51 protein-coding genes (1 of these 51 cut by a window edge) are annotated in these 56460 nt (G+C 71.8%); 24 read left to right on the top strand and 27 right to left on the bottom strand.

From position 1 onward, the window contains the following. Window positions 1-276: 276 nt before the first annotated feature. Complete coding sequence (locus ACFC79_RS08805) at window positions 277-1155, bottom strand: menaquinone biosynthetic enzyme MqnA/MqnD family protein (RefSeq protein WP_376237019.1); 879 nt, start codon at window positions 1153-1155, stop codon at window positions 277-279. A gap of 453 nt (window positions 1156-1608) precedes the next feature. Here ACFC79_RS08805 and ACFC79_RS08800 point away from each other — a divergent pair, with 453 nt between their 5' ends. Together ACFC79_RS08800 and ACFC79_RS08795 are read left to right on the top strand one after the other, a co-directional pair. Beyond that, a complete protein-coding gene (locus tag ACFC79_RS08800; protein ID WP_003967102.1) occupies window positions 1609-1812 on the top strand; it encodes a cold-shock protein in 204 nt (67 codons plus the stop codon). A 257-nt stretch (window positions 1813-2069) separates the two neighbouring features. Beyond that, window positions 2070-2897 carry a MerR family transcriptional regulator gene (locus ACFC79_RS08795; protein WP_376237016.1) on the top strand — a complete coding sequence of 276 codons (828 nt, stop codon included), beginning with the start codon at window positions 2070-2072 and terminating at the stop codon, window positions 2895-2897. A gap of 128 nt (window positions 2898-3025) precedes the next feature. Here the strand turns inward: ACFC79_RS08795 and ACFC79_RS08790 are convergent, their stop codons facing one another. Beyond that, window positions 3026-4255 (bottom strand): amidohydrolase family protein, encoded by a 1230-nt coding sequence (locus tag ACFC79_RS08790; protein WP_376237013.1) that lies wholly within the window; start codon window positions 4253-4255, stop codon window positions 3026-3028. Window positions 4256-4511: 256 nt separating this feature from the next. Between ACFC79_RS08790 and ACFC79_RS08785 the strand changes: the two genes are divergently transcribed. Both ACFC79_RS08785 and ACFC79_RS08780 read left to right on the top strand, forming a co-directional pair. Then, complete coding sequence (locus tag ACFC79_RS08785) at window positions 4512-7469, top strand: BTAD domain-containing putative transcriptional regulator (RefSeq protein ID WP_376237010.1); 2958 nt, start codon at window positions 4512-4514, stop codon at window positions 7467-7469. A gap of 229 nt (window positions 7470-7698) precedes the next feature. Further along, window positions 7699-7911: a hypothetical protein gene (locus ACFC79_RS08780; protein WP_376237007.1), complete on the top strand. Its 213-nt coding sequence runs from the start codon at window positions 7699-7701 to the stop codon at window positions 7909-7911. 125 nt (window positions 7912-8036) lie between these two features. On the opposite strand, the gene ACFC79_RS08775 is transcribed toward ACFC79_RS08780, so the two are convergent. Then, window positions 8037-9683 carry a FadD3 family acyl-CoA ligase gene (locus ACFC79_RS08775; protein ID WP_376237004.1) on the bottom strand — a complete coding sequence of 549 codons (1647 nt, stop codon included), beginning with the start codon at window positions 9681-9683 and terminating at the stop codon, window positions 8037-8039. A gap of 135 nt (window positions 9684-9818) precedes the next feature. On the opposite strand from ACFC79_RS08775, the gene ACFC79_RS08770 reads away from it, so the two are divergent. From ACFC79_RS08770 to ACFC79_RS08760, 3 genes are read left to right on the top strand one after another with little or no spacing between them, the layout of a single operon-like run. Continuing rightward, a complete protein-coding gene (locus ACFC79_RS08770; protein WP_376237001.1) occupies window positions 9819-10988 on the top strand; it encodes a lipid-transfer protein in 1170 nt (389 codons plus the stop codon). A 57-nt stretch (window positions 10989-11045) separates the two neighbouring features. Beyond that, entirely contained in the window at window positions 11046-11486 is a 441-nt protein-coding gene (locus tag ACFC79_RS08765; RefSeq protein WP_376236998.1) for a Zn-ribbon domain-containing OB-fold protein, read from the top strand. A 13-nt stretch (window positions 11487-11499) separates the two neighbouring features. Beyond that, window positions 11500-12273, top strand: coding sequence for an enoyl-CoA hydratase/isomerase family protein (locus tag ACFC79_RS08760; RefSeq protein WP_376236995.1), 774 nt, complete (start codon window positions 11500-11502; stop codon window positions 12271-12273). A 109-nt stretch (window positions 12274-12382) separates the two neighbouring features. Here the strand turns inward: ACFC79_RS08760 and ACFC79_RS08755 are convergent, their stop codons facing one another. After that, the gene (locus ACFC79_RS08755) at window positions 12383-12919 is read right to left on the bottom strand and encodes a hypothetical protein (protein WP_376236992.1); all 537 of its coding nucleotides are present in this window, start codon (window positions 12917-12919) and stop codon (window positions 12383-12385) included. Window positions 12920-13141: 222 nt separating this feature from the next. Here ACFC79_RS08755 and ACFC79_RS08750 point away from each other — a divergent pair, with 222 nt between their 5' ends. Continuing rightward, window positions 13142-13897, top strand: a complete 756-nt coding sequence (locus ACFC79_RS08750; RefSeq protein ID WP_376236989.1) for a hypothetical protein — start codon at window positions 13142-13144, stop codon at window positions 13895-13897. A 111-nt stretch (window positions 13898-14008) separates the two neighbouring features. Here the strand turns inward: ACFC79_RS08750 and ACFC79_RS08745 are convergent, their stop codons facing one another. After that, window positions 14009-16369 carry a PQQ-binding-like beta-propeller repeat protein gene (locus ACFC79_RS08745; RefSeq protein WP_376237521.1) on the bottom strand — a complete coding sequence of 787 codons (2361 nt, stop codon included), beginning with the start codon at window positions 16367-16369 and terminating at the stop codon, window positions 14009-14011. Between the two features lie 163 nt (window positions 16370-16532). Further along, window positions 16533-17450, bottom strand: coding sequence for a VOC family protein (locus ACFC79_RS08740; protein ID WP_376236986.1), 918 nt, complete (start codon window positions 17448-17450; stop codon window positions 16533-16535). Between the two features lie 404 nt (window positions 17451-17854). On the opposite strand from ACFC79_RS08740, the gene ACFC79_RS08735 reads away from it, so the two are divergent. Next, the gene (locus tag ACFC79_RS08735) at window positions 17855-18502 is read left to right on the top strand and encodes a TetR family transcriptional regulator (RefSeq protein ID WP_362618990.1); all 648 of its coding nucleotides are present in this window, start codon (window positions 17855-17857) and stop codon (window positions 18500-18502) included. A 501-nt stretch (window positions 18503-19003) separates the two neighbouring features. Here ACFC79_RS08735 and ACFC79_RS08730 read toward each other — a convergent pair. Beyond that, window positions 19004-19510 (bottom strand): nitroreductase family deazaflavin-dependent oxidoreductase, encoded by a 507-nt coding sequence (locus ACFC79_RS08730; RefSeq protein WP_376236982.1) that lies wholly within the window; start codon window positions 19508-19510, stop codon window positions 19004-19006. Then, window positions 19507-20796 (bottom strand): acyl-CoA dehydrogenase family protein, encoded by a 1290-nt coding sequence (locus ACFC79_RS08725; RefSeq protein WP_376236979.1) that lies wholly within the window; start codon window positions 20794-20796, stop codon window positions 19507-19509. Before ACFC79_RS08725 ends, ACFC79_RS08730 begins: the two co-directional genes overlap by 4 nt. Window positions 20797-21038: 242 nt before the next feature. On the opposite strand from ACFC79_RS08725, the gene ACFC79_RS08720 reads away from it, so the two are divergent. Next, the gene (locus ACFC79_RS08720; RefSeq protein ID WP_376236976.1) at window positions 21039-22208 is read left to right on the top strand and encodes an acetyl-CoA acetyltransferase; all 1170 of its coding nucleotides are present in this window, start codon (window positions 21039-21041) and stop codon (window positions 22206-22208) included. Window positions 22209-22339: 131 nt separating this feature from the next. After that, window positions 22340-23059, top strand: coding sequence for a pyridoxal 5'-phosphate synthase (locus tag ACFC79_RS08715; protein WP_376236973.1), 720 nt, complete (start codon window positions 22340-22342; stop codon window positions 23057-23059). A gap of 415 nt (window positions 23060-23474) precedes the next feature. On the opposite strand, the gene ACFC79_RS08710 is transcribed toward ACFC79_RS08715, so the two are convergent. Both ACFC79_RS08710 and ACFC79_RS08705 read right to left on the bottom strand, forming a co-directional pair. Continuing rightward, window positions 23475-23663, bottom strand: a complete 189-nt coding sequence (locus ACFC79_RS08710; RefSeq protein ID WP_376237519.1) for a ferredoxin — start codon at window positions 23661-23663, stop codon at window positions 23475-23477. Between the two features lie 35 nt (window positions 23664-23698). After that, window positions 23699-24898 (bottom strand): cytochrome P450, encoded by a 1200-nt coding sequence (locus ACFC79_RS08705; protein ID WP_376236970.1) that lies wholly within the window; start codon window positions 24896-24898, stop codon window positions 23699-23701. A gap of 349 nt (window positions 24899-25247) precedes the next feature. On the opposite strand from ACFC79_RS08705, the gene htpX reads away from it, so the two are divergent. The 3 genes from htpX to ACFC79_RS08690 all read left to right on the top strand — a co-directional run bounded on the left by htpX (window position 25248) and on the right by ACFC79_RS08690 (window position 27480). Continuing rightward, window positions 25248-26159, top strand: a complete 912-nt coding sequence (gene htpX, locus ACFC79_RS08700) for a zinc metalloprotease HtpX (protein ID WP_376236967.1) — start codon at window positions 25248-25250, stop codon at window positions 26157-26159. Window positions 26160-26222: 63 nt separating this feature from the next. After that, window positions 26223-26807 (top strand): hypothetical protein, encoded by a 585-nt coding sequence (locus ACFC79_RS08695; protein WP_376236965.1) that lies wholly within the window; start codon window positions 26223-26225, stop codon window positions 26805-26807. 82 nt (window positions 26808-26889) lie between these two features. Further along, the gene (locus ACFC79_RS08690; protein WP_376236962.1) at window positions 26890-27480 is read left to right on the top strand and encodes a DUF1707 domain-containing protein; all 591 of its coding nucleotides are present in this window, start codon (window positions 26890-26892) and stop codon (window positions 27478-27480) included. A 196-nt stretch (window positions 27481-27676) separates the two neighbouring features. Here ACFC79_RS08690 and ACFC79_RS08685 read toward each other — a convergent pair whose 3' ends face one another. Then, entirely contained in the window at window positions 27677-28111 is a 435-nt protein-coding gene (locus ACFC79_RS08685; protein ID WP_376236959.1) for a Zn-ribbon domain-containing OB-fold protein, read from the bottom strand. Further along, complete coding sequence (locus tag ACFC79_RS08680; protein WP_376236956.1) at window positions 28108-28560, bottom strand: DoxX family protein; 453 nt, start codon at window positions 28558-28560, stop codon at window positions 28108-28110. Before ACFC79_RS08680 ends, ACFC79_RS08685 begins: the two co-directional genes overlap by 4 nt. Before the next feature lie 154 nt (window positions 28561-28714). On the opposite strand from ACFC79_RS08680, the gene ACFC79_RS08675 reads away from it, so the two are divergent. Next, window positions 28715-29902, top strand: coding sequence for a flavin-containing monooxygenase (locus tag ACFC79_RS08675; RefSeq protein WP_376236953.1), 1188 nt, complete (start codon window positions 28715-28717; stop codon window positions 29900-29902). A 110-nt stretch (window positions 29903-30012) separates the two neighbouring features. On the opposite strand, the gene ACFC79_RS08670 is transcribed toward ACFC79_RS08675, so the two are convergent. Beyond that, window positions 30013-31377: a hypothetical protein gene (locus tag ACFC79_RS08670; RefSeq protein ID WP_376236951.1), complete on the bottom strand. Its 1365-nt coding sequence runs from the start codon at window positions 31375-31377 to the stop codon at window positions 30013-30015. 416 nt (window positions 31378-31793) lie between these two features. Here ACFC79_RS08670 and ACFC79_RS08665 point away from each other — a divergent pair, with 416 nt between their 5' ends. Together ACFC79_RS08665 and ACFC79_RS08660 are read left to right on the top strand one after the other, a co-directional pair. Beyond that, the gene (locus ACFC79_RS08665; protein ID WP_376236948.1) at window positions 31794-34022 is read left to right on the top strand and encodes an acetate--CoA ligase family protein; all 2229 of its coding nucleotides are present in this window, start codon (window positions 31794-31796) and stop codon (window positions 34020-34022) included. Between the two features lie 211 nt (window positions 34023-34233). Next, window positions 34234-35178, top strand: coding sequence for an enoyl-CoA hydratase/isomerase family protein (locus ACFC79_RS08660; RefSeq protein ID WP_376236946.1), 945 nt, complete (start codon window positions 34234-34236; stop codon window positions 35176-35178). 24 nt (window positions 35179-35202) lie between these two features. On the opposite strand, the gene ACFC79_RS08655 is transcribed toward ACFC79_RS08660, so the two are convergent. Continuing rightward, entirely contained in the window at window positions 35203-35658 is a 456-nt protein-coding gene (locus tag ACFC79_RS08655; RefSeq protein ID WP_376237563.1) for a hypothetical protein, read from the bottom strand. On the opposite strand from ACFC79_RS08655, the gene ACFC79_RS08650 reads away from it, so the two are divergent. Both ACFC79_RS08650 and ACFC79_RS08645 read left to right on the top strand, forming a co-directional pair. Further along, complete coding sequence (locus ACFC79_RS08650) at window positions 35576-35902, top strand: DUF397 domain-containing protein (protein ID WP_376237516.1); 327 nt, start codon at window positions 35576-35578, stop codon at window positions 35900-35902. The two genes, ACFC79_RS08655 and ACFC79_RS08650, sit on opposite strands and share 83 nt — an antisense overlap. A 14-nt stretch (window positions 35903-35916) precedes the next feature. Next, a complete protein-coding gene (locus tag ACFC79_RS08645; RefSeq protein ID WP_376237514.1) occupies window positions 35917-36576 on the top strand; it encodes a flavin reductase family protein in 660 nt (219 codons plus the stop codon). Between the two features lie 44 nt (window positions 36577-36620). Here the strand turns inward: ACFC79_RS08645 and ACFC79_RS08640 are convergent, their stop codons facing one another. The 3 genes from ACFC79_RS08640 to ACFC79_RS08630 form a co-directional block, all read right to left on the bottom strand. Then, complete coding sequence (locus ACFC79_RS08640; RefSeq protein ID WP_376236943.1) at window positions 36621-37970, bottom strand: MFS transporter; 1350 nt, start codon at window positions 37968-37970, stop codon at window positions 36621-36623. Window positions 37971-38120: 150 nt separating this feature from the next. Further along, window positions 38121-38591, bottom strand: coding sequence for a DUF2809 domain-containing protein (locus ACFC79_RS08635; protein ID WP_376237512.1), 471 nt, complete (start codon window positions 38589-38591; stop codon window positions 38121-38123). A gap of 148 nt (window positions 38592-38739) precedes the next feature. Further along, window positions 38740-39948 (bottom strand): MFS transporter, encoded by a 1209-nt coding sequence (locus ACFC79_RS08630; RefSeq protein ID WP_376236940.1) that lies wholly within the window; start codon window positions 39946-39948, stop codon window positions 38740-38742. Between the two features lie 229 nt (window positions 39949-40177). Here ACFC79_RS08630 and ACFC79_RS08625 point away from each other — a divergent pair, with 229 nt between their 5' ends. Next, entirely contained in the window at window positions 40178-41161 is a 984-nt protein-coding gene (locus ACFC79_RS08625; RefSeq protein WP_376236938.1) for a GlxA family transcriptional regulator, read from the top strand. 128 nt (window positions 41162-41289) lie between these two features. On the opposite strand, the gene ACFC79_RS08620 is transcribed toward ACFC79_RS08625, so the two are convergent. From ACFC79_RS08620 to ACFC79_RS08610, 3 genes are all read right to left on the bottom strand, one after another. Then, entirely contained in the window at window positions 41290-42345 is a 1056-nt protein-coding gene (locus ACFC79_RS08620) for a Zn-dependent alcohol dehydrogenase (protein WP_376236935.1), read from the bottom strand. Further along, window positions 42342-43628, bottom strand: coding sequence for an acyl-CoA dehydrogenase family protein (locus tag ACFC79_RS08615; protein WP_376236933.1), 1287 nt, complete (start codon window positions 43626-43628; stop codon window positions 42342-42344). Before ACFC79_RS08615 ends, ACFC79_RS08620 begins: the two co-directional genes overlap by 4 nt. Window positions 43629-43876: 248 nt before the next feature. Beyond that, on the bottom strand, window positions 43877-44791 hold the full coding sequence (locus ACFC79_RS08610; protein ID WP_376236931.1) for an SDR family NAD(P)-dependent oxidoreductase: 915 nt from the start codon (window positions 44789-44791) through the stop codon (window positions 43877-43879). An 85-nt stretch (window positions 44792-44876) separates the two neighbouring features. On the opposite strand from ACFC79_RS08610, the gene ACFC79_RS08605 reads away from it, so the two are divergent. Then, complete coding sequence (locus tag ACFC79_RS08605; protein ID WP_376236928.1) at window positions 44877-45803, top strand: cyclase family protein; 927 nt, start codon at window positions 44877-44879, stop codon at window positions 45801-45803. Window positions 45804-45974: 171 nt separating this feature from the next. Here ACFC79_RS08605 and ACFC79_RS08600 read toward each other — a convergent pair whose 3' ends face one another. The 4 genes from ACFC79_RS08600 to ACFC79_RS08585 all read right to left on the bottom strand — a co-directional run bounded on the left by ACFC79_RS08600 (window position 45975) and on the right by ACFC79_RS08585 (window position 50507). Then, window positions 45975-46580, bottom strand: coding sequence for an ATP-binding protein (locus tag ACFC79_RS08600; protein WP_376236925.1), 606 nt, complete (start codon window positions 46578-46580; stop codon window positions 45975-45977). A gap of 528 nt (window positions 46581-47108) precedes the next feature. Then, entirely contained in the window at window positions 47109-48068 is a 960-nt protein-coding gene (locus tag ACFC79_RS08595; protein ID WP_376236923.1) for an acyl-CoA dehydrogenase family protein, read from the bottom strand. Window positions 48069-48074: 6 nt separating this feature from the next. Continuing rightward, window positions 48075-49262, bottom strand: a complete 1188-nt coding sequence (locus ACFC79_RS08590) for an acyl-CoA dehydrogenase (RefSeq protein WP_376236921.1) — start codon at window positions 49260-49262, stop codon at window positions 48075-48077. Window positions 49263-49271: 9 nt separating this feature from the next. Next, window positions 49272-50507, bottom strand: a complete 1236-nt coding sequence (locus tag ACFC79_RS08585; protein ID WP_376236920.1) for an amidohydrolase family protein — start codon at window positions 50505-50507, stop codon at window positions 49272-49274. A gap of 233 nt (window positions 50508-50740) precedes the next feature. Between ACFC79_RS08585 and ACFC79_RS08580 the strand changes: the two genes are divergently transcribed. Continuing rightward, window positions 50741-52285, top strand: a complete 1545-nt coding sequence (locus ACFC79_RS08580) for a class I adenylate-forming enzyme family protein (protein WP_376236918.1) — start codon at window positions 50741-50743, stop codon at window positions 52283-52285. 250 nt (window positions 52286-52535) lie between these two features. Here the strand turns inward: ACFC79_RS08580 and ACFC79_RS08575 are convergent, their stop codons facing one another. After that, the gene (locus ACFC79_RS08575; RefSeq protein ID WP_376236917.1) at window positions 52536-52910 is read right to left on the bottom strand and encodes an STAS domain-containing protein; all 375 of its coding nucleotides are present in this window, start codon (window positions 52908-52910) and stop codon (window positions 52536-52538) included. Window positions 52911-53209: 299 nt separating this feature from the next. On the opposite strand from ACFC79_RS08575, the gene ACFC79_RS08570 reads away from it, so the two are divergent. Both ACFC79_RS08570 and ACFC79_RS08565 read left to right on the top strand, forming a co-directional pair. After that, window positions 53210-53788 carry an RNA polymerase sigma factor gene (locus ACFC79_RS08570; RefSeq protein ID WP_376236914.1) on the top strand — a complete coding sequence of 193 codons (579 nt, stop codon included), beginning with the start codon at window positions 53210-53212 and terminating at the stop codon, window positions 53786-53788. Beyond that, the gene (locus ACFC79_RS08565) at window positions 53785-55194 is read left to right on the top strand and encodes an anti-sigma factor family protein (protein ID WP_376236912.1); all 1410 of its coding nucleotides are present in this window, start codon (window positions 53785-53787) and stop codon (window positions 55192-55194) included. Before ACFC79_RS08570 ends, ACFC79_RS08565 begins: the two co-directional genes overlap by 4 nt. Before the next feature lie 223 nt (window positions 55195-55417). Here the strand turns inward: ACFC79_RS08565 and purU are convergent, their stop codons facing one another. Then, a complete protein-coding gene (gene purU / locus ACFC79_RS08560; protein WP_376236910.1) occupies window positions 55418-56353 on the bottom strand; it encodes a formyltetrahydrofolate deformylase in 936 nt (311 codons plus the stop codon). A gap of 28 nt (window positions 56354-56381) precedes the next feature. Next, window positions 56382-56460: the end of a hypothetical protein gene (locus ACFC79_RS08555; RefSeq protein WP_376237510.1), read on the bottom strand. The gene runs 368 nt beyond the window's last position; the window shows 79 of its 447 coding nt (coding positions 369-447); its start codon lies off the right edge, out of view — the gene reads right to left on this strand; it ends in the stop codon at window positions 56382-56384.

Below are 56460 nucleotides of genomic sequence, written 5' to 3'. Positions count from 1 at the left end.
GAGGGGCGCCGGGGAAGACCGGCGGATTTCCGGGCCCGGAAGTTCAGGATTCATCCATACCCCGTCCTTATCCCCGCGTCCCCCGAAGACCCCGAGACCCCGAAGACCCCGAAGACCCCGAGACCCCTGAGACTCCTGAGCCCCCGAAGACCCCGAGATCTCCAAGATCCCCGCGGCGCCCTCCTCACCCCGCGGCGCCACGCCCCGTGCCGTCCCGCCGGGCCCGCTCCACCCCGTCCCGCCGGGCCCGCTTCCGCCCCGACGACCGTCCCGGCCTCAGCCGCCGAGCAGCTCGACCTTCACGTCCGCCGGGAAGCCGGTCGTCGGGCCGACCCGCCGCGCGAACTCCCGCACGCCCGCCAACTGGTCCGGGCCGAAGCGGAAGTCCAGGGTCGTGAAGTACCGCTCCAGCACCTCCGCGTCGAACGACTCCCAGCGTGCCGCCTGCTCCGCGACCTTGGTGACCTCCTCCAGGGAGAGGTCCCGCGAGGCCAGGAACGCCTCGTGCACCTTGCCCACCTGGTGGGGCTCGGCCGCCAGGAAGTCCTTGCGGGCCGCCCAGACCGCGAAGACGAACGGCAGCCCGGTCCACTCCTTCCACATCTGCCCCAGGTCGTGGACCTGGAGGCCGAGCCGGGGTGCGTCGTGGAGATTGGCCCGCAGGGCGGCATCGCCGATGAGCACGGCGGCGTCGGCCTCCTGCATCATCAGGCCGAGGTCCGGCGGGCAGGTGTAGTAGTCCGGACTCACCCGGTACCGCTCGGCCAGCAGCAACTGGGCCAGCCGCACGGAGGTGCGCGAGGTCGACCCGAGGGCCACCCGGGCCCGGTCCAGCTGCTCCAGCGGCACCTGGGACACGATCACGCACGACATGACCGGCCCGTCGCACCCCACCGCGATGTCCGGGAAGGCGACGAGGTCGTCCGCGTTGCGGAGGAACTCGACGAGCGTGACCGGACCGATGTCCAGATCGCCCCCGACCAGCTGCTCGCTGAGCTTCTCCGGGGTGTCCTTCGAGAGCTCCAGGTCGAGCAGGGTTCCGGTCCTCGCCAGCCCCCAGTAGAGGGGAAGGCAGTTCAGGAACTGGATGTGGCCGACGCGCGGCCGGCTGCGACGGCCGTCGCCGGCGAGGCTTGAAACGGTTGAATTGTCCACATCGCGAGGCTAGACCTGTGGTATCGCACGGACGGCACCGGGTGCGCGCGGCATCACCCGATCCCCTCTGCCGGTCCATCGGCCCGGGGAGCAATGGGGAGCAATAGGGAGCCGGCTCCCCGGGCCGTATGCCGGTATCGTCACCGACCCCATGGGCGCCGAAGCCTCTTCCGCGCCTCTCGGAGTTGCCCCCGAAGGAGCCCGCCGGACACCTCCGCGCCGCCTCTCGGACGCGTACTTCGTCAGCTCATCCGCGGGGCAATGAAACATCCGGGTGAAGTGATCTTTCCCTCTACCCTTCCCTACACGCTGCGTGCTAGGCTCGACGCAAGTTGCAGTTTGGTTTCCCTTGCAGTACAGAGCCTGCGGAGCATGTGACCCGCAGGCTTTTGTAGTTTTCAGACTTCTTTGCAGGTTCTGGAGCAGGGCAACCCTTTGGCCCAAGGAGGGCTTATGGCTACCGGAACCGTCAAGTGGTTCAACGCTGAAAAGGGCTTCGGCTTCATCGCCCAGGACGGCGGCGGCCCGGATGTCTTCGTCCACTACTCCGCGATCAACGCGTCCGGGTTCCGCTCCCTCGAGGAGAACCAGGTCGTGAACTTCGACGTCACTCAGGGCCCCAAGGGTCCGCAGGCTGAGAACGTCACCCCGGCCTAGTTGCCCGGGTCGGCCGATCGCGGCCGACTAGCAGTACCGAAGGAGTCCCGTTCCTTCTTCCGTCCCGGCGGAGGGAGAACGGGGCTCCTGCCTTTTCCGGGCGCTTTTTCGTTCGCGCGCCTTCTCCCGCGCGCCATCTCCAGCATGTCTTCCCCGGCATGTCTTCCCCCGCGCGCCTTCTCCCGCAGGCCCGGCCGAGCCGGTGGGAAACCGCCACTTGACCTTGACCTCGTGTGAGGGCCTGCACTGGGAGCATCATGTTCACCATCGGAGACTTCGCCCGGTACGGGCGCGTGTCGGCCCGGATGCTGCGCCACTACGACGCCATCGGGCTCCTGCGCCCCGACCGCACCGACCCCGCCACCGGATACCGCTTCTACGGGGCCGCTCAGCTCGCCCGGCTCAACCGCATCATCGCGCTCAAGGACCTCGGCTTCACGCTTCAGCAGGTGCATGCCGTCCTCGACGAGCAGGTGGGACCGGAGGAGCTGCGCGGGATGCTGCGGCTGCGGCGGGCGGAACTGGAGGAGGCCGTGGCGGCAGCCACCGCACGGCTGGTGCGGGTCGAGGCGAGGCTCCGGTCGATCGAGAGCGAGGGACACATGTCCATGGACGATGTGGTGGTACGGAACGTGCCCGTGATGCGGGTGGCCGAGTTGACCGGAGTCGCGGTCGGCTTCGAGCCGGGGGACATCGCTCCGGTGATCGGGCCGCTGTACGAACGGCTCTTCCCCCTGCTGGACGCGGTGGGGGTCCGTCCGAGCGGGCCGGGCGTCGCGCACTACGAGGGCGTCCCCGACGGCGACGGCGCGGTCGTCGTCCACGCCGGGGTGACGGTCTCCGCCCCCGTGGGCCCGCTCGGCGACACCGGCGTCATGGTGGTGGAACTGCCCGCGATCGAGGCGGCGACCGTCGTCCACCGGGGGGCGATGGACGACGTACTGCCGACGGCCCAGACCCTCGCCCGCTGGATCGACGCCAACGGCTACCGGTCCACCGGATACGCCCGGGAGATCAACCTGGAGTGCCCGGAGGACCGGGACGCCTGGGTGACCGAACTCCAGGAGCCGGTCGCCCGGGTCTGACGACCCCGCCCGCGGTTCGTGCGACGCGTCGCCGTCACAGGGAATCCCGGGGAGCGCGGCCCCGGAGTCGCCGGAGGCCGCGTTCCCCTCTCCCCCTCTGCCCCTCCTGCCCGCCGTGTACGGGATCGTCACCGTCCTCCGGGCCCCGCCCACAGCCCGTCGTCGGTCAGTCCGAGCAGGTCGATGGCGTTGCGGCGGACGATCCGGTCCACCACGTCGGCGTCCAGATGTCCCATCTGCGCCTCGCCGACCTCGCGCGACTTCGGCCAGGTGGAATCGGAGTGCGGGTAGTCCGTCTCGTACAGGACATTGCCGACGCCGATCGCGTCCAGGTTCCGGAGCCCGAAGGCGTCGTCGAAGAAGCAGCCGTGGATGTGCTCGGCGAACAGTTCCGACGGCGGGCGGTGGACCTTGTCGGCGACGCCGCCCCAGGCCCGGTTCTCCTCCCAGACCACATCGGCGCGTTCCAGGATGTACGGGATCCAGCCGATCTGTCCCTCCGCGTACATGATCCGGAGGTTCGGGAACCGCTCGAACTTGCCGCTCATCAACCAGTCGACCATCGAGAAGCAGCAGTTGGCGAAGGTGATGGTGGAGCCGACGGCGGGCGGCGCGTCGGCCGAGGTGGAGGGCATCTTCGAGGACGAGCCGATGTGCATCGCGATCACCGTCCCCGTCTCGTCACAGGCCCGCAGGAACGGATCCCACTCGTCCGTATGAATCGATGGCAGGCCGAGATGCGGAGGTATTTCGGAGAACGCCACCGCGCGCACACCGCGTGCCGCGTTGCGCCGGACCTCGGCCGCGGCGAGTTCGGCGTCCCAGAGCGGGATCAGGGTGAGCGGGATGAGCCGGCCCCGCGCCTCGGGACCGCACCACTCCTCCACCATCCAGTCGTTGTAGGCGCGCACCCCGAGCAGCCCCAGTTCCCGGTCCTTCGCTTCGGTGAAGGTCTGTCCGCAGAAACGGGGGAAGGTGGGGAAACAGAGGGCGGACTGGACGTGATTGACGTCCATGTCGGCGAGCCGCTCGGGGACCGAGAACGAACCGGGACGCATCTGCTCGTACGTGATGATCTCCAGCTTGATCTCGTCCCTGTCGTAGCCGACCGCCGTGTCGAGACGGGTGAGTGGACGGTGCAGGTCCTCGTACACCCACCAGTCGCCGATCGGCCCCTCGTCACCTTTGGCACCCATCACGGGAGCGAACTTTCCACCCATGAAGGTCATTTCCTTCAGCGGTGCGCGGACGATCCGGGGGCCGCGGTCGAGGTACTTCGACGGGAGCCGGTCCCGCCAGACATGAGCGGGCTCCACCGTGTGGTCGTCCACCGAGATGATCTTCGGGAAGGTCTCCATGCCCACCACGGTAGCGCCGATCTGACGAACCGTCAGCTATCCGGACCGGGCCCCGTTCTGCGATCGTTGTCGAGGGCTTGTGCAGAGGGCCACCCGTTGCTGACGACTGCGGCCATGACAAGGCAAACTGTTGAGCGCGATACCAGCGGTACGGAGCAATCCGGATAGGCGCCACCCGGCCGGAACATGGGCGGCGGGCTTCCGGACGAACAGCACATCGGCACGATCGGCGGGGCGAGCAGGGCAGGGGGCAGCAATGGACCGTGACAACGGGCCGCGCGTGCATGTTCCGGAGCAACGCGCTCCTGGGCAACGGCCGGCCGACGGCACCGATCTGCGCTTCTCCGTCCTCGGCCCGGTACGGGCCTGGCGGGGCGGCGAGGCCCTCCCGTCCGGTTCGCCGCAACAACGCGCCCTGCTGACCGCGCTGCTCCTTCGCTCCGGACGCACGGCCACCGCCGCCGAACTCATCGACGCCATCTGGGGCGAGGACCCGCCCTCGCAGGCGCTCGCCGCCGTGCGCACGTACGCCTCCCGGCTCCGCAAGATCCTCGACCCGCGCACACTGGTCAGCGATGCCGGCGGATACGCGATCCGCACCCGGCAGGACTCCGTCGACCTGGCCGTGGCCCAGGAGATCGTCGCCGAGGCGGAGAAGGCCCGCGCGGGCGGCGACCGCACCCACGCCCGCACACTGTTCGGCGACGCGCTCGGCCTGTGGGACGGCGAGACCCTGGCCTCCGTACCCGGCCCGTACGCGGAGAACCAGCGCACCCGCCTGGAGGAGTGGCGGCTCCAGCTCACCGAGACGCGTCTGGAGCTGGATCTCGACCTCGGCTGCCACGCGGAGGCGGTCTCCGAGCTGACCGCGCTCACCGCCGCGCACCCGCTGCGCGAACGACTGCGGGAACTCCTCATGATCGCCCTGTACCGCAGCGGCCGACAGGCGGAGGCGCTCGCGGTGTACGCGGACACCCGTCGGCTGCTCGCCGACGAGCTCGGGGTCGATCCGCGCGCCGAACTCTCCCAGCTCCAGCAGCGCATCCTGCAGGCCGACGAGGAGCTGGCCCGCCCGGCCGACGAACCGGTCCCGGCCCCGGCGCCGGTGCGTCCCGCCCAGCTCCCGGCCACCGTCCCGGACTTCACCGGCCGCGCCGTCTTCGTGCAGGAACTGGGAGACCGGCTGGCGACCGCGGAGGGCGCGGTCATGGCCGTGTCGGCGCTGGCCGGCATCGGCGGTGTCGGCAAGACCACCCTCGCCGTGCACGTCGCCCACCAGGCACGCCAGCACTTCCCGGACGGGCAGTTGTACGTGGACCTCCAGGGCGCGGGGGCCAGGGCCGCGGAGCCGGAGACGGTCCTCGGCGCGTTCCTGCGCGCCCTGGGCACGGCGGACACGGCGATCCCCGACTCGCTGGACGAGCGCGCCGCGCTCTACCGCTCGACACTCGACGGCCGCCGCATCCTGGTCCTGCTCGACAACGCCCACGACGCGGCCCAGATCCGCCCCCTGCTCCCCGGCACGCCGGGCTGCGCCGCACTGGTCACCAGCCGCGTGCGGCTGGTCGACCTGGCCGGCGCCCACCTGGTCGACCTGGACGTGATGTCGCCGGAGGAGGCGCTCCAGCTCTTCACCCGGATCGTGGGCGAGGAGCGGGTCGGCACCGAGCACGAGGCCGCCCTCGACGTGGTCGCCGCCTGCGGTTTCCTCCCGCTGGCCATCCGCATCGCCGCCTCCCGGCTGGCCGCCCGGCGCACCTGGACGGTCACCGCCCTGGCCGCCAAGCTCGCCGACGAGCGTCGCCGCCTGGACGAGCTCCAGGCCGGCGACCTCGCGGTGAAGGCCACCTTCGAGCTCGGCTACGGGCAGCTCGAACCCGCCCAGGCCCGCGCCTTCCGCCTGCTGGGCCTTGCCGACGGCCCGGACATCTCGCTGGCCGCCGCGGCGGCGCTGCTGGACCTGGAGGTGCACGCGGCGGAGGACGTCCTGGAGACCCTGGTCGACACCAGCCTCCTGGAGTCGGCGGCCCCGGGCCGCTACCGCTACCACGACCTGGTGCGCCTGTACGCGCGCTCCTGCGCGGAGCGGGACGAGCAGCCGCCCCGGGAGCGGGAGGCGGCGCTCTCGCGACTGCTGGACTTCTACCTGTCGACGGCGGCGGGGGTGTACGCGCTGGAACGGCCGGGGGACCGGCTGGTGGACCACCTGGAGCCGACCGAGCATCCGGGGCTCGCCTTCACCGACGGGCACGAGGCGGTGGACTGGCTCTACAGCGAGGCGGATTCGCTGCTCGCCTGCGCCCATCAGAGTGCGCCGAGCGGCATGCTCCAGCGTGCCGTCGACCTGCTCTGCGCGGCGAAGGACCTTGCCGAGTCGGGCGCGAACTCCCGTCAGTACGAGACCACCGGCGCTGCCCTGCGCGACGCGGCGATGGCCGTGGGCGACGCCCGTTCCGAGGCGCGGGCCCGGGTGTCGCTGTCCACCGTCTACCTCGTGTCCGGCCGGTTCGCACTTGCCGACGAGGAGGCCCGGCACGCGCGAGATCTGGCCAAGAACACCAAGGACCCGATCCCCGCCTGCTGGGCACCCAACGACCGGGGCATCATCGCCTTCTACCAGGGGAGACACGAGGAGGGCGAGAAGTTCCTGCAGGAGGCGATAGACAACTACCACGCCGACGGAAACCTCGTCGGCGAGGCATCCGCGCTGTGCAACCTCTCGCGCATCCACGTGAACATGAACCGCACGGACAGCGCGGTCGAGCTGGCCCAGCAGGGCACGGCCATCTTCGACGGCATGGGCCTCAGCCTCCGCACGGCCAACGGCCGGTTCGCGCTGGGCATCGCGCTCACCCAGGCCGGAAGGTCGACGGAGGCCCTGAAGGAGCTGGACGAGGCGCTGCGAGTGTTCCAGGGGAACCGTCAGCGGCTCTGGGAGGGCTCGACCCATTTCCGGATGGCGGAGGCGCACTTGGCCGACAAGCGCCCCGCGCGGGCGGCCCAGCACGCGGAGCAGGCACTGGCCCTGCGCGTCATCGGAGGCGAATGGATGCGGGGCAATGTCCTGATCACACTGGGACACGCCCTCGAACGCCTCGGTCAGATAGACCGGGCGCATGCATGCTGGACGGAAGCACTGGCCATCCACGAACAGTTCGGGGCCGCGGAGGCCGACAAGGTCCGGGCCCTCCTCACCCCGGCCGGCGCCGCCTGAGGTACCGAACTTGTGGAACACCGGCGAAATCCGGCGGCGTTCATCGAACGTTTATCGCCACTCGTCAGTCTTAACCCCATCGATCCGTCGCGTCGGGGGGCAGGCGGATCGCACGGGGGACCACACCGCTAGGGTGAACGGCCCTGACATGCCCGTCCGGCAGCCCACGGGGGAGCAGCCGGACGGGCATCGCCGACCGAGCAAGCAAGATCTCTGGGAGTTGACAGGCATGAGCGACGCACTGAAGCCGAAGACCGGTGCCGCGACCACGCAGGAGAACCACGCAGGCAGCCCGAGCAACGGCGGCGGCGCCGTCAAGCCGCTGGAGAACCACGCCGGCAGCGTGAGCGAGGACATCACGACCCTGGAGAACCATGCCGGCAGCACGCCGAAGGACCTCCTCAAGCAGCAGGAGAACCACGCGGGGTCCGAGACGGCCTGAAGCCTCATCCGACGGGGAACGGCCGCGGCGGCGCGGAGGGGGAGCCGTCGCGGCCGCCGCATGTCCACGACCGTGCGCCGCGCCGCGGACGACGCCCCGCTCACCGCGGCCGCCCGGTCACCCGGTCACCCGGGCTGCCCGCCTGGGGCCCCGGAGCGTCCTGATTCGTCGGACGCCGAGCGCCTCCGGAGCTCCCCCTTCAGCACCTTGCCGCTCGCGTTGCGCGGCAGCACGGGGACGAACTCCACCGACCTGGGGACCTTGTAGTTCGCCATCTCGCGGCGGGACCAGGCGATCAGGTCGTCGGCGGTGGACGTGGCGCCCGGCCTGCGGACCACGTAGGCCCTGCCCACCTCGCCCAGGCGGGGATCCGGGACACCGATCACGGCCACGTCGGCGACGTCCGGGTGCAGGCCGAGGAGCTGCTCGATCTCGGCGGGGTAGGCGTTGAAGCCGCCGACGATGAACATGTCCTTGATCCGGTCGGTGATCCGGAGGTTGCCGTTCTCGTCGAGGACGCCCACGTCACCGGTGCGGAGCCAGCCGTCCGGGGTGATCGCCCCGGCCGTGGCCCCGGGGTCCTCGAAGTAGCCGCTCATCACGTGGAAGCCGCGGACCAGGATCTCGCCGGGGGTGCCGGGTTCGGCCAGGACGCGGATCTCGGTGCCCGGGACGGCCCGGCCCGAGGTCGAGGCGATCGTCTCGGGCGGATCGCCGCGGCGGCACATGGTGACGATGCCGCTCGCCTCGGAGAGGCCGTACGCGGTGAGCACGGTCGCGATGCCGAGTTCCGAGCGCAGCCGCTCCACCAGCCGCAGCGGGACCACCGCCGCGCCCGTCACCACCAGCCGCAGGGCGGAGAGGTCGTGGGCCGCGCGGGCCGGGTGGTCGAGCAGGGACTGGTGGAGGGTGGGCGGGCCGGGCAGCACCGAGACGCGTTCGGCGGCGACGTTCGCCAGGACCGTGTCCACGTTGAACACCGGCTGCGGGATCATCGTCGCCCCCCGCATCAGGCAGGCGAGCACGCCCGCCTTGTAGCCGAAGGTGTGGAAGAAGGGGTTCACGATCAGATAGCGGTCGTCCTTCCGCAGCCCCGCCAGTTCGCTCCAGATCGCGTAGCAGCGCAGGGTCTGGGCGTGGGTGATGACGGCGCCCTTGGGCCGGCCGGTGGTGCCCGAGGTGTAGATGATGTCGGAGGGGTCGCCGGGAGCGATGCCGTCGGCCCGGGACCGGACCGCCGTCGCGGACACTCCCTCCCCCGCGGCCAGGAAGTCCTTCCAGGTGAGGTAGTCGTCGGGGGCGCTGTCCGCCAGCACCACCACCCGTTCCAGATGCGGCAGCGGCAGGTCGGACCGGCGCAGGGACGCCACGTACGAGGTGCCGAGGAAGGTGCCGGTGACGAAGAGGAGCTTCGCCCGGCTGCGTTGCAGGACGTACGCGGCCTCGGTGCCCTTGAAGCGGGTGTTGAGGGGGACGAGGACCGCCCCGGCGGTGACCGCGCCGAGCGCGGAGACGATCCAGTCCAGGGTGTTCGGGGCCCACACCGCGACCCGGTCCCCCGGTTCGACGCCCGAGGCCATGCACGCGGCGGCGGCCCGCTCGACGCGTTCGCCGAGCTCGGCGTACGAGATCCGGGTCCGGCCCTCGACGACCGCCTCCCGCTCCCCGTACCGCCGCGCCGCCGCACGCATCAGCCCCGGGACGGTTCCCCAGTCCCCGCCGTCGCGCTCCCATTCCCCGTCGTCGCGGCCCCATTCCCCGTCGTCGCGCATCGCTCGCCTCCTGGCGCAGTGGCCGACCGGCGCCATGAACGGGGCCGCCATGGCTGCCGTCCGATGTGACAGCCGGTCGACGCAGTAGCTGACTATCCGTCAGATTAGCTGTAGCCTCAGCCGCTGTCAGCGGTCATGACGGTCTCGGAGGTGGCGGTGACGGCACTCAAGGACAGGACGGCGATAGCCGGTATCGGACAGACGGCGTTCGCGAAACAACTGCCGGAGTCCGAGAAGACCTTGGCCTGCCGGGCCATCGTCGCGGCGCTCGACGACGCCGGGATCGACGCCTCGGAGGTGGACGCCTTCGCCTCGTACACGATGGAGGAGACCGACGAGGTCGAGGTCGCCAAGGCGATCGGCGCGGGCGACGTGACCTTCTTCAGCAAGGTGGGCTACGGGGGCGGGGGTTCCTGCGCCACGGTGGCGCATCTGGCCGCCGCGGTGGCGACCGGGCAGGCGGGCGTCGGGGTGGCCTGGCGGTCCCGGAAGCGGGGTTCGGGGCCGCGCCCGTGGAAGAACACGGCGGTGCAGCTGCCCACCCCGGCCCAGTGGACCCGGCCGTACGGCTTGCTGCGGCCCGCCGACGAGATCGGGATGCTCGCCCGGCGGTACATGCACGAGTACGGGGCGACCCGCGACCATCTCTTCAACGTCGCCCTCGCCTGCCGCAACCGCGCCAACCAGAACCCGGACGCGGTGATGTACGAACGCCCGCTGACCCGGGACATGTATATGACCTCGCGGTGGATCAGCGAGCCGCTCTGCCTGTTCGACAACTGCCTGGAGACGGACGGCGCGCTCGCCTGCGTCATCGTGTCCGCGGAACGGGCCCGCGACTGCCGGCACCGGCCCGTCTACGTCCACTCGGTCGCACAGGGACTGCCCGCCCAGCACCACGGCATGGTCAACTACTGGAACGACGACCCGCTCTCCGGCCCGGCGTGGACGGCCGCCCGGCAGTTGTGGAAGCAGGCCGACTTCGGCCCCGGCGACGTGGACGTCGCGCAGATCTACGACGCGTTCACCCCGCTCGTCCCGCTCTCGCTGGAGGGCTACGGCTTCTGCGGACGCGGCGAGGGCGCCGCGTTCACCGAGGGCGGGGCGCTGGAGAGCGGCGGGCGGCTGCCGATCAACACCGGGGGCGGCGGGCTCAGCGAGGGCTACGTGCACGGCTTCAACCTGATCAACGAGGGCGTGAAACAGCTCCGCGGCATCTCCACCGCCCAGGTCCCGGACGCCGCGACGTGCCTGGTCACCGCCGGTGAGGGCGTCCCCACCTCCGCCCTGCTGCTGAGGAACTGAGGAACTGAGCACCTGGCGACGGGAACGAGAAATCGAGGAGTTGAGGAAGTGACCGGGATGGATGCTCTGCTGACGCCCGTCGTGGACGACGACGGCGCCCCCTTCTGGGAGTACGCGGCCCGCGGCGAACTCCGCGTCCAGGCGTGCGCCGCCGCCGGCTGCGGGGAACTCCGCTTCCCGCCACGGCCGTGCTGCCCGCACTGCCGGTCGTTCGCGAGCGAGTGGCGGCCGATGAGCGGGCGCGGCCGGATCTGGTCGTACGTGCTGCCGCACCCGCCGCTGCTGCCCGCGTACGCCGCACAGGCCCCGTACAACGCCGTCGTGGTCGAGCTGGCCGAGGCCCCGCGGATCCGGCTGGTCGGGAACGTGGTGAGCGGTCCGGACGCCCCGCTGGACTCGGTCGATCCGGGGCGGCTGCGGATCGGGGCGCCGGTGCGGGCGGTGTTCTGCCCGGACGGTTCCGGGACCACCCTGGTGCGCTGGCTGCTGGAGCGGTGAGGGGACGGCGGCGATGACCCTGCGGACGGAGCGGGACGAGGAGACCGGCGTCGCGCTCGTCACCCTGGACCGGCCGGAGCGGCTGAACGCGATCGATCTGACGACGGCCGCCGAGCTGTCCGTCGCCTGGCGGGAGTTCCGTCACGACGACGGGGTCCGGGCGGTGGTCCTCACCGGCGCGGGCGGCCGGGCGTTCTGCACGGGGATCGACCGGTCGGTGGACGTGCCGCAGCCCTCGTCCCCGTTCACGATCGACGATCCGCTGCTCGCGATCGGGCCGAAGGCGAACGACTTGTGGAAACCGGTGATCGCGGCGGTGGAGGGGATGGCCTGCGGCGGGGCGTTCTACCTGCTGGGCGAGGCGGAGTTCGTGATCGCGTCCGAGGAGGCGACGTTCTTCGACCCGCACACCACGTACGGCATGGTCAGCGCCTACGAGTCGATCTCCATGGCGCAGCGGATGCCCTTCGGGGAGGTGGCCCGGATGTCCCTGATGGGGACGGCGGAACGGGTCACGGCGCGGCGGGCGTACGAGACCGGGCTGGTGAGCGAGGTGACGGAGCCCGGCGGTGCGGTGGCGGCGGCGCTGCGCGCGGCGGAGATCGTCGCCGGGTACCCGACGGAGGCGGTGCAGGGGACGGTGCGTGCGGTGTGGTCGGCGAGGGAGGCGGCGAGGGCGCAGGCCATGGCCCACGCCCCGCACCTGATCGCGCTCGGGAACCTGCCGCCGGAGCGGCAGGCCGGGCTCTTCCGGGGGCGGGGCGGGGCCGGCTTCCGACTGCGCTGACGGCCTCGCCCACGACGGGCTGCGGCCCGCCGGGCCGCCGGGGCCGGCACCGCGGACGGCACGCTCGGCAGGGAACGGCACCCGGGGCGGCCCTTGGGCCCGGCCCGGGTCAGTAGCTGCGTTCCGCCTCGACCCGGCAGTTCTTCACCCGGGACACCTTGCCCGGGTGCTCCATCCGCACGGAGACGGTCTTGGTCTCGCCGCCGCTCGCCCGCACCTCGGCCTCGCCGGTGTCGACGGTGTTGCCGGCCGCGTCGAGGAAGGTCACGTCGACGTCGTATCTGCTCGTGCCGAGGGCGTTCGAGGTGAGCCTGACGGTGGCGGCGGTGACGGCCTTGCGCTTGCCCTTGCCGGGCCGGGCGCAGCGGAACACGTACGCGGAGGGGCCGTCGGACGCGGTGGGCGTCGGATCGGTGCCGTAGTCGGTGCCGCCGGAGGAACTGCTCGACGATCCGTGGTCGTTGTTGTCGTCGTAGTCGCTGTGGTGGTAGCTGCCGTTGCTCTTCTTGGAGTTGGAGCAGCCGCCTCCGCTGCTGCCCGATCCCCCGCTCCCGCTCCTGCTGCCGTGACCGGAACTGGAGAAGCCGGTGAGCGCGAGCACCACCACGACCAGAACCGCCGAGAGTTTCACCTGCTGCCGCATCATCGACGCAGCCCCCCTTGTGTTGTTGTTCTTGTGCTGTTCCCGTTGCGCTGTTGTCCGTTGCGAGTTGTCACATGCCTCGTTCTCGTTGTTTCTCGAACAACCGCGTCACGGTAGCGCACGGTGGCGAGCCCCGGAGGGCGGGCGTAGCGTCGGTGCCGTGGACGGTGCCGATCCGTGACACCGGCCCGTGCCATCGGTCCGCACGCACGCAGGAGGCCGACGATGATCCGCAACGTCCTCGGGTCGGTCCTCGCCCTCGCCGGAGCCGCGGCCGCCGTGCTGAGCCCCTTCCGTGACTGGTACGACGGCCGCCTCGGACGGGGCTACCGCATCGCGGACCCGTTCACCGGCATCACGTTCGGACGACCGGGCCTGTGGGGGTCGATCCTGCTGTTCTTCCTCCTCACCGCCCTGCTGACGGTGATCGGGGTGGTGCTGCGCTCGCGCCTGCTGGTGGCGGTCGCGGGGGCGGCGGTGCTCGGGTTCACCGTGCTGTGGATGGTGCGCCAGGGACAGGCGCTGGGCAGCCTGGCGGTCGCGGGCGACGGTTCGGGGCTGCGGTGGGGCGTGGCGTGCGCCGCAGGGGGCGGGGTGCTGATCCTGCTGGGCGCGGCCGTGATGCCGGGGCGGCACGGGGCCGGGCAGCCGCACGGCGTGCACCGGCCCGATGACCACGGCCCCGCACACCAGGGGCCCACCCGGCCGTACGCGGCGCCGGGCTCGGAGCGCCCGGACACCTGGCCGCCCACGCAGGAGCCGGGGCCGTCCGTGCAGACGAGCACCTTGCCGGAGCCCGAACCGAACCCGTACACGGGACCGGACGACGGCCCGCACGCCGGACCGCACGAGAACCCGCACGACGGACCGGGCGAGGGGCCGGGCAAGGGGCCGGGCAAGGGGCCGGGCAAGGGGCCGGGCGAGGGGCCGGGCGAGGGGCCGGCCGAGGGGCCGGGCGCCCACGGACCGCCGCGCCCCTGACACGTGGTGGTCCGTCGCGCACGCCCGTGGCACGTGCTGTCGCGCGCGGGCCCGACGCACGTGCCGTGGCGCGCGAGGCCCCTGTCGCGCGTGCCCGGTTGCCCGCGCCCGTCAGCGTGCCCGGTTGCCCGTGCCCGTGCCCTTCAGCGCGTCCAGCGCGTACACGCAGCGGTCCTTGCTGCACGCGTACACGACCCCGCCCTGAGCCACCGGGGAACCCGTGATCTCGCCGCCCGTCGCGAGCTTCCAGCGGAGTTGCCCGCCCGCCGCGTCCAGGGTGTACAGGACGTGGTCGGCGGAGCCGAAGTGGACCCGGCCGTCGGCGACCACCGGGGCGCCCACCACCTCGCCGCCCGCCGCGAACCGCCACTTCGGGGTGCCGGTGACCGCGTCGAGCGTGTACAGCGCGCTGCCGCTGCCGACGTGCACGTTGCCCGCCGCCACCAGGACCGGTTCGGTCGACTGCCGGGACTCCGTGGCGATCCGCCAGCGGTCCTTGCCGGTCGACGCGTCGAGCGCGTACACCGTGCCGAGGTAGTCGGCGAGGTACACCCCGCCGCCGGTGACGGCGCTTCCGGGCGCGAACGCGGGCGGGGAGAGGAACACCGCGGGCGACTCGAAGTGCCAGCGGACGTGCCCGGACACGAGATCGACGGCCAGCACCCGGGCCCCGGCGCTGATGTACACGAAACCGTCCGGGGCCGTGGTCAGCCGGACCGGCACGCCGCCGCAGGAGGCCGCGTCGCCGATGGGGTACGACCAGCGCTCGATGCCGGTACGGGCGTCGACGGCGCGCAGCCGGGCGTCCTGCCAGAGGAAGACCGTGCCGTCGTGGATCGCGGGCCCGGCGCCCTGCGTCTCGAAGTCGGTCTGCATGCCACCGGCCTCCCACAGCTTCTCGCCCGTGGACGCCTCCCACGCCTGGACGCCGCCGCCGCGGGTGCCGGTGACGACGGTGCCGCGGTCCGCCGTGAGCGAGTACACCCAGGCGTCGGTCTGCAACCGCCACCGCTCGGCGCCGGTCGTGGCGTCCAGGGCGTACAGCGAAGGGCCGTCGGAGGCGTGGATGAGTCCACCCTCGACGGCCATCACCCAGGCGACGTCCCGGGTCTTGAACTGGCGGCGCCCGTTACCGATGTCCAGGGCGTGCACCTCGAACGAGGTGACGTAGAGGAGGTCCCCGGCGACGACGGGGGTGCCCCAGACGTCGTTGGACATCCGGAACCGCCAGGGCCGCCAGCGGTCCGGGGCCGGGACCTCGGGGGCTTGCGTGGGCGCGGGCAGGGGTGCGGGCGGGACCCCACCGTTCGCCCCGGCCCCGACGGGCGCGGCGTTCACCCCGGCGGGCGGGCGCACCCAGCCGGTCGCGGATCCGGCGTCCGGGGCGGCCGTGGCGGCGGCCCGGACGTCCTGGGCACGCGGTCCGGGGCCGATCGGCACCTGCGCGCCGGGCAGCCGCACCGGACCGCCCGCGTCGGGCTGCCGCACGGGGGCCGGGGGGTGCGGGTCCATGGCGGGCGGCTGCTGGGGCGGCGGGGGCACCGGGCCCGGAGCAGGCGGGGCGGGTGCGGGCGGTTTGCGGCCGCCCCGGCGCTGCTCGATCATCGCGGTGGCGGCCGACGGCAGCCAGGCCGAGGCCGTACCGCTGTCGTCGCCGCCGGCGGCGAAGAGGTGCGGGGCGAGCAGGGCCTGGAGATCCGCGGGGGTGGGCCGCAGCGAGGCGTCCATCTGCATGCAGGACTCGATCAGCGGCCGCAGTTCGTCGGGCAGGCCCTCCAGGTCCGGCCCCTCGCGCAGCAGCATGAAGACCGTCTCCACGGGGTTGCCGCCGTGGAACGGGGCATGGCCGGTGGCGGCGAAGACCAGCGTCGAGCCGAGCGAGAAGACATCGCTGGCACCGGTGACGCTGCGCGAGTCCCGGGCCTGCTCGGGCGACATGTACGCGGGCGTACCGACGGCGACGTTCGTCATGGTCAACCGGGTGTTGGAGACCCCGGACGCGATCCCGAAGTCGATCACCCGGGGACCGTCCTCGACGACGAGCACGTTCGACGGCTTCATGTCGCGGTGGACGAGCCCGGCACCGTGGATCGACTGGAGCGCCTCGGCGATCCCGGCGGCCAGCCAGCGCACCGCCTGCACGGGCATGGGCCCGCACTCGTTCACTATCTCTTCCAACGAGGGCGCGGGCACATAGGCGGTCGCCAGCCACGGCACGGCGGCCCGCGGGTCGGCGTCCACCACCGCCGCCGTGTAGAAGCCGCTGACGGCGCGGGCCGCCTCCACCTCACGGGTGAAGCGGACCCGGAACAGTTGGTCCTCGGCGAGTTCCGTGCGCACCGTCTTGATCGCCACCCGCCGGCCCGATGCCGAGCGGGCGAGATAGACCAGCCCCATGCCGCCGGCCCCGAGCCGTCCCAGCACCTCGAACGGGCCGATCCGCCTCGGGTCGTGCTGCGTCAGCTGCTCCACCACTTGCTCTGCCACCTCCCCGTACGGACCTCAGGAACCGAAGCCCGCGAAAACCCGCCTTGCGCGGCGTCTCACCACTGGGCACCACCCGGCGGTGCGCACCCCGATTGTTCCTGGCTGGGCCCCCGGTTGCGAACCCGGGGGCGGACCGGGGTGTCACAGGTCACTCCGGACGCTTCTCGGACACAGGGGGCTGAAGTACGGCGAACACGGCGCCCTGATCGTCCTGGAGCACCGCCATCCGTCCGTGCGGGATGTCGAAGGGCGGCGCGGTGATGCGCCCGCCGAGGCGTACGGCGTGCCCCGCGGTGGTGTTGCAGTCCTCGACGGCGAAGTAGCTGAGGAAGTGGCTGGGCATCACTGCGGGGAAGGCATCGGTGAGGACGGCGCGTCCACCGATCGCGGTGTCGGGCCCCGGTTCGGTGCCCGCCGGGGACCACATGCGGAAGCCGGGACCGGACTCGCCGACCCCCGGCCCCGCGGTACCGGGCCCGGCCGGGCCGCGGTCGGGCGAGTCGGGCGCCGCCGAGTCGTTTCCGGCCGAGCCGCGGTCGACGGTGTCGCGGTCGGCGACCGTGCCGGGCTCGCCCGAGACGTACAGGTCGGTGCCCTGGAAGCCGAAGACCTCCTCGTAGAAGGTGTCGACGCGGTCCTTCTGCCGGGTGTAGACCTCGGTCCAGCAGAAGGAGGCGGGTTCGTTCTGCTTCTGGAAGCCCTCGCGGTCGCCCGCCTGCCAGAGCCCGAACACCGCGCCGCCGGGGTCGGCCGCCTGGGCAACGATCCCGGCACTGCCGGCCGGTACGGGTTCGGTGATCACCGTGCCGCCCGCCTCCCTGATCCGGGCGACGGTCGTGGCGATGTCGTCGGTGCCGAAGTAGACGCCCCAGGCGGTGGGCATCCGGCCGTCCTGCTTGGCGGCGAGGGCGGCGACCAGCTTCCCACCGCTCAGCGCGTCGGCATACGCGCCCCCGCCCGCCCGGAAGGTCCAGCCGAACAGCTCACCGTAGAAGCGCTTGCCGGCTTCGAGGTCGGGCAGCTGCACATCCACCCAGCACGGCGCGAATCGCGCGAATGCGGCCATGGGCCCGGGTCCTTCCGTCGACAGTTCGTGCCCGAGCCCGCCCGCAGCCGTCCGCGGACCGTCCCGTTCGCTCCTCCGGCGCACCATGACCCCGGTCGGTGACGTTCGTCACACGCAGCCAACGTAACCGGGGGTGGGGCATATCGCGCCCCGACTACCCCCGGAAGACTGGATTCGAACTTAGTTTCGACACCGGAGCCTCATGCTCACGACATCGCGAAAAGTTATCCACGGAAGTTATCCACAGGCTGTTGATAACACTTATCTCTCCGTAGGCCCCGGGCTGCCGCACCCCTCGTGGGGCCGGTACGTCGATATCCGGCCACCCTCCCGTCCGATCTGCGGTGAGCCCCATTTGCAGTCGGCCGAATCGCGCTCGGATCACCCCTCGGTAAGCTGACGGCATGACAGGACAAGTACGCACCGTCGACGGCCGCGTGGCCGGCCGACGCGGACAGGCGACGCGGCAGAAGCTGCTCGACTGCCTCAGCGAGATGCTCAGTTCCTCGCCGTACCGGGACGTCAAAGTCATCGACGTCGCCCGTAGGGCGGGGACTTCACCCGCGACCTTCTACCAATACTTCCCCGACGTCGAGGGCGCGGTCCTCGAAATCGCCGAGGAGATGGCCAAGGAGGGTGCCGGGTTGACCGAACTGGTCGCAGGCCGCTCCTGGGTCGGCAAGGCCGGCTGGCAGACCGCCGAAGAACTCGTCGAGGGATTCCTCGACTTCTGGCGACATCATGACGCGATCCTGCGCGTGGTCGACCTCGGCGCGGCCGAGGGCGACAAACGCTTCTACAAGATCCGCATGAAGATCCTGAATTCGGTCACCAACTCCCTCACGGAATCGGTGAAGGACCTCCAGGCGCGCGGCAAGGTCGACAAGGACGTCAGCGCCGCCGCGATGGCGGGCTCGCTGGTCGCCATGCTGGCCGCCGTCGCCTCACATCAGAAGGGCTTCACGACCTGGGGCGTGAAGCAAGCCGAACTCAAGCCGAATCTCGCCCTGTTGGTGCATCTGGGCATCACCGGCAAGAAGCCGACGAGGTAGCACCGGCACCGGGTTTCCCTCACTCCCCGCACTGGGCACCGGCCGGTCGTTCCGGGCGCCCCAGGTCCTGTCTCGCCGACGGCGGACCACGCACGTGGTCCGCCGTCGGCGCACCCGGACCCGTTCGCCGCCCCTTTCCGCACTCACCGCACCCCCCGAACGCGGCACCCGGCACCGACGCCCGGCACAGCGCACTGCCGCCTCCCCCCACCGCCGCGTCGCCGCATCCGCACCTGCCCCCGCACACCCACACCCACACCCGCACAGCCCATGGGCCTCCGTCGCCCTCTCGGATCCCCACGTCTCCTGCGGATCCCCGCACCTCTCGCGGCTTCTCTCGTCTCTTGCGACCCCTCGGCACCTCTCGCGGCTCCCCACGTCTCTTACGGGATCCCGGCGCCCTCGTGCACCGCCACGTCCCTCGTGGGCCACCACGGCTTCGCGGTTCCCCGTTCCCATGACGGATTCCTGCCCAATTCCTGCCGACCCCGTCCGCCCCGGTCAGTCCGCGGCCACGCCGCCCGGCCCCGCCAGACGTTCCAGTCGGAAGAGCCGGATCTCCCGCTCGACCCTCGCCTGGTAGGAGGCGTACGGGGGCCAGAACTTCAGCGCCGCCCGCCAGGCCGCCTCCCGTTCCGCGCCCTTCAGCAGCGTGGCGCGTACCGGAATGTCCCGACCGTTCCAGTTGACGACGGCCTTGTCCGGGCCTGCCAGCAGGTTCGCGGTCCAGGCCGGATGCCCCGCACGGCCGAAGTTGCTGCCGACCAGGATCCAGCTGTGGGCCGCCCCGTCCTCCGGCATGCAGGCCAGCGGAGTGGTTCGCGGACTCCCACTCCTCGCACCCGGCACCGTGAGGATCAGCCCCGGCAGCATCCGGGCGCTGAGCAGCACCCTGCCGCGGGTGATCCGATGCACCGTCCGGTCCATCGCGGGGACGACATGCGGAGCGACCTTCGCGAAGGCGCGGGTGGCGGAGACCTTCTCGACCAGCCGACGTCCGCGCGTCACCGGACGGCCACCCGTCCGGCCGAGGCCGGGGCGGACCGCCGGGCCCCGGCCGACCCGCCCTCGACCGGCCGACTACCGGACGACCGGCCATCGGGTGAACCGGGGCCCTCCGGCGGCGCGAAGAGCCCGGCCAGTTGCGCGGCATGGTCGCGGAGCCGGTGGACGGGCCCGAAGAGGAGTTCACCGGCGGCGGCCCGTTTGAAGTACAGGTGCGCCTCGTGTTCCCAGGTGAAACCGATCCCGCCGTGCAGCTGGACGGCCTCGGCGGCGGTGATCCGCAGCGCCTCCAGGGCCTGGGCGAGGGCGATCCCCCCGGCGGCGGCCGGGTCCCAGGCCGCGTAGTAGGCGGCGGAACGGGCCGCCTGCACCCGCACGTACAGATCCGCGAGGCGGTGCTTCACCGCTTGGAAGGAGCCGATCGCCCGGCCGAACTGCTCCCGCGTCCCGACGTGACGGACGGTCCGCTCCAGCGCGCTCGCCGCCGCTCCCACCGCCTCCGCCGCGAGCAGGGCGGCGACCGGGGGGCCCATCGAGGCGAGTGCCCCGGTCACGTCCGCGCCCACGTCCGCGCCGAGCAGTTCGGCCCCGGTGTCGCGCAGTTCGACACGGGCCAGCGGGCGGGTCTCGTCCAGAGAGGTGCGGCGGGTGCGGACGACACCGGCCGCCGCGTCCGGGCGCACCAGGAAGAGGAGGGTACGGCTGCGCGGGAAACCGCCGGTGTGGGCGGCGACCAGGAGAAGTTCCGCGCTGTGCCCGTCGAGGACCTGAACGGCCTCCCCGTACAGCCGCCAGCCCTCCCCGTCGGCGTCCGGCCTCGCCTGTATGCCGCCCGCCCGGCCGCCCCCCGCCCAGGCGCCGCCGGTGGGATCGGCGGTGAGGCCGAGCGCGGTGGCGAGCGAGGGGCCGGGGACGGCAAGGGTCGCGGTGAGGCCACCGGCGGCGATGCGCGGCAGCAGCGCGCCGCGCTGGGTGTCGGTGCCGAGTGCGGCGATCAGGGGTGCGGCGAGGGCTGCGGTGGCGATCAGCGGTGACGGCAGCAGCGCGCGGCCGGTCTCCTCGCAGGCGACGGCGAGTTCGGTGAGGCCGCAGCCCACACCCCCGTACTCCTCCGGGAGGGCGAGTCCGGGCAGGCCGATGTCCCGGGCGAGCCGGCGCCAGAGGGCCGCGTCGTAACCGTCGGCGGTCCCCACGGCGCTCCGGACGTCGTCGGATCCGGCGCGCTCGGTGAGCAGTGCGCGCAGAGTTCGGCGGATCTCGTCCTGCTCCGGGGTGAAGGCTGCGTCCATCGTCGGGTTCCTTCCGCGCAGGGGCCTGGAGCCACTGACCTGACGGCCCGTCATATTAGGCGCCGGCCGCGAAGATGCCCAGGGTCGCGCACACACCTCGACAGCCTGCGCGACAACCGCCCCGGCAGCCCTCCCGACGACTTGCCCGACGGCCCGTCCGGCCTCGTTCAACAACCGTCCGGCCTCATTGGACGACTCGCCCGACGGCCCGCCCGACATGAATCTGATGTACCGTCAGATTCATGCCTTCTTCCCACCGCAAGGTCGCTGTCGTCGGCATATCCCTCGCCGACTGCGGACGCGTCGACGACTCCACGCCATACGCGTTGCACGCCCAGGCCGCCCGTCGGGCACTCGCCGATTCGGGCCTGGACCGGTCCGTCGTCGACGGTTTCGCCTCGGCCGGGCTCGGCACGCTGGCTCCGGTCGAGATCGCCGAGTACCTGGGGCTGAAGCCGACCTGGATGGACTCCACCGCGGTCGGCGGCTCGACCTGGGAGGTGATGGCGGCGCACGCGGCGGACGCCATCGCCGCCGGTCACGCCGATGCCGTACTGCTGGTGTACGGGTCGACGGCGCGTGCGGACATCCGGGCGGGCCGCCGGACGTCCAATCTCTCCTTCGGGGCGCGCGGACCGCTTCAGTTCGAGGTGCCGTACGGGCACTCGCTGATCGCCAAGTACGCGATGGCGGCCCGGCGTCACATGCACGAGTACGGGACGACCCCGGAGCAGCTCGCCGAGATCGCGGTCCGCGCCAGGGCGAACGCCGCGGCCAACCCGGACGCCATGTTCCGCGACCCGATCACCGTGGACGACGTGCTGTCGGGGCCGATGATCGCGGACCCGTTCACCAAGCTGCACTGCTGCATCCGCAGTGACGGCGGCTGCGCCGTGCTGCTGGCCGCCGAGGACCGCGTGCCGGACACGGCGAAGGCACCGGTGTGGGTGCTCGGCACCGGCGAGCACGTCTCGCACTCGGCCATGTCCGAGTGGGAGGACTTCACGGTCTCCCCCGCGGCGGTCTCGGGCCGACTGGCGTTCGAGCGGGCCGGAGTGCGGCCCTCGGACATCGACCTCGCCGAGATCTACGACGCGTTCACGTACATGACACTGGTGACGCTGGAGGACCTGGGCTTCTGCGCGAAGGGCGAGGGCGGCGCGTTCGTCGAGAAGGGCCGGACCGGGCTGACGGGCGAGTTGCCGGTCAACACGGACGGCGGCGGGCTGTCCGCCTGCCACCCCGGAATGCGCGGGCTGTTCCTGCTGGTGGAGGCGGTACGGCAGTTGCGTGGCGAGGCCGGTGCGCGCCAGGTGCGCAGACCGGGCGGCGGACTGCCGGAGCTGGCGGTGGCGTCGGGGACGGGCGGCTGGTTCTGTTCGTCGGGAACGGTGGTGCTGGGGCGGGGCTGACGTCGGGTGCCGGGGCCGGGGCCGCGAGCCGGGGCCGGGGCCGCGAGCCGGGGCCGGGGCCGGGGCCGCGAGCCGGGGCCGGGGCCGGGCCTTGGGAGGCCCGTACGCCGCGATGCGCTGCAATGGAGGGCATGAGTGACGCGAAGACGCCCCCTGACGTGCCCCATGACCCGGTCGACCCGGCGGAAACCGGCGCGCGGCAGAGTTTCCTGGGCCTGCTCCACACCCGGCGGGTCTGGGACGTCGACCTGCCCGCCTTCGACCCGGCCACCGCCCCCGCCACCCCGCTCCCCCTCTTCCACGCCTGGTTCGCCGAGGCCGTGGCCGCCGGACAGACCGAGCCGCACACCATGTCGCTGGCCACCGTCGACGCCGAGGGGCGGCCCGACGTGCGGACGGTGATGCTGCACGACGCCGACGCCCGCGGCTGGCACTTCGCCACGCACAGCACCAGCGCGAAGGGCTGCCAGCTCGCCGCGCACCCGCATGCCGCGCTCGGCTTCTACTGGCCGGCGCAGGGGCGGCAGGTACGCGTACGGGGCCCGGTCGTCGCCTGCTCCCCCGCGGAGAGCCGGGCCGATCTGCACGCCCGCTCGACCGGGGCCCTGGCCTCGGCGCTGGTCGGTCGGCAGAGCGAGGTGCTCGGCTCGTACGAGGAGCTGAGGCATGCCTCGGAGACGGCCTGGGAGCGGGCGCGGGCGGAGCCGGAGGCGGACGTCCCGAGCTGGACGCGGTACGTGGTCGAGCCGCGGGAGGTCGAGTTCTTCCAGGGCGACGCGGCGCGTCGGCACGTACGCCTGCGCTACCTCGGGCGAACGGAATCCTGGGAGCACGAGCTGCTCTGGCCCTGAACGGGCTCGCGTGCGGGACCGGACGCATGCGGGGCCCAGCGTGCGCGGGACCGGGCGTGTGGGGCCCGGCGTACGCGGGCCTGGCGTACGCGGGCCCGGCGTACGCGGGCCCGGCGACCCTGCGGCCGGTTCGTGTTCCGGCGCCGGGGCCGGGCGCCCGGGTGACGGGGCCGGTCGGATCCGTTCGGGTGGCAGCCCAGGCACTCCCCGGGTGGCCGGGTCCGGTCGCTTGACCCGGCCACGTCGGGTGACGGTCCAAACCCTGTCACCCGGCCGGATCCGGTCGGGTGACAGGACAGGTCCGGTGTGACGACCGGGCCGATCGGGTGAGGGACAGGCCGTATGAAGGCTCGGACCAGACCGCATCAGGCCCGGCCCAGTCAGGCCCAGCCCAGCCCAGCCCGGTCAGGTCAGGTCAGGTGACGGTGATCGCCTGGACCGGGCAGGCGCGGGCGGCCTCCTTGACCGTGGGCCCGTCGGCGGCGGCCTCGTAGTCGGGCAGCAGCTCGCTGAACCCGTCGTCGTCCTGGGTGAACACCTTCGGCGCGGTGAGCGCGCACTGTCCGGCGCCGATGCACCGGTCTTTGTCGATGTCGATACTGATGCGCATCTCGGCAAGCCTTTCCGATTCGAGCCCGTTCACCAGGTGACGGGCAGTTCCAGCAGCCCCTGAATGGTGTCGCCCGGTTTGAACGGCACCTCCTCGGCGGGCACCGCCAGCCGCAGCTCCGGAAGCCGCCGGCACAGGGTGCGCAGCGCGATCTCCATCTCGGCCCGCGCCAGGTTCTGCCCCAGGCACTGGTGGATCCCGAATCCGAAGGCGACGTGATTGCGCGCGTTCCGACCGAGGTCCAATTCGTCCGGTGCCGTGTAGACGGCGTCGTCACGGTTGCTCGCCGCCGTGGACAGGACGACGCCGTCCCCCTCCCGGATGGTCACGCCGCCCACTTCGATGTCCTGAACCGCCACCCGCGAGATCCCGTCCGCGATGGAGAGGAATCGCAGCAGTTCCTCGACCGCGGAGGGCATCAGATCGTCCGACTCCCGCATCCGGGCCAGCTGGTCGGGGTGCTGGAGCAGTGTGAAGGTGCCGAGCGAAATCATGTTCGCGGTCGTCTCGTGCCCGGCCACGAGCAGGATCTCGGCCAGCCGCACGAGCTGTTCGTGGTCCACGGCCCCGGTCTCCAACTGCTTGGCGATCAACTCGTCCAGAAGCCCCTCGCCGGGGGTCGCACGCTTCTGCTCGATCAGTTCGCGGAAGTAGTCGTCGAGGGCCTCCCGCGCCTCCTCGACGTCGGTGGCCGCAGGGCCTCGGAGCAGCCTGCGCGACTGCCCCTCGAAGAACTCGTGGTCGGCATAGGGCACTCCGAGAAGGGCGCAGATGACCATGGAGGGCACCGGCAGCGCGAAGGAACCGACAAGGTCGGCCGGCGGTCCCTGCTCGATCATCCGGTCGAGGAGACCGTCCACGGTCTGCTGGATCTGCGGCCGAAGGGCCGCCGTCCGCTTGACCGTGAAGCTCGGGATCAGCATCCGGCGCTGGGCGTTGTGCTCCGGGTCGTCCACACCGAGCAGTTCGACCCGCCGCAGGCTCGACTTGGCCAGCCGTTCGGCGAAGAACGGGAACGCGGGGTTCTCCCGGTTGGACGACAGTCTCGGGTCCACCAGGAGCGCACGCGCCTCGGCGAGTCCCGTCACCAGCCACACCTTGCGTCCGTCGAAGAGACGGGCGGGCGCTACCGGCCGCTGCATATCGCGACGCGCGTCAAGGTATTGCGTCGGGGGGTGGTAGGGACAGGTGCGGTTCTGCGGAAATGAGATGGTTTCAGCGTCTGCCATGGCGGACCTCGCAGATGATGAGGGAGTCCTACCGATCTCTGCCCACTAGATGCCTCAGGCACCTAAATGGTCCAGGTGATGTTCGGCCAAATGTCCTCCGACAACCTTCGGACCCCCTCGTTCCATTCTCCTCTCCCTCCGTCGCTCGCCCCCCTCCGCCGATCACTCTCCCGCCGCCGGACCGAACCCGCACGCCGAGCACACCCGCCGACCCCCACCCCCTCCACCCCTCCCCCGCTCCTCCCCCACTCCACCCCCCTCTTCACCCCGCTTCACCCGAAAACCACTTATCGCCGTTTTCCCCAGGAAAGGGGCAAGATGGAAGGCGATAGGGCGACTGGAGGCGACGATGAGCCGAACCCGTTCCCGTTACGCCCCCGACAGCGGCCTGACCACACGCATGGTCGGCACCATGTTCCTGATCGGACTGCTGTACGTGGTGCTGGTCGGCGTGCTGCTCGCCGTGCTGCGCGGCGCCTGGCCAATCATTCTGATTCTCGTCGGTGGCATGTTCATCGCGCAGTTCTGGTTCAGTGACCGGATCGCGGCATTCAGCATGGGGGCCCGCGAAGTCACGCCCCAGGAGGCACCCGAGCTGCACGGCGCCATCGACCGGATCTGTGCCCTGGCCGACGTGCCGAAGCCACGTGTGGCCATCGCCCAAAGCGATGTGCCGAACGCCTTCGCGACCGGACGCAACGAGAAGACCGCCCTGGTCTGCGCCACCACCGGGCTCCTGCGCAGGCTCGATCCCCCGGAACTGGAGGGCGTTCTCGCGCACGAGATGTCACATGTCGCCCACCGCGATGTGGCGGTCATGACGATCGCCTCATTCCTCGGTGTCATGGCCGGCATCATCACCCGCGTCGCGCTGTGGGGCGGCCTCTCCCGCAGCAGCCGGAGCAACGACCCCGTCGGCATCATCGTCATGCTGATCCCGCTGATCAGCGCGGTCGTGTACGTGCTGAGCTTCCTGCTCACCCGGCTGCTCTCGCGCTACCGCGAACTCTCCGCCGACCGCGCCGCCGCCCTGCTGACCGGCCGCCCCTCGGCGCTCGCCTCCGCGCTCACGAAGGTGAGCGGCCAGATGGCCCGCATCCCGACGGAGGACCTGCGCAAGGCCGAGCCGTACAACGCCTTCTACTTCGTTCCCGCGTTCTCCTCCAAGGAGAGCCTGAGCCGGCTGCTCTCCTCGCACCCGACGCTCGAAAAGCGACTGGACCAGCTGGCCCGCATCTCCGCCGACCTCGCCCGCCCGTAACGGTCTCGCCCACGGCCAGGTCGTCAGGAACCCGGCCCCGGGATCCCACCGGAAGGAACGCGCATGGGTCTCCTCGACGTCATCCTGGGCCGCAGCAAGCCGGTCCGCCCCGACCTCGACCAGCTCTTCGCCGTCCCGTCCGCCGCCCTCACTCTCCAGGCCGGGGCCGAATTCGAACCCACCGGGCTCGGCTCGGTCTGTTTCGCGGGCGTCGAGGGCGGCACCTTCGCCCGGATCCAGCAGGACGTACGCGAACTCCTCGACGCCGACACCGAGCACGGCGGCATCCCGGTGGAGTTCAGCCAGGACGCCTACGGCTACACCTGGCTGCTCGCCCGCCAGGCCCCGGACGACGTGGCATCCCTGGTCAACGACCTGCACGCGGTCAACACGCTGTTGCAGGACGGCGGCTTCGGGCCGCAACTACTCTGCTCGCTGATCGGTTTCCGGGACTCCCGGAGCCGGCCGCTGGCGCTCGTCTACCTCTACAAGCGCGGTACGTTCTACCCGTTCGCGCCCGTCCCCGGAAGCTTGGAAAGGCGCGACAATCAGCTGGAATTGCAGGTCAGGGCGGTGCTGGGGGACGACCTCCGGATGGAGAAGGACCTGGCCCGCTGGTTCCCGGTGTGGGGGGCGCCGGGCCTCTGAGGCGTGGGCCACGAAGCATGAAGGGGTCGCCGTGCGCGACGACCCGTGTCCGGTTCTCGCGCCCATCCGTATCATCACTGCCATGACTGCCGAGCCCCCGCTCCCCGCCAAGCCTCTGCGCGCTTCCCACGCCGATCGCGAGGCGGTGGTCGAGCAGTTGCGGGAGGCGGCGGCCGAGGGACGCATCGATCTCGACGAGCTGGACACCCGGCTCGGACTGGCCCTGTCCGCCAAGACCTGTGCCGAGCTGGTTCCCCTCACCGAGGACCTGATTCCCGTCGTGGTGGCCGCGGGTGAGCCGCTGGTCCTCAAGGGCGGTATGCACGGCGCAAGCCGCTCGGGTCGTTGGAAGGTGCCCCCGCTGATCCACGCCCACGGCGGTGCCGGTGGCGTCCGGATCGACTTCACCCGCGCCGAATGCCGGCTTCGCGAGATCGAACTGGAAGTGCACGGGGGGATGGGCGGTGTGAGGATCGTCGTTCCGGAGGGCTGGACCGTGCAGGCCGACGACCTGTCCCTCGGCCTCGGCGGCCTGAAGAACAAGACCACGGAGGAGAGGGCCGCGGGCACCCCGCTGCTCCGGCTGACGGGATCGTGCGGCATGGGGGGCGTGTTCGTCCGCCACCCCAACTTCCTCGAACGCCGCAAGCTGCGCGACGCCGGAACGGACTGAGGCACGCCCGCGCACCGCGCCTCGACCGACCGCCTTCCGCAACTCCCCCTCCCCGTCCTTCTCCGAGCCGGAGGACGCGAACCGTTCTTCGGAGCCGGACGAGGCGAACGGCTCCGAGAAACCGAAAGTCCGGAACGGCTCCCCAGGGCCGAAAGTCCGGAACGGCTCCCCAGAACCGAAGGCCCGGAACGGCTCCTCAGGGCCGAAGGTCCGGAACGGGTTCTCGGGGCCGGAAGACGGGAACGGTTTCCTGGCCCGGCTCGCGCCGGAAGGCCACCCGCAGCGGCATGCCGATCGCCAGACCCCGTTCCGGGCAGTCCACGATCTCCGTCATCATCCGAGGCCCCTCGACGAGGTCGACGACGGCGGCGGTGTACGGAACGCGGGCGCCGAACGGCGGCAGGTCGTTGCGGTGGACGACCGACCAGGTGTACAGCGTGGCCTCGCCGCTCGCCCGCTCCCAGACGACCTCGTCGCTCCAGCAGTGCGGGCAGAACTCACGGGGGTAGTGATGGGCCCGCCCGCAGGCCCGGCAGCGACGCAGCAGCAACTGCCCCCGGTCGGCCGCTTCCCAGTAGGGGCGGGTGAACGCGTCGGGTTCGGGCAGGTCGAAACGTGCGGCGGCGGTCACAGGAAGAGTCCGATCGCGTGGTCGAGGGACCAGGTCTGCCAGGACATCGCGAACAGTGCGACGAGCGAGATGAGCGCCATCATCGCGTTCTGCCCCTGCTCGGCCCAGTCGTGGATCATCAGTACCAGGTAGAGCAGGTTGAGGACGAGGCCGCCGACCAGGGCGACAGGGGTGAGGAATCCGGCGACCAGGCCGAGCCCGAGGGCGAGTTCGGCGTACACGACGAGGTAGGCCATCGCCCTGGGGCGCGGGGCGACGATCCGCCGGAATCCGGTGCGCACGGCCCCCCAACGGTGCTTGTTCGCCACGTCGGCGGCCCAGGCGATACCCGTACCCCGCTCGAACCAGCCCTTCTTGTCCTTGTGCCGCCAGCTCTCCAGCCACCACAGGCCCAGGCCCACCCGGAGTACGGCCAGCCACTCGGCTCCATCGAGCCAGATCGTCTGCACGCGACCTCCCACCTCCCACCCAACCGAATCTGACGGTACGTCAGTTCACCTGATGGCGGCGCCACGCACAAGAGGCCCGTCCCGTGATCCATTCGCAATCGATTCCAGCCTTGACCGAGACCCATCAAACGATCCCGCGATTACGCTCCGCACCATGTCCGACAGCGCGCACACCGCGGCCGGCTTCGCCACGGCCCCCACCGACCTGACCGAGCACCGGCCCGTGTACGTCATCGGCGGCGGTCCGGGCGGGCTGGCCGTAGCCGCGGTACTGCGCGAGCAGGGCGTGCGGGCGGTGGTGCTGGAGAAGTCCGCTCGGGTGGGGGCGTCCTGGCGCCGCCACTACGACCGGCTGCACCTGCACACGACTCGGCGCCGGTCCGCGCTGCCGGGGCTGGCCATGCCGCGCCGGTTCGGGCGCTGGGTGGCCAGGGACGACGTGGTGCGCTACCTGGAGAAGTACGCCGAGCACCACGAGCTGGAGGTGGTGACGGGTGTCGAGGTCTCCCGCGTCGACCGGGCCCCCGACGGCTCCGGCTGGCAGCTCGCCGCGAGCGGCGGACGAATACTGACCGGCCGGGCCGTCGTCGTCGCCACCGGCTTCAACCACACCCCGCGCGTTCCCGACTGGCCCGGACGCGACACGTTCACCGGCGATCTCATACACGCCGCCGACTACCGCGCCCCCGCTCCGTACGCGGGCCGGGACGTCCTGGTCGTCGGGATCGGCAACACGGGCGCGGAGATCGCCGTCGACCTGGTGGAGGGTGGGGCGTCGCGCGTACGGATCGCAGTGCGGACCGTGCCGCACATCGTGCGCCGCTCGACGGCGGGCTGGCCGGCCCAGGCGACCGGCATCCTGGTGCGCAGACTGCCGGTGCGGCTCGTCGACCGGGCCGGACGCCTGATGTCCCGGCTGGCCGTGCCCGACCTGTCCGCGCACGGACTCCCGCGCCCGGACACCGGCCTGTACTCGCGGGTCCGGGACGGTGCCATTCCGGTGCAGGACGTAGGACTCATCGACGCGGTGAGGGCCGGCCGGGTCGTGCCGGTGGCGGCCGTCGACTCGTTCGACGGGGACGCGGTGGTGCTTGCCGACGGCGAACGCATCACCCCGGACGCGGTGATCGCCGCGACCGGCTACCGCAGGTCCCTGGAGGGACTGGTCGGCCACCTGAGCGTGCTGGACATACGGGGACGCCCGGTGGTGCACGGCGGGCGCACCCCCAAGCAGGCGCCCGGCCTGTACTTCACCGGCTTCACCAACCCGATCAGCGGCATGCTGCGCGAACTGGCCCTGGACGCCCGGAAGATCGCCCGAAAGCTGGCCCGCACCCGCTGATCCCCCACCCGGCCCCGGCCCCGCGGGTCCGACACGCGACGGCACTCATGTGTGCGCACGCGGGGCGCGGCCGGGAGTACCCGGCCGCGCCCCGCCCGGCGAAGGATCCGTTACGCCTGCGGCGTCGCGTTCACCACGACCTGGGCGGTGTTGTTCCCGGGCTTCGGGTCGAACGGGAACGGCGCGTCGCCGAAGGCGGGCCTGAGGACGACCTCACCGGTGGCGTCGGGGACCACCCGGTCGATGCGCAGCTGGAACGGGAAGGTGTGCGCGGTGTCCGGCAGCGTCCAGTACGGCAGGTCGCAGGCGTAGCGCGGGGCGCCCTTACGGTTCGGGTAGTAGCCACCGCTCAGGGTCTGCGGTACGCAGTCGACGGGCGCGGAGGTGACGGTGACGCCTTCGGGGACGGTGAAGCGGAGGGTCGCCACGGGGTCGCCGGAGCCGAGGTTGCCGAACCATGCGGGACCGTTGTTGCGGAAGCCGAGCGTGGCGGTGACGGTCTCCCCGGCGGCGCCCGTGACACGGGCGCCGCTCGCCTCGAAGTCCGCGGTGTTCACCGCGCCGAACTCCGCGATGGTGTAGTTGTCCTCGTCCGCGAGGTCGGTGGCCCCGTTGCCCGGTTCGACGCCGATGTCGAAGCGCTCGGCGAGCGCGTGGGGGGCGAGGGTGACCCGCAGCGGCTCGGGCAGGGTGAAGGTGTCACCCGGTTCGAGCACCTGGTCGAAGGTGCAGTTCGCCTCCGTCATCGGCGCGTAGTCGTCGCCGCTGGTCGTCCGGTACGTGCACGCGGGGTAGCGGGTGACCACGTCGAGCCCGTACGACGCGAGGAGCCTGACGGCAAAGCCCTCGGACGGTTCGTCGCCCTTGTTCGTGACCGTGAACGGAACGGTGTGCGAGCTGCCCGGCCGGGCGTCCTTCACCGGGGTGACGCCCCCGATGGAGAGGTCCGGTCCTCCGGCGACGGTGAGCGTGGTGTCGAACGAGTCGAGCGGGGCCTCCATGGTGTCGGTGAGTCCGCCGGTGGCCACGGCGGCGTAGGTGATCCGCCCGTGCGCCCCGACCGCCGCCCCCTCCGCGGCCCGCACCGTGAGGTTGACCTGCGGGTGGTAGTCGCCGCCGATGACCGGCACCACGGGGACGTTGCACACGGCGGTCGTCCCGCTCGGGGCGCAGTTGTCCGGCCAGGTCACCTCGGCCACTCCGGCGATGCCGGAGATGTCGACCGTGAGACGGCCGTCGGTGACGGTGAAGTTGTCGTTGTCGTGGGAGAGTCCGATGTCCAGCGAACGGCTCTGCGGCTCGCCGTCGGAACCACCTGCGCGCGGCAGTTTCTGTTCGGACGGCGCGTTGATCCAGAGCTGGTCGGTCTGCTCCTCGGCGGACGCGGGAGCCGCGAGTCCGACGGTCAGCAGTCCGGCAGCAGCGGCGACACAGGCTCCGAGGCGCACGGTGCGCCGCGCGGAGTCGGGTCTCATGAATACCCCCAGAAATATGGCGATGACGACAAACGGCAGCCGGAACTCCGGCCCGATGGTTGGACGTTCAAGATCAATGCGAGGTTGTACGCGCCGGACGCCGCATCGGTCCATCGGTCGCGGAGGTGCGGCAATCCGCCGAAGCGCCGGGCCGCATCGACGCCGTGGGCTGACGGCGGGACCGACCGACGGCGGGACCGACGGAGCCGCCCGGCCCGACGCGCACGACCACGAGCACGAGCACGCAGCCGATCACCGTGGAGCATCCACGAGAGCCCGCCCCGCGCATCCTTCTCATCCCCTGACTGCACACCCATTCCTGACACGCCGTCAGTTCAGTAACCTGACAGAGTGTCAGCTATTGATGTGGCCCGGCACGCGCATCCGACGGACTTCGAGCAGGAGCGGGCGGAACGATGCTTGGATCGACTCACGGCACCCTTACCACCGACCTCCGCGCCAGGGTGGTGGCCTGCGGCGAGGAGCCGCACGCCGCCGTCCACAGCAGGACGACCGCCACCACGGAGGGCGATCTCGATGTCAGCGGCCGGCCCCTGCACGCACCCGTGCCGGATCTGGATCGGTTCTTCCGGCCGGAGTCCGTGGCCGTCGTCGGCGCCTCCGACGCCGAGGGGCGCCCCAACACGGGCATCACCCGTCAGCTGATCGCCTGGGCGGAACGGGTCGGCGCCCGGCTGCATCCGGTCCACCCCACCCGGGACTCCGTGTTCGGGCGTCCCTGCCACCCGTCCGTCGCCGACCTGCCGGAGCAGGTCGACCTGGCCGTGCTGCTGGTCGGCGACCCGCTCCCGGTGATCGAGGAACTCGCGCAGGCCAAGGTGAAGTTCGCCGTCGCCTTCGCCTCCGGATTCGCCGAGACCGGCGAGGAGGGCGCCGCTGCCCAGGCGCGGCTTGCCGCAGCGGTGGAACGGTCGGGGCTGCGCCTGCTCGGCCCGAACACCAACCTCAACGCCTTCGAGAGGTTCCGCGACGACCTGGACGGTCCGGCGATCGCCCTGATCACCCAGTCCGGCCACCAGGGGCGTCCCGTCCACACCCTTCAGGAGCTGGGCGTACGGCTCTCCCACTGGGCCCCCACGGGCAACGAGGCGGACCTGGAGACCGCCGACTTCATCTCGTACTTCTCCCGGCGCCCGGAGGTCGGGGCCATCGCCTGCTACGTGGAGGGGCTCAAGGACGGGCGTTCCTTCCTCCTGGCGGCGGACCGGGCCGCGCGGGCCGGGGTCCCGGTGGTGGCGGTCAAGGTGGGACGTACGGAGACGGGCGCCAGGACCGCCGCATCGCACACCGGCAAGCTGACCGGCGCCGACCGGGTGGTGGACGCGGCGATGCGGCAGTTCGGTGTGATCCGGGTGGACGGGCTGGACGAACTCCAGGACACCTCGGCCCTGCTGGCGCGGGCCCGGAAGCCGCGCGCCGACGGCGTCGTGGTGTATTCGATCTCCGGCGGCACCGGGGCGCACTTCTCGGACCTGGCGACGGCCGCGGGCCTGTCCCTCCCCACCCTGTCCGAGGAGAAGCAGCGCGAGCTGCACACGTGGATACCCGCCTACCTGAACGTGGCGAACCCCGTCGACAACGGTGGCCACCCGGTCGGCGACTGGCGCGGCCGGAAGATCATCGATGCGATCCTCGCCGATCCCGACGTCGGCGTGCTGATCTGTCCCATCACCGGCCCCTTCCCGCCGATGAGCGACAGACTCGCCCAGGACCTGGTGGACGCGGCGGAGGCCACGGACAAGCTGGTGTGCGTGGTGTGGGGCTCGCCCGTCGGCACCGAGGACGCCTACCGCACGACGCTGCTCGGCTCGTCCCGTGTGGCCACCTTCCGGACCTTCCGCAACTGCATCACCGCCGTGAGGGCCTACCTGGACCACCACCGCTTCACCGCCCACTACCGATCCCCCTTCGACGAGGCACCGCGCACGCCGTCGCCCTCGTACCGCAAGGCGCAGGGACTGCTGCGCGCGGGCCGTCGGCTGAGCGAGCACGCGGCGAAACAGCTGCTGCGGGCGTACGGCATCCGGGTGCCCCGCGAGCAGCTGGTGACCAGCGCGGCGGCGGCCGTCCGGGCAGCGGGCCTGGTCGGCTATCCGGTCGTCATGAAGGCGTCGGGGGCCGGACTCGCCCACAAGACGGAGCTGGGTCTCGTCAAGGTCGGCCTCACCTCCGCCAGCCAGGTACGCGACGCATACCGCGAACTGACCGACATCGCCCGGTACGAGGACATCGAGCTGGACGGAATCCTGGTCTGCCAGATGGTGGAACGGGGCGTCGAAATGATGGTCGGCGTCACGCAGGACGCCCTCTTCGGGCCGACCGTGACGGTCGGGCTCGGCGGTGTGCTCGTCGAGGTGCTGCACGACACGGCGGTACGGGTACCGCCGTTCGGCGAGGACCAGGCACGATCGATGCTCGGCGAGCTGCGCGGCCGGGCCCTGCTGGAGGGGGTGCGCGGCGGTCCGCCGACGGACGTGGACGCGCTTGTCGAGGTCGTACTGCGGGTGCAGCGGATGGCGCTCGAACTCGGGGACGACCTCGCCGAGCTGGACATCAACCCCTTGATGGTGCTGGGGCGCGGGCAGGGCGCGGTGGCCCTGGACGCGCTGGCCGTCTGCCGCTGAGGGGGCGCGGCACCGACGAACCCGTCGGGCCGGCCCCACCCGCCACACCGAGCCGGCCCACCGGGACGTACGAACCCGCCGGACCGTGCAGACCCACCGGGCCGTGCAGACCCACCGGACCGCACGAGCCCGGTGCGCCGCCCCGCCCCTCCGGACCGTACGAACCCGCCGCCCCGCCCCGGCCCACCACCGCCCGCCAAGGAGTTGCCCCATGCCGTCCTCCCCCGAAGACACCGAGAACACCACCGACCGCACCCTTCGCGCCGGGGACACCGGACATGCCGATGGCCCCGGTCGCGCCGAGCACTCCGGGGCTGCCGCCCCCTCGGCCGCCCCGGTCGATTCATTGGTACTCCACGCCACTGACAACGGCGTCTCCTGGATCACTCTCAACCGCCCCGAGGCGATGAACGCCGTCACCTGGGACCAGCGGGAACGCGTCATCGCGCTGCTCGCCGAAGCCTCCGCCGACCCCGCGGTCCGGGCCGTCGTCCTCACAGCAACCGGCCGCGGCTTCTGCGCCGGCGCCGACCTGCGCGGTGCCCCCGCTCCGGGGCCCTCCACCCCGGGCACCCGCGCACCCGGCGACCGGGTACCGGGGGATGTGGCCCGAACGATCCGGCTCGGCGCGCAACGCCTGATCGCGGCGGTCCTGGACTGCGAAAAACCCGTCATCGCGGCCGTCAACGGCACGGCGGCCGGAATCGGCGCCCACCTCGCGTTCGCCTGCGATCTGGTGCTGGCGGCCGAAACCGCGAAGTTCATCGAGGTGTTCGTACGCCGCGGCCTCGTGCCGGACGGCGGTGGCGCCTACCTGCTGCCGCGCCTGATCGGCCCGCAGCGCACCAAGGAGCTGATGTTCTTCGGGGACGCCGTTCCCGCGTCGGACGCGGAACGCCTGGGCCTGGTCAACCGGGTGGTACCGGACGCGGATCTGAAGGCGACGGCCCGGACCTGGGCCGAACGGCTGGCCGACGGCCCGACCCGATCCATCGCCCTCGCCAAGCAGCTCGTGAACGCGTCGCTGGAATCCGACCGTGGCACGGCCTTCGCGGCCGAGGCCACGGCCCAGGAGATCAACATGACGACGCGCGACGCCAACGAGGGCGTGGCGAGCTTCGTGGAGCGCCGCGCGCCCACGTACCGGGGGCTGTGACGGCCGCCCGTGCCGGGAGAGGTGCTACTCCCCGGCGAAGACGTCCTCCACGGACGAGGCCGTGGGAGCCCGCAGCAACCACCGACTCAACATCTCGACATCGCCACAACTCAAAATCCGCTCGCGCGCCCCACCCGGCACATCCACACCCACCTGCCCCAGAAGGGGCAGAACACTCTTCGCCATACCCTCCGCACGGCCCTCCGCACGACCCTCGTCCCGGATCTCCTCCGAAAGAGCCGACGTGTAGAACGAAAGATCCACGGCCACCAGATTCCTCCGCTGTTGTGCGGCCGGACGATTGCCCAGGCCCTGTGCGGTGAGTTCGACGATGGGGTCGGCAATGGTTTCCGGTACGTCCCGCAGTGCGGTCGACAGCGTCTTCAGTAAGGTACCGATGTCCGGATCGCCTGCATGTCTGATCGCCGCCGGCGTGGTCAGTGCCAGGTCCTTGCGGGCCTCGGCCGCGTCCGTGATCACAGGCATGTTGTGCGGGCCCGCGAACGGAGTATTTGGACACCCCGCCACGGTTCACGTCCGCGACTCGAAGAACGCGCACGGCCCCCGCCTCGCCGTCACGTCCTCCGCCTGGGCGGACTTCGTGGCGTTCACCACCGGAAGCCGATCCGGCACCGGTCCGCCGCTCGGCGTATCCGCCTCGACGCCGAAAATCTTTACGCCGGACTTCCGACCTGACGGTACGTCAGCTTCAATTGTCGTGTGATGGGACACGCAGGCATGGCCGCCACCGCCGTCCGGTACCTCAGGTCCGTCGGCGCCGCCACCGTCGCCGGACCGGCGTCGATCGATCCGTTACCGCGTCCGGATCTGCGCGCCGTCGCCGAGGACGAGCGGGCACCCGTCGATGCGGCGGAATTCCGGCGTGTGCTGGGGCACTTCGCCAGTGGGGTCACCGTCGTCACCGCGTACGACCCGGCCGACACCGACGGACCGGCCGGGTTCGCCTGCCAGTCGTTCGCGTCGCTCTCGCTGGACCCGCCGCTGGTCGCGTTCATGGTCGCCCGCACTTCGACGACCTGGCCGCGCATCGCCCGCGCCGGGGTCTTCTGCGTGAACGTCCTCGGTGCGGGCCAGGGAGAGCTGTGCCGGGGCTTCGCGGTGAGCGGAGCCGACAAGTTCGCGGGAATCGGGTACGCGGCCGCTCCGGTGACCGGATCGCCGCTGCTGGACGGCGTACCGGCCTGGATCGACTGCCGCATCCACGCCGTCCACACCGGGGGCGACCACCTGATCGTCGTCGGCCGGGTGGAAGCGCTGGGGGCGGCGGACCCGGCTGACGGGGGAACGGCCGGGCACGGGGGCGGGGACGAAGGAACGAACGGTCCGCTGCTGTTCCACCGGGGGAAGTTCGGGCGCTTCGCCCCCCTCACCGGGTGAGCCCGCACCGGCGAACGGCGTCCAGGCGGTGGCCGAACCCGCCCTCAGCCGGGACCGGCGGCCCCCGCCGGTTCCCGGACCCGTCGGATCACCAGGGCCATCAGGGCCGCCGTGGCACACAGTGCGCCCGACGCGTACCAGACGACGTCGTACGAGCCGAAGACGTCCCGAGCCACCCCGCCCAGGAAGGCGACCAGCGCCGCCCCCACCTGGTGGGAGGCGAGGACCCAGCCGAAGACGATGGCGCTGTCGTCCCCGTACTGCTCGCGGCACAGGGCCAGCGTGGGCGGAACGGTGGCGACCCAGTCCAGGCCGTAGAAGACGATGAACAGCACCATCGGCGGGTGCACCTCGGGTGCCAGCAGCATCGGCAGGAAGAGCAGCGAGACACCGCGCAGTGCGTAGTAGACGGCGAGCAGCCGCCGGGCGTCGAAGCGGTCGGTGAGCCAGCCGGAGAAGACCGTGCCGATGACGTCGAAGACCCCGATGACGGCGAGCAGTGAGGCGGCGGCGGTGATGGGCATGCCGTGGTCGTGGGCCGAGGGCACGAAGTGCGTGCGAATCAGGCCGTTGGTCGAGGCGCCGCAGATCGCGAACGTACCGGCCAGCAGCCAGAACGGGCCGGTGCGCGCCGCGTCGAACAGGACCCGCACGGTGCGCCGTGCCGCCCCGCGGGCGGGTGCGGGCTTGGCCGTGTAGGTACCGCCGTACGGGGCGAGGCCCACATCGGCCGGGTGGTCGCGCAGCAGCAGCCAGACGAACGGGACGACGACCAGGGCCGCGAGTGCCACCGTCACCGAGGCCGGGCGCCAGCCGTGTTCGGCGACGATCCAGGCGCACAGCGGCAGGAAGACCAGCTGGCCCGAGGCGCCGGCCGCGGTCAGGATGCCGGTGACCAGGCCGCGCCGGGCGACGAACCAGCGATTGGTGACGGTCGCGGAGAACGCCATCGCCATGGAGCCGGTGCCCAGACCGACGAGCAGGCCCCAATAGATCACCAGCTGCCAGACCTCGGTCATCCAGACGCCGGCCAGCGCCCCGGCCGCCACCGCGCCGAGCGCGACGACCACCACTCTGCGGATGCCGAAGCGGTCCATCAGGGCGGCGGCGAACGGTGCGGTGAGCCCGTACAACGCCATGTCGACGGAGACGGCGAACCCGATCTCCCCACGTGACCAGCCGAATTCAGTGTGGAGCGGGTCGATGAGGAGGCCGGGGAGCGCGTTGAACGCGGCGCCGCCGATGATCGTCACGAACGTGACGGCCGCGACGATCCACGCACGGTGCACGCGTCGGCCGGAGGGTCGACGGGGCCGAGGGTGGGCCGCTCCACCGCCGCCGTCGTCGTTCCGGGCGGCGGCGCTTTCGGTTGTCCGGGTCACGTCGGTCAGCATCGGGGCCGGAGGGCCGGGCAGGCCATTGGCCGGAAGGACACGGTTCGCAGGGATCGGGCCACGAAGGATGACGGCAGCCGGGGAACGGGCCCACGGGCTCCGCCCGGCACACGGGCCGACGCGTAGGGTTCCTGCCTCGCCCACATGCCGTCAGGGACCGGGATGCGCGCGCTCCTGGTTCCGAGGCACGTCTCCGGATCGGCCGGGACGACGCTCAAAACGCCCGCGCCCGGCGAAGCCGATGAAACGGGCGGGGCCGGTGAAGCGGGCGGCGAGAACCGCCAGGGCCCAGGCCACCACCGCGCCGACCGTGTACCAGAACAGGTCGGGTGCGTTGAAGGTCGAGCCGAGCACCAGCCGCGCCGCCACGCTGTGCCGGGAAAGCTCCGCGGGCAGATCGGTGAGTTGGAGGAACTCGACCGCCCAGCTCACCGCCAGCGCCGTCCCGGCCGCCACGCCCGGCCGCATGCGGGGCGCGGCAACGAACACCAGGGCGCAGATCAGCACGGTGTAGAGCATGTCCCCCGCGTACTTGGCGACGCCCCCCGCGGCCACGGCCCTGATCCCGAGCCCGGCGGCAACCGTCAGTACCGCCGCGCCTACGGCCGTCATCCGCGTCATCGTCACCGTCCCCCTCGTCCCTCCTCGTCCACGGCGACCGTCACTGCCACCGCGACCACCACCCCAGTCTCACCCGACTGCCACCATCACCCCGGTCCCACCCAACTGCCACCGCCGCCCGGCCTCACCCAACTGCCACCGCCCGGCCTCACCCGATCCTTTCCAGTCGTCGGATCGGCCGGGCCAGCAGCAGTACCGCCACCACCACCATGTTGATCACCGCTCCGGCCAGCAGCACCTCAGGGGCGCCCACCCGGTCCGCGACCGGGCCCGCCAGCGCCCGGCCCGCCGCCACCATCAGCAGCGAGCCCGCCACGTCGTACGCGTGCAGGCGGTTCAGGGCCTCCGGCGGTACGTGGGTCTGGACCGTGGTCGACCACATCACCAGCCAGAACGCGAACGCGGCACCCGCCACGAACTGCCCCGCCCCGAGCGCGGCCACCGGCATGCCCAGGCCCAGCACCACCAGGTTCACGCAGACCGCGGTCAGCGCGACGGCTCCGGCGGCCAGCGGGCGACGCGGTCGCAGGCGGAGGGCGAGCAGTCCGCCTACGACGCTGCCCCCACCGTTCACCGCCATCATCACGCCGTACGTCCCCGAGCCGTGCGCCTCGGTGACCTCGACCGCGGTCAGCGGCAGCATCGGGCCGAGCACCGCGAAGCCGTACACCGTCCAGATCGCGATCACCCCCCACAGCCAGCTACGGGCCCGGAACTCCCGCCACCCGTCCACGAGTTCCGCGAAGAGAGAACCGCGCCGCACCTCGTCGACGGGGGCCGGGGCGAGCCGGAGCAGGAACAGACAGATGCCGGAGACCAGGAACGTCGACGCGTTCGCCGCGTAGACCGCACCGGCGCTCGCCAGTCCGACGAGCATGCCGGCGAAGGCCGGGCCGGCCATGGTCATCAGCGCTTCGGAGACCCGCAGTACGGCGTTGGCGCGCTGCACGTCGGTGGCGACTCGGGGCACCGTCGACGCCACCCCCGGCTGGAACAGCGCGGCACCCACGCCTGCCACCGCGCTCAGCGCGTACACCGCCCACAGCGGCGGGTTGCCGGTGGCGAAGGAGACCGCCAGCACCGAGGCGCCGACCAGTCTCAGCGCATCCGCGAGCACCATCATCCGGCGCGGGGTGAAGCGGTCCGCCAGTACGCCGCCGAAGAGTACGAACAGCGCCAACGGGCCCATCCAGGCGGCCAGCGCGAACCCCACCGAGGAGTGCGGCCGACCGGCCCCCAGCAGGCCGGCGGTGAGGGCCACCGGGATCATGCCGTCGCCGAAGAGCGCGGCAGTGCGGGCGACGAAGAACAGTCGGAAGTTTCGGTTCCACAGCCCGTCCGCCCGCGCGTCGGCCATAGAAGAGCCGACTGAGGAAGATCCGGCCGAGGAAGATCCCACCGAGGAACGGTCAGCCGAGAAGGAGCCGCCCGAGGAAGAGTCGACCAAGGACGAATGAGGCGAAACGGGCGGAACGCCATCGCGCCCACCGACGGGAATGCGCGGTTGCTCAGCTGACTTTTCCTTCACGGGAGTGACATGTATCAGCTGAAGGTCTATACCAGCTAGGGTCGAAAGGAGTCCGTCCATGCCGCACCGAGTCGCCGTCCTGGCCCTCGACGGGCTACTTCCCTTCGAACTGGGCATCCCCCAAAGGATTTTCGGCCGTTCGCTCGGTTCCGATCCGCTCAACGGAGGCCGCAAACTCTATGAAGTCGTGACCTGCTCCGTCCGCCCGCCGGGCCCGGTCCGCACCGACGCGGACTTCACGATCACCGTCGAACGCGGCCCCGAGACCCTGGCCACCGCGGACACGGTGGTGATCCCGGCCAGCTACGAGCTCGGGCCCGTGTACACGGAGGGCAGGCTCACCGGCGAACTGGCCGCCGCATTCGCACACATCAGACCCGGCACCCGGATGGTCTCCATCTGCACCGGCAGTTACGTGCTGGCCGCCGCCGGGTACCTGGACGGGCGGCCGGCCACCACGCACTGGTCGTCCGCCGACCATTTCCAGCGGCTCTTCCCGGAGGTCATGGTCGACCCGGACGTCCTGTTCATCGACGACGGGGACGTCCTCACGTCCGCCGGGGTCGCCGCCGGCATCGACCTCTGCCTGCACATCGTGCGCCGCGACCACGGCGCCGCCGTCGCCAACGACGTCGCCCGCCGCACGGTCGTGCCGCCGCACCGGGACGGTGGGCAGGCCCAGTACATCCAGCGCCCGGTTCCGGAGGCCGGAGTCGCGACCACCGCCACCGCCCGCACCTGGGCGCTCGGCCGGCTGGAACACCCGATCCTGCTGCGCGACATGGCGCGACAGGAGTCGATGAGCGTCCGGACGTTCACCCGCCGGTTCCGCGAGGAGGTCGGTGTCAGCCCCGTCCAGTGGCTGACCCGGCAGCGGATCGAACGGGCCCGCCAGTTGCTGGAGTCGACGGACCTGTCGATCGACCAGGTGGCACGGGACGCGGGCTTCGGAACGTCCACCTCACTGCGGCAACACCTCCAGGCCGCACTGGGGGTGTCCCCCACCGTGTACCGGCGCACCTTCCGGGCGGGAAGGAATTGAGGGGTTGAGGGGTGGAGGGGCTGAGAAGTTCAGGAGTCGAGGAGTCGAGGAGTCGAGGAGCTGAGGAGTCGAGGAGTCGAAGAGTTGAAGGGGCCGAGAGTGCTGGGGGCCGGGAAGCCGGTAAGCGGTCAGAAGACCAGCACCCCCCGGGCCACCCGGCCGTGGTGCGCGTCGGCCGCCGCCTTGGCGAAGTCTTCCACCGGGTAGGTCTCGGTGACGAGTTCGTCCAGCAGCAGCCGGCCCTGCCGGTACAGCGCCGCGTAGAGGGCGATGTCCCGCTGCGGCCGCGAGGAGCCGTACCGGCAGCCCAGGACCGACTTGTCGAGGTACATCGACGAGACGAGAAACGACGCCTCGGCCGTCGCCGCCGGAACACCCAGCAGAACCGCCTGCCCGTGCCGGTCCAGCAGGTCGATCGCGCTGCGGATCAGATCCGTGCGGCCCACGCATTCGAAGGCGTGGTCGGCCCCGTGCGGCAGGATCTCCCGTACCGCGTCGGGCGAGGCGGAGGAGAGAAAGTGCGTGGCGCCGAACCGCCGGGCCACCGCCTCCTTCGCCGGGTTGGTGTCGACGGCGACGATCGTCAGGGCACCCGCGATCCGGGCCCCCTGGATCACGTTGAGCCCGATGCCACCGGTGCCGATCACCACGACGGTGTCGCCCCGGTCGACCTTCGCCCGGTTGAGTACGGCCCCGACACCGGTCAGCACCCCGCAGCCGATCAGGGCCGCCGGGGCGAGCGGCAGGTCATCCGGAATCTTCACCGCCTGCACCGCCTTGACCAGGGTCCGTTCGGCGAACGCGGAGTTGGACGCGAACTGGTACAGCCGCTTCCCGCGCCGGGTGAACGGCCGCCCCGGCATCCCGATCGCCTTGCGGCACATCGTCGGGCGACCGCGATCGCACTGCGCGCACGTCCCGCAGTTGGCGAGCGTCGACAGCGCGACGTGATCACCGGGCGCCACATGACCGACGCCCGCGCCGACCGCCTCCACCACCCCCGCGCCCTCGTGCCCGAGCACCACCGGCGACGGGAACGGGATCGTCCCGTCGATCACCGACAGGTCGCTGTGACAGAGACCGGCCGCGGCCACCGCCACCAGCACCTCACCGGGCCCCGGATCACGTATCTCCAGGTCGTCGACGACCTCGGTCGCGTGGCCGTCGAAGACGACGCCTCTCATCCCGTCTCCCTCGGTAGGCCGAGCACCCGCTCGGCGATGATGTTCCGCTGGATCTCGTCCGAGCCGCCGTAGATGGTGTCGGACCGGGTGAACAGGAACAGCCGCTGCGCCTCGTCGAGAACGTACGGCGTGCGCGCCGACCAGTCCTGCGGGCCGACGGCACCGGCCGCGCCACGGATCTCCACTGCGAGTTCGCCCAGGCGCTGGTGCCAGCCGCCCCAGAGCAGCTTCGCGACGCTGGGGGCACCGGGGTCGCCGGTCGAGCCCAGGGTGCGCAGCGCGTTCCAGCGCATGACCCTGAGCTCCGCCCACTGCCGTACCAGGCGGTCGCGCAGCACCGGGTCGGTGACGGCACCCCCGTCGACGGCGGCGCGCACCACCCTGTCGAGTTCGGCGGCGAAGCCGATCTGCTGGACCAGCGTGGAGACCCCGCGTTCCAGGGCCAGCAGGCTCATGGCGACCGCCCAGCCGTTGCCCTCGCCGCCCACGCACTCCTCGGCGCGCGCTCCGTCGAAGAAGACCTCGTTGAACTCGCTGGTCCCCGACATCTGGCGGATCGGCCGCACCTCGATCCGGCCCGGCTGATCCATCGGCACGAGCAGGAACGACAGGCCGTGATGGCGTCGGGAGCCGGGCTCGGTACGGGCCAGCACGAAGCACCAGTCGGCCTCCCGCGCGAGCGAGGTCCAGATCTTCTGACCGGTGACGCGATAGCCGCCGCGGACGGGGTCGGGTACGGCGGCCGTCCGCACCCCGGCAAGGTCGGATCCGGCGCCCGGTTCGCTGTATCCCTGACACCACAGCTCCTCGCCGCGTGCGACGGCGGGCAGGAAACGCCGACGCTGCTCGGGGGTGCCGTGGGCGATCAGGGTCGGGGCGAGGAGGTTCTCGCCGATGTGACCGACCCGGGCGGGGGCCTGGGCGCGGGCGTACTCCTCGGCCCAGACGACCTGCTGGGTCAGGGTCGCCCGCCGGTTGCCGAAGCCGGTGCCGCGGTCGGAGGCGTGGCCGGTGCCACGTTCGTTGCTGCGGCCGGTGCCGCGTCCGTTGCCGCCCCGGCCACCGGTCCCGTCGGGCGCGGCATCGTGTTTCCAGCCGAGGCCGATCCAGCCTCCGCTGCCGAGTTCTCGTTCCCAGGCCCGACGGATCGCCGCGCCCTCGTGCTCGCTGCCCGGACCGCCGGTACCGGCCGCCGCCGCGTACCGTCCGACCAGATGCGTGTCCAGCCAGGTGCGGGCCTCCGCGCGGAAAGCGGTGTCGTCCGGGCCGAAGGTGAAGTCCACGTTGCCTCCTGCCTGCAGGGATGGAGTCCGGCCGTCGGTACGCCCGGAGAACGGAGCCGAGGTGCGTACGAAGAAGGGAGCCGAGGTACGTCCGGGGAACGGGGCCGAGCCGCCGACCGGGGCCGGTCTGGAACCGGAATCCGTGACCGGGCGGACGAAAAGCGGCCGGGCGGGCGAAGATCGGAGACCGGCGGCAACGGCGACGGCTGCGCCCGCAGCACCCGCGGCCCCCGCGGTCCCGCCGTCCCTCAGGCGTTCGGCCGTGCCTTTGCGGCAGCCGCCGCGGCCATCGCCTCCAGTTGCGCCAGCATCGGCATCGGGTCGGTGCCCACCGTCCCCGGCAGGAAGTCCGCGATCCGTTCCGGGGTCCAGGGGCCCTCCGCGTAGCCGGCGCGCAGTTCCCTCGGCTGCGCCCAGACCGCGATCTTGGGCCCGGCGACCGTGTACACCTGACCGGTGATCCCCTCCTTGCGCGCCCGTTCGCCGAGCAGGTAGACGACGAGCGCCGCCACGTCCTCGGGCTCGCCGATCTCCTTGAGCTCCATGGGCACGTTGGCGGACATCCGGGTACGGGCGACCGGGGCGACGGCGTTCGCGGTGACGCCGTACTTGTGCAGACCGAGCGCCGCGCTCCGCACCAGCGAGATGATCCCGCCCTTGGCCGCGCTGTAGTTGGCCTGGGCGACGCTGCCCTGATGGTTGCCGCTGGTGAAACCGATGAGCGTGCCGCCGCCCTCCTGCTTCCGCATCACCGCGGAAGCCGCCCGGAAGACGGTGAAGGTGCCCTTGAGGTGGGTGGCGACCACCGGGTCCCACTCCTCCTCGGACATGTTGAACAGCATGCGCTCCCGCAGGATGCCGGCCACGCACACGACCCCGTCGATCCGCCCGTACCGCGCGAGCGCGGTGTCCACGATCCGCTGCCCGCCCGCCATCGTGGAGATGTCGTCGGCGACGGCCACCGCCTGCCCGCCCGCGGCCTCGATCTCCTTGACGACGGCCTCGGCCACCTCGCTGCTCGGTGTGCCGCCCTCTATCGAGACGCCGTAGTCGTTGACGACGACCCGCGCACCCTCGGCCGCCGCCGAGAGCGCGACCGCCCGCCCGATGCCGCGCCCGGCACCGGTCACGGCCACCACCTTGCCTGCCAAGAAGTTCCCCATGCCCGGCCCCTTCCCGCGGTTTCTGACGGACCGTTAGATTTTATGGGCCATCAGGTCCGCGAACACAAGCCCCCGGGGAGCACCCATGTCACTGCCGGCCGAGTTCCACGACATCGCCAAGCGCGTGAACAACTGGGGTCGCTGGGGTACCGACGACGAGATCGGCACGCTCAACCTGATCACCGATGACGTGGTACGGGAGGCCGCCGCCACCGTCCGCTCCGGTCTGCGCGTGCCGCTCGCCCTCCCCCTCCGCCAGGACGGCGTCCAGAGCGGACTGGTCCCCGGGCGGATCAACCCGCTGCACACCATGGTGCAGATAAACCAGGAGCTGTTCGGCCCCGGCACCGTCGCCACCAGCGACGACTCGGCCGTGCTGAGCCTCCAGACCGCCACCCACTGGGACGCCCTCACCCACGCATCGCACTCGGGGAAGATCTACAACGGCCGACCGGCCGACACGATCACCGCGCACGAGGGCGCACGGTTCAGCGGGATCGACAAGGCCCCGCACATCGTCTCGCGCGGTGTGCTCCTCGACGTGGCCCGCGCCCGCGGCGTCGAACGGTTGCCGGGCGATCACGCGGTCACCCCCGAGGACCTGGACGCGGCCGAGGACCTGGCCGGAGTCCGGGTGCACCCCGGCGACATCGTGCTCGTGCGGACCGGGCAGGTGCAGGTCTACCTGTCGGGCGACAAGCACGCGTACGCCCATCCGTCGCCGGGCCTGTCGATCCGGACCCCCGAATGGTTCCGCGCCCGCGACGTCGCGGCGGTCGCCAACGACACCCTGACCTTCGAGATCTTCCCGCCCGAGATCGACGACCTGTGGCTGGGCGTGCACGCGCTGGACCTCGTCGAGATGGGCATGCTCCAGGGCCAGAACTGGAACCTGGAGTCGCTGTCCACGGCCTGCGCGGAGGAACGGCGGTACGCCTTCCTGCTCTCCGCGATGCCGGAACCCTTCGTCGGAGCCACCGGTACCCCGGTCGCCCCGGTGGCCGTGCTGTGAGGAGGCGAAACGATTCGCCCCCTCACTTGCGGCTCAGAATGTCGTTCACCGTTCACCGTTCGCCGACGACTGTTCGGCGTTCTCGCCCGGGGCGACGGACACCCGCGCACGACCGGCGCCGCACCGTGCGACGAGCAGCTCGGCCAACTGAACGATCGACTGCTTTAACCTTTATGCACCGCGGATGACGGCGCGCGAAGGCTCGTACGACCTGCGGTTCGCGCCCCCGGACCCCTGCGCGCCGCGAGTGCCCGGCTCGTCCTGAACTCCCGTGCTGTGAACGGCCGGTGACCCCGTCGCGCCGGCCATGACTCCCACGGTGCGCTCGACCGGGGACGCCGGACCGGCCTGGGCGGGTGGGGTCGTGACGAGCGGGGTGGCCTCCCGGTCGATCTCGCACCAGATGCGCTTGCCGGCGCCCTCCGGCTGCCAGCCCCAGCGATCCGCGAGCCCGTCGACGAGCTCCAGTCCGCGGCCACCGGTGTCCTCACCCTGCGCGTGGCGCTGCTGCGGGGGGCGGCAGCTGGCGTCGGCCACCTCGACCCGCACCGTTCCGGCCCCGCCCGCGCAGCCGAACAGCATGCGCAGCACGGCCGGGCACCCCGTGTGGACCACCGCATTGGTGACCAGTTCCGAAATCAGCAGGATGAGGGTCTCGGCCAGCGGCTCGTCGTCCCTCATTCCGGACCCGATCAATCTCGACCGCGCCCATCTGCGGGCCCGCCCGACCTCCGCGGGATCCGGACCGACCTCCAGCTGAACCTGAAGCACCTGCACCGCTCACACCATCCGAACCGGCGGACACATCGCCTCGCGCCTCCTCAGGGTCACGGAACGTGACTCCCCTACGAGACAGCATGGTTGACGTACAGTCACCGCAACAAGCGCTTCGGGCATATTCCAACGCGAAGGAGTACGCGTGGTGCATACTGTGCGACGCTCATTGCGGGAAGTCGAACAGACACACACGCCTGCCTCGGGAATCGATTCCCGGGCACGCCCCGCGTTTCCGTTCTCCATGCGAGCAGGACATCTCTTCCGGTCCGGAGTCGCCACGCGGGCAACATCCGGATCATCCGATTCCAGAACCTCTCGCACCCCACGGAGGGTACCCGAGGCGGGCACCTGCTCCGCCCCGTGACGGATCACCCAGCGCAGTCGGCCCCCGCCCACACGTCGACCGACGGTCCCGGGCGACTCCGCAGCGTGAGGCTCAGAAGTCGGCCTCACACCTGCGTGCGACGTGCATTCGCACACCCTTGCGGGCCGGAGTCCGTCATGCCGCCTCCGCAAGCCCGTGCGGCGTCAGCCCAGATCCGCGGCGAGTCGTTCCTCGGCCGCCGCCCTCTCGATCCATTGCCCGGACCGCAGCCAGGCGCGTTTGAGGTGCAGGTGGACGTCGGCCTCCCAGGTGAAGCCCATGCCGCCGTGCACCTGGAGGCAGTCGCGGGCGTTGTGCACCGCCGCGTCGTCGGCGAGCATTTTGGCTCCCGCGATCTCGACGGGGTCCGCCGTCACGGCCGCCGCGTAGACGGCGCAGCGGGCCAGCTCGGCCCGGACCAGCATGTCGGCGCACAGGTGTTTGACCGCCTGGAAGGAGCCGATCGGCGCGCCGAACTGTTCGCGCGCTCCGGCGTGTTGAACGGCCATCTCGGTCGTGCGGGCGGCACTGCCGACTTGTTCGGCGGCGGCGAGCAGGGCGCCCTCGTCACGCAACAGAGCACCGTCGGGCAGCCGTTCGCCGGACTCGACGGAGCCGGTGAGCCGCCACAACGGGGTGAACGGGTCGAGCGACCGCAGAGGTTCGCTGCCCTCCCGTACGAGGTCCCGGAGCGCCCCGCCCGTCACGGCGGACGCCCGGCCCGGTGACGTGTCCGGGCCGAGCACGAGGAGCCCGTCCGCGTCCCCCAGGTGTCCGACCGGACGGCGGCCGTCCAGCACGGTGACCACCGCCTCGCCCTCCGCCGCCCCCTTCACCGCACCTGCGGCGAGGTGGGTGGCGACGAGCGGTCCGGGCAGCAGCGACCGTCCGGCCTCCTCGAAGAGGAGGACCGCCTCCGGCAGCCCGAGCCCGGCCCCGCCCTCGGCCTCCGGCAGCCGCAGCGCGAAGAACCCGGCCTCGCCGAGCTCCCGCCACAGGGTGCGGTCGACACCCGCGCCGCCGTCCAGGGCCGCCCGCATCCGGTCCCTGCCGAAGCGCCCGGCGAGGATGTCCCGTATCCCCTCGCGCAGAGCCCGTTGGTCGTCCGAGAGCTGGAAGTCCATGGCCGGTCAGCGCCCCTTCGGCAGGCCGAGTATCCGCTCGGCGACGATGTTCCGCTGGATCTGCGAGGTACCCGCGGCGATGGTGTACGAGAGCGAGGAGAGCCGGTCCAAGACCCATTCCCGGTCCAGGTCCGCGCTGTCCGCGCCGAGCACCTCGGCGGCGGTCTCGTACAGCTCCTGGCGGGCGTGCGAGTAGCGCAGCTTGAAGACCGAGCCGCCGGTGCCGGGGACGCCGTTGGCGTTGCCGCGCATGCCGCGTCCGGCACCGGAGCCCGCCTGCGCCTCGCCGACGTTCCATTGGGTGAGCCGCCACAGCGCCCGGAACTCGGCGTTCAGCCCGCCCAGTCGGCGGCGCAGCACCGGGTCGTCCCAGCGACCGTTGACCCGTGCCTCGGCGGCCAGGGCGTGCAGGGTGCGGCGGCAGGCGACGACCTCGCCGACGAACGCCGTGCCGCGCTCGAAGGAGAGCGTGACCATGGTGACCCGCCAGCCGTCGTTCTCCGCGCCGACCCGGTGCGAGACGGGAACGCGCACCTCGTCGAGGAACATCTCGGCGAACTCGGTGGACCCGGCGAGGGTGCGCAGCGGGCGGACCGTGACGCCGGGGGTGTCCATGGCCATGGCGAGCCAGGTGATCCCGCGGTGCCGGGGCGCCCCGGGGTCGGTGCGCACCAGCAGTTCGCACCAGTCGGCGACCTCCGCGTGCGAGGTCCAGATCTTGCTGCCGCTCACCACGTAGTGGTCGCCGTCGCGCACCGCCCGGGTCCGCAACGAGGCGAGGTCCGACCCCGCGTCCGGTTCGCTGAATCCCTGGCACCAGATCTCCTCGCCGCGCAGCACCGGCGGCAGCCAGCGGGCCCGCTGCTCGGCGGTGCCCTCGGCCACGATCGTCGGCCCGGCGTGCAGCAGGCCGACGAAGTTCGCGCCGACGTACGGGGCGCCCGCCTTCTCGGTCTCCTCCAGGAAGATCAGGTGCTGGGTCGGGGTGGCGCCGCGGCCGCCCGCGTCGACGGGCCAGTGCAGGCCCGCGTAGCCGGCGTCGTACAGCATCCGCTGCCAGGCGGTGTCGTACGCGCGCCGTCCCGGCCAGTCGTCGGGGGCGGGCTTCGCGGGCAGCGAGGGCAGTACGGCGGCCAGCCACGCTCGCAGCCGCGCCCGGAACTCCTGCTCGGCCTCGGTGTACGCGAGGTCCACGGCGAACGCCTACTCGCCCCGGCCCGGACGTCCGTCCGGGGACGGGCGGCGGTCCCGGTCGAGGTCGAGGCCGAGCATCCGGATCGCGTTTCCGCGCATCAGTTTGTAGACCGTCTCGTCGTCCAGTCCCTTGACGTGGTCGAGGGCGACCTCCTTGGTGTGCGGGAAGGTCGAGTCGACGTGCGGGTAGTCGGTCTCGAACGTCGCGTTGTCCCGGCCGACGACGTCGAGCGAGGCGACCCCGTGCTTGTCGCGGAAGAAGCAGCAGAAGATCTGCCGGTAGTAGTACAGGGACGGCGGCTCGGGGATCAGATCGCGCACCCCGCCCCAGGCCCGGTGCTCCTCCCAGACGTCGTCGGCGCGCTCCAGGGCGTACGGGACCCAGCCCATCTGCCCCTCGCTGTAGGCGAGCTTCAACCGGGGAAAGCGCACCAGGACCCCGCTGAACAGGAAGTCCATCATCGAGGCCATGGCGTTGTTGAAGGAGAGACTGGCCTGCACGGCGGGCGGGGCGTCCGGGGACGCGGCGGGCATCTGCGAGCTGGACCCGATGTGCATGTTGACGACGGTGCCGGTCTCCTGGCACGCGGCGAAGAACGGATCCCAGTAGCCGGTGTGGATCGACGGCAGACCGAGGTGGGTGGGGATCTCGGAGAACGTCACCGCGCGCACCCCGCGCGCCGCGTTCCGGTGGATCTCGGCGACCGCCAGGTCGATGTCCCAGAGCGGGATGATGCAGAGCGGGACGAGCCGGCCCCCGCTGTCGCCGCACCACTCCTCCACCATCCAGTCGTTGTAGGCGCGGACGCAGGCGAGCGCGACCTCCTTGTCGTGCGCCTCGGCGAAGGTCTGGCCGCAGAACCGGGGGAAGGTGGGGAAGCACAGGCTCGCCTCGACATGGTTGAGGTCCATGTCCTTCAGGCGTTCGGCGGGATCCCAGCAGCCGGGCCGCATCTCGGCGCGGGTGATGCCCTCCAGCGTCATGTCGTCGCGGTCGAAGCCGACGGCGGCGATGTTCCGCTTGTACGGGAACTTCAGGTCCTCGTAGATCCACCAGTCGGTGGGCGGGCCGTCCGGGTCCATCGTGATGACGTACTTGCCGCCGGTGTACGCCAGCTCGCCGATGCCCGCGGTGAGCGGCTGCGGCCCGCGCTCGCGGTACTTGGCGGGCAGCCAGGTGGAGAAGAGGTGCGGCGGCTCGATCACGTGGTCGTCGACGCTGACGATCCGAGGCAGTTCCGTCATGGTGTCCCCTTCGACGCGCCCGGGGTCTTCCGGCCCGGTTCCGACGTTCCGATGTTCCGACGGCCGTGTTTCCCTCGACCGCGGCTCCGGCGACCGTTCCCGGCGAGCGCTTTTCTGATGACCCGTCAGATTTGGTTCGGAACCAGGCTAGCCCCGCACCCCTGGACCGACAAGGCGCAGCGCTCTACGCTCTCCGCACCATCTGACCCATCGTCAGTTCTTGGGGGTTCGCCATGAACGAGACCGCACACGCGCTGGGCGGGTCGGAAACTTTCTGGGAGCTCGTCGAACGCCGGGCCGCCCTGACGCCGGACCGCCCGTTCCTGATCCAGGCCGACCGCGCCCTGACCTTCGGGGAGCTGCGCGACCGCGGCGAGCGGGTCGCGGCCGGGCTCTGGGGGATGGGGGTGCGCCCCGGCACCGTTGTCGCCTGGCAGCTGCCGACCCGGATCGAGACGGTGCTGCTGTCGTTCGCGCTGACCCGGATCGGGGCCGTGCAGTCGCCCGTCATCCCGTTCCACCGGGACCGCGAGGCGCGGTTCGCGCTGCGCGAGTCGAAAGCCGCCTTCTTCGCCGTGCCGGGCACCTGGCGCGGCTTCGACCACACGGCGATGGCGCACCGGCTGGCTGCGGGCGCGGAACGTCCGCCGCTGGTCTTCGAGGTGTACGCCTCGCTGCCGGACGGCGACCCGGCCGTACTCCCGCCGCCGCCCGCCGAGGGGAAATCGGTGCGCTGGATCTACTGGACCTCGGGCACCACCTCCGACCCGAAGGGGGTCCTGCACACCGATCGCAGCCTGATCGCGGGCGGTGCGTGCCTGGCCCACGCGCTGCGCCCATCGGCGGACGACGTGGGTTCGGTGGCCTTCCCGTTCGCCCACGTCGGCGGGCCGGACTACGCGGTGACGCTGCTGCTGTACGGGTTCCCCGCGGTGCTGTTCGAGCACTTCGCGCTGCCGGAATCGCTGGCGGACTACCGGCGTCACGGGGTGACCATGGCGGGCGGCTCCACGGCCTTCTACGCGATGTTCCTGGCCGAGCAGCGCAAGGACCCCGGCCGGAGAACGATCCCCACCCTGCGCCTGCTGGCGGGCGGCGGGGCACCGAAGCCGCCGGAGCTCCACCACGCGGTGGAGCGGGAGATGGGGGTCCGCCTCACCCACGGCTACGGCATGACGGAGGTACCCATGATCACGATGGGATCCCCCGACGACACGGCGGAGCGACTCGCCGGGACGGAGGGGCGCCCGCCGGAGGGGATGGAGATCCGGATCACCGACGAGGCCGGCCGACTGCTGCCGTACGGCACGGACGGCGAGGTGCGCCTGCGCGGGGAGGCCGTGTGCCGGGGCTATCTGGACCCGGAGGCGACGGCGGCGGCGTTCGACGCGGACGGGTTCCTGATCACCGGCGATGTCGGCCACGTCGAGCCGAGCGGGCACCTGGTGCTCACCGGGCGGCTGAAGGACATCATCATCCGCAAGGGCGAGAACGTCTCCGCCAAGGAGATCGAGGACCTGCTGCACGGGCATCCGGGCGTCGGTGACGTGGCGGTGATCGGGCTCCCGGACGCGGAGCGCGGCGAACGCGTCTGCGCGGTCGTGGAGCAGCCCCCGGGCGCCGGACCGCTGACCCTGCCGGACGTCACCGGCTACCTGCGCGAACAGGGGCTCTCCGTGCACAAGCTGCCGGAGCAACTGGAGGTGGTGGCGGCGCTGCCACGCAACGACACGCTGCGCAAGGTGCTGAAGTACCGGCTTCGGGAGCAGTTCTCCTGACCGGAACGGCCGGGAGGACCGGAACGGCCGGGAGGACCGGAACGGCCGGGAGGACCGCTCGGTGCCGCCGGAACGGCCGGGAGGACCGCTCGGTACCGCCGGAACGGCCCGGACGGACTCGTCGGCCGGGAGGACCGGAACGGCCGGGAGGACCGCTCGGTACCGCCGGAACGGCCGGGAGGACCGCTCGGTACCGCCGGAACGGCCCGGACGGACTCGTCGGCCGGGAGGGCCGGGCCCGGCCGTCGGATCAGGCCGAGAGCGGCCGGGCGTCGTCGTCCACGGCCGCGTACCGGTCGGGGTAGACGTCGAAGAGACGGCGCACACCGAGCGCGGCGAGCACCCGGTTCACGTGCGAGCCCTCCTCCGCGCCACGGGCCGGGAGGATCAGCCGCAGCCTGCCGCCGCACGAGCGCATCAGCCGCCGGGACGCGATCAGCACACCGACCCCGCTGGAATCGCAGAACAGGACCTCGGAAAGGTCCAGCACCACGTCGTGACGACCGTCGGCGACCACGTCGTGGACGGACTGACGCACGGCGGGCGACGACACCAGATCGAGCTCGCCGCGCATGCGGAGCACGGTCCAGTCGCCGTGCACGGTCTCGGCCACCTTCAGTATCACGCGACTGGGCCTCTCGTTCCGCGGGTTCCGACGCTCCGGACCTTGAATCCGACGTTCCGGAAGTTTCCGTTCCTTGTCGCGGCTGCCCCCGCCGCAGACCCATGAAACACCGATCGCCACGACAGGACACAGCCGGGTTCGAACCGAAATGATCGCTTCGCTCCCGATACCGCCGCCGACGGCGGTATCCCCCTATCATCTCCGGCACCCCCGAGGGGCGCACTTGCCATAAAGAGACGTCCGGGATCGGCACCGCCGACTACATTCGGAGTGACGAGGGGAACAGGGCTGGGGGTCGCATGGCGAGAAACACACCGCCCCGCTGGGACCGCAAGATGCAGCAACGGCTGGCACGCGGTGAGGCGGCCGCGCTCGGCGAGCTCTACGACCGGTTCGCCTCGCTCGTGCACAGCCAGGCCCACCGGATGCTCGACGACGAGACCGCCGCGGACCTGGTGACCCGCGAGGTCTTCGCGTACGTGTGGGAGAACCCCGATGTCTACGACCCGGGGCAGGGTTCGATGCGCTCGTGGCTGGCCCGGCTCACGCATCGCCACGCCGTGCGGCGGCTGCGCGAGGAGTACCGCCCTGCGGACGACGAGGACGGGCGGGCCGGGGCCGAGCTGGAGGAGCGGGTGCGCCGGGCCACGGCGTCGGCCCGCGCCGACTACATCGTGTCGTCCATGCCGTCCCCGCTGCGGGCCGCGCTGGAGCTCGCGTACATCCAGCGCCGGGACTACCGGCAGGCCGCTGCCGACCTCGGGGTCACCGAGGACGAGGCCCGCCGTCGGCTGCGGCTCGGGCTGCAACTGCTCTCCACCGCGCACGCCCACGCGCTGGAGGGGGCGTCGCCGCCCGGATACGGGCGGTCGCTGTGACCGCTGACGACGACACCGGCGGGTACGAGGGAGCGGAAGGGAGCGAGGGACGTGATGACGAGGTGTGGGGCGTGCCGCGCATACCGGGGCCGCGCGCGGCGGCGGACGACTTCGATCTCGACGCCTTCCCACTGCCGCCCCCGGTGCCCGCGTCCCCTCCCGAGGTACCCGAGGTTCCCAGGGTTCCCGATGCCCGCAGGGCTCCCGAGGAGCCTGCCCCGGCTTCCGGGGAAGCTTCCCTTCCGCACCAGGGGGCTTCGTCGGCCCCGCCCGGCCCAGCGGCTCTGATGCTCTCCCATCACGTCCTCAGGGCGCTGCTCGGCGCCTGGGCCCTGGCCGCTTGCTCGGCGGAGGAGACCGCGGCCGTCGAGGCGCACCTGACGGAGTGCGCCGCCTGTGCGGACGAGGCGCTGCGGCTGCGCGACGCGGTCGGCCTGTTGCAGACCGACCGCAGTCTCGATCTCGACCCGGCGCTGCGGTCCCGGGTGATCGACGCCTGCCTGAGCCGTCGCCCGGCCGCCATCCCGGTGCCGGACTGGGCCGCCCCGTACGACGCCGAGACCGCCCGGCTCGACGCGCTGCTGCGTGATATCGGCAGTTCCGAATGGCATGCCCCGGTGCGGCTGAAGTGGTTCGAGGGCGAGGAGGAGGTCCACCGCAAGACGACGGTCGCGGGCGTCGTCGGCCATCTCATGACCGTGGACGGGCTGATCGCCTCGGCTCTCGGTCTTGAGGTGCCGCTCGGCGACGGCTCCACCGGCCGGGGCTACGACCTGCCGCTGTCGCCCGCCGCGCGCACGGAGAGATGCTGGTCCGCGGCCCGGACGCCGCCGACCCGCGCGGTCCACGAACCGTGGCGCGCGCAGAGCCACACCCTCATCCGCTCGGTGTCCTTCGCCGGTCGCCGGGTCTCCGAGCTCTCCGTCCCGTACGGCGACTTCGCGCTGCCGATGCACGACGCGCTGATCGACCGCGCCTTCGAGTGCTGGGTGCACGGCGGCGATGTCGCGGACGCGGTGGACTACCCGTACGAGGCACCGTCCGCCCCGCACCTGAACCGGATGGTCGACCTGGCGGCCCGGCTCCTTCCGGCCGCGCTCGCCGAGCGCCGCAGGACGGGGCTGGCCGGCCCCGCCCGCCATCTGGTGACGGCCGGTTCACCGGGCAGGTCGCTGCACCTGGAGATCGAGGGCTCGGGCGGCGGCGACTGGTACATCCCGCTGGACTCCCCGGCCGCGCTCGGCTCCCCCGACCACGCGGTGGCGCAGGTCGCGCTGGACGGTGTGGAGTTCTGTCGGCTGGTGGCCGGCCACGTGCCGCCGGTGGAGGCCGCGGCCGGTCAGCAGGGCGACCGCGAGGCAATCCGCGACGTGCTCTTCGCCGCGGCCTCGTTGAGCCGTCTGTGACGACTGAGCCGTCCGTGAGAACTGAGCGGTCCGTGAGAACTGAGCCGCTTCCGAGGACCAACGGCCCGGGGACCAACGGCCCGGGGACGGCGAACTGCGGTGTCCGCCCGACGGGGCACACGTTGCCTGGAGGCAGGAGGGTGCCCCGCGGCGGCGGGAAGACCACGTCGCCGCGGGGGCGAGCCGCACCGTCGCGCGCCCGTCAGGGGTTACGGGACAGCCCTCAGGAGAAGACCACCGTGCGGCGGCCGTTGAGCAGGATGCGGCGCTCGGCGTGCCACTTCACCGCCCTGGCCAGCGCCTGGCACTCCACGTCGCGACCGAGGGCGACCAGCTGGTCCGGCGTGACGCCGTGGCCCACCCGCGCGACCTCCTGCTCGATGATCGGCCCCTCGTCGAGGTCGGCCGTCACGTAGTGCGCGGTGGCGCCGATCAGCTTCACACCGCGGGCGTGCGCCTGGTGGTACGGCTTCGCGCCCTTGAAACTCGGCAGGAAGGAGTGGTGAATGTTGATGATCCGGCCGCTCAGCCGCTTGCACAGGTCGTCCGAGAGGACCTGCATGTAGCGGGCGAGGACGACGAGCTCGACGTTCTCCGCACGGACCAGGTCCAGCAGCTCCGCCTCGGCCGCGGCCTTGGTGTCCTTCGTCACCGGGATGTGCCGGAAGGGGACGTCGTAGGAGGCGACGAGTTCCGCGAAGTCCGGGTGGTTGGAGACGACGGCGGCGATCTCGATCGGCAGCGCCCCGATCCGGGAACGGAACAGCAGGTCGTTGAGGCAGTGGCCGAACTTGCTGACCATCAGGACGACCCGCATCCGCTCCGCGGACCGGTGGATCTGCCAGTCCATTCGGAACGAGTCGCCGATGGCGGCGAAACTGGCCCGCAGCTTCTCCACTGTCACCGGATGGTCCGCCGAGAAGTGGACCCGCATGAAGAACAGACCCGTGTCGTGGTCGCCGAACTGCTGACTGTCCTCGATGTTGCAGCCGGTCATGAAGAGATAGCTCGACACGGCGTGCACGATGCCCTGCTTGTCGGGGCAGGACAGCGTGAGGACGTACTGCTCGGGAGAGGTCCCGGGCGTCGTCACGGCATCTGCGGCACCTGCGGCGCCTGCGGCGGTTTCTGCGGGTTCGGCGGGTTGTGGCGCGGTCATCCCCGTAGGGTGCCACATCGGGCCGGAGTCAGGCCGATCCGGTCATGATGCGGAGCACGTCCAGGGAATGCGGCGGGGTGTCCGGGTCCTCGCCGTCATTGCCCGCG

Origin of the sequence: Streptomyces sp. NPDC056061, from assembly GCF_042266885.1 — a bacterium.
Classification (GTDB): Bacteria; Actinomycetota; Actinomycetes; order Streptomycetales; family Streptomycetaceae; genus Streptomyces.
The sequence above is the reverse complement of the archived record's forward strand: the minus strand, read 5'-3'. Positions and strand labels throughout refer to the sequence as shown.

Excerpts from the sequence above, each read along its gene's own strand:
- ACFC79_RS08720 (WP_376236976.1), top strand. The coding sequence starts at position 21,039 with ATGCCTTCTTCCCACCGCAAGGTCGCTGTCGTCGGCATATCCCTCGCC.
- ACFC79_RS08790 (WP_376237013.1), bottom strand. The coding sequence starts at position 4,255 with ATGGAGACCTTCCCGAAGATCATCTCGGTGGACGACCACACGGTGGAG.
- ACFC79_RS08620 (WP_376236935.1), bottom strand. The coding sequence starts at position 42,345 with ATGAGAGGCGTCGTCTTCGACGGCCACGCGACCGAGGTCGTCGACGAC.
- ACFC79_RS08630 (WP_376236940.1), bottom strand. The coding sequence starts at position 39,948 with ATGGCCGACGCGCGGGCGGACGGGCTGTGGAACCGAAACTTCCGACTG.
- ACFC79_RS08645 (WP_376237514.1), top strand. The coding sequence starts at position 35,917 with ATGGCCGCCACCGCCGTCCGGTACCTCAGGTCCGTCGGCGCCGCCACC.
- ACFC79_RS08735 (WP_362618990.1), top strand. The coding sequence starts at position 17,855 with ATGACAGGACAAGTACGCACCGTCGACGGCCGCGTGGCCGGCCGACGC.
- ACFC79_RS08770 (WP_376237001.1), top strand. The coding sequence starts at position 9,819 with ATGACGGTCTCGGAGGTGGCGGTGACGGCACTCAAGGACAGGACGGCG.
- ACFC79_RS08755 (WP_376236992.1), bottom strand. The coding sequence starts at position 12,919 with ATGATGCGGCAGCAGGTGAAACTCTCGGCGGTTCTGGTCGTGGTGGTG.
- ACFC79_RS08750 (WP_376236989.1), top strand. The coding sequence starts at position 13,142 with ATGATCCGCAACGTCCTCGGGTCGGTCCTCGCCCTCGCCGGAGCCGCG.
- ACFC79_RS08625 (WP_376236938.1), top strand. The coding sequence starts at position 40,178 with ATGCCGCACCGAGTCGCCGTCCTGGCCCTCGACGGGCTACTTCCCTTC.
- ACFC79_RS08580 (WP_376236918.1), top strand. The coding sequence starts at position 50,741 with ATGAACGAGACCGCACACGCGCTGGGCGGGTCGGAAACTTTCTGGGAG.
- ACFC79_RS08570 (WP_376236914.1), top strand. The coding sequence starts at position 53,210 with ATGGCGAGAAACACACCGCCCCGCTGGGACCGCAAGATGCAGCAACGG.
- ACFC79_RS08785 (WP_376237010.1), top strand. The coding sequence starts at position 4,512 with ATGGACCGTGACAACGGGCCGCGCGTGCATGTTCCGGAGCAACGCGCT.
- ACFC79_RS08780 (WP_376237007.1), top strand. The coding sequence starts at position 7,699 with ATGAGCGACGCACTGAAGCCGAAGACCGGTGCCGCGACCACGCAGGAG.
- ACFC79_RS08635 (WP_376237512.1), bottom strand. The coding sequence starts at position 38,591 with ATGACGCGGATGACGGCCGTAGGCGCGGCGGTACTGACGGTTGCCGCC.
- ACFC79_RS08690 (WP_376236962.1), top strand. The coding sequence starts at position 26,890 with ATGACTGCCGAGCCCCCGCTCCCCGCCAAGCCTCTGCGCGCTTCCCAC.
- ACFC79_RS08670 (WP_376236951.1), bottom strand. The coding sequence starts at position 31,377 with ATGAGACCCGACTCCGCGCGGCGCACCGTGCGCCTCGGAGCCTGTGTC.
- ACFC79_RS08715 (WP_376236973.1), top strand. The coding sequence starts at position 22,340 with ATGAGTGACGCGAAGACGCCCCCTGACGTGCCCCATGACCCGGTCGAC.
- ACFC79_RS08725 (WP_376236979.1), bottom strand. The coding sequence starts at position 20,796 with ATGGACGCAGCCTTCACCCCGGAGCAGGACGAGATCCGCCGAACTCTG.
- ACFC79_RS08610 (WP_376236931.1), bottom strand. The coding sequence starts at position 44,791 with ATGGGGAACTTCTTGGCAGGCAAGGTGGTGGCCGTGACCGGTGCCGGG.
- ACFC79_RS08595 (WP_376236923.1), bottom strand. The coding sequence starts at position 48,068 with ATGGACTTCCAGCTCTCGGACGACCAACGGGCTCTGCGCGAGGGGATA.
- ACFC79_RS08705 (WP_376236970.1), bottom strand. The coding sequence starts at position 24,898 with ATGGCAGACGCTGAAACCATCTCATTTCCGCAGAACCGCACCTGTCCC.
- ACFC79_RS08695 (WP_376236965.1), top strand. The coding sequence starts at position 26,223 with ATGGGTCTCCTCGACGTCATCCTGGGCCGCAGCAAGCCGGTCCGCCCC.
- ACFC79_RS08775 (WP_376237004.1), bottom strand. The coding sequence starts at position 9,683 with ATGCGCGACGACGGGGAATGGGGCCGCGACGACGGGGAATGGGAGCGC.
- ACFC79_RS08760 (WP_376236995.1), top strand. The coding sequence starts at position 11,500 with ATGACCCTGCGGACGGAGCGGGACGAGGAGACCGGCGTCGCGCTCGTC.
- purU (WP_376236910.1), bottom strand. The coding sequence starts at position 56,353 with ATGACCGCGCCACAACCCGCCGAACCCGCAGAAACCGCCGCAGGCGCC.
- htpX (WP_376236967.1), top strand. The coding sequence starts at position 25,248 with ATGAGCCGAACCCGTTCCCGTTACGCCCCCGACAGCGGCCTGACCACA.
- ACFC79_RS08650 (WP_376237516.1), top strand. The coding sequence starts at position 35,576 with ATGTCCGGATCGCCTGCATGTCTGATCGCCGCCGGCGTGGTCAGTGCC.
- ACFC79_RS08795 (WP_376237016.1), top strand. The coding sequence starts at position 2,070 with ATGTTCACCATCGGAGACTTCGCCCGGTACGGGCGCGTGTCGGCCCGG.
- ACFC79_RS08640 (WP_376236943.1), bottom strand. The coding sequence starts at position 37,970 with ATGCTGACCGACGTGACCCGGACAACCGAAAGCGCCGCCGCCCGGAAC.
- ACFC79_RS08665 (WP_376236948.1), top strand. The coding sequence starts at position 31,794 with ATGCTTGGATCGACTCACGGCACCCTTACCACCGACCTCCGCGCCAGG.
- ACFC79_RS08740 (WP_376236986.1), bottom strand. The coding sequence starts at position 17,450 with ATGGCCGCATTCGCGCGATTCGCGCCGTGCTGGGTGGATGTGCAGCTG.
- ACFC79_RS08660 (WP_376236946.1), top strand. The coding sequence starts at position 34,234 with ATGCCGTCCTCCCCCGAAGACACCGAGAACACCACCGACCGCACCCTT.
- ACFC79_RS08765 (WP_376236998.1), top strand. The coding sequence starts at position 11,046 with ATGGATGCTCTGCTGACGCCCGTCGTGGACGACGACGGCGCCCCCTTC.
- ACFC79_RS08800 (WP_003967102.1), top strand. The coding sequence starts at position 1,609 with ATGGCTACCGGAACCGTCAAGTGGTTCAACGCTGAAAAGGGCTTCGGC.
- ACFC79_RS08605 (WP_376236928.1), top strand. The coding sequence starts at position 44,877 with ATGTCACTGCCGGCCGAGTTCCACGACATCGCCAAGCGCGTGAACAAC.
- ACFC79_RS08585 (WP_376236920.1), bottom strand. The coding sequence starts at position 50,507 with ATGACGGAACTGCCTCGGATCGTCAGCGTCGACGACCACGTGATCGAG.
- ACFC79_RS08675 (WP_376236953.1), top strand. The coding sequence starts at position 28,715 with ATGTCCGACAGCGCGCACACCGCGGCCGGCTTCGCCACGGCCCCCACC.